This is a genomic window from Methylobacterium litchii (assembly GCF_038442315.1).
Lineage (GTDB): Bacteria > Pseudomonadota > Alphaproteobacteria > Rhizobiales > Beijerinckiaceae > Methylobacterium > Methylobacterium litchii.
Genome location: NZ_JBBXMY010000019.1, coordinates 1 through 57,671 on the forward strand (window position 1 = coordinate 1; position 57,671 = coordinate 57,671).

Below are 57,671 nucleotides of genomic sequence, written 5' to 3' on the forward strand. Positions count from 1 at the left end.
CGATCTTCCGGCAGTAAACCTTTCCCCAAAAGGGCGTATCCGGTATTAGCTCAAGTTTCCCTGAGTTATTCCGAACCAGAAGGCACGTTCCCACGCGTTACTCACCCGTCCGCCGCTGACACCCGAAGATGCCCGCTCGACTTGCATGTGTTAAGCCTGCCGCCAGCGTTCGCTCTGAGCCAGGATCAAACTCTCACGTTAAAGAGATTGATCTCAGCTGATCACAACATTTGACGAAGACTCACAAACGTTTCGGATGTTTCCATCCGAGGTTGTGAGTACGAAACGTTGGACAGCTTAGTCTCTTAGCGACCCGGCTTTCGCCAGGTCCGCAAGGACAAACGCCGTCCGCGTTTCTCTTTCTCAGATTTACTTTTCAAAGAGCGCCGCTCGTTTCAGCGAGCGATTTAGTCTCTAACAACTTCAAACCAGCTTGGCAAGTGCCTTGTTTGCTTGTCGTTGTCTTTAGAAGTCTGCCCTGGCGGCTCGCGATTGCTTGCTGGCCGCGTCGGGAGGCGGTCGTATAGGCTGGCGCGAATGGGCTGTCAATCGCACCTGGGAAGCCGCCGGCAAAAATCTCAGCCGGCTTCCGATGGCGCCATGGGCTTGAGATGGGGAGACCTCTCGCGCCTCGCCAGTCCGTTCCCGGCCCCCTCCCCTCCTCGCGCTGTCGCGCCTCAGTCGTGCCGTGGACGGGGCCACCTGCGCAGTCTTTGCGGTGGGAAACGCCGGGGCGACGATCCCATCACCTCTGAAAGTTGTGCGATGACAACGGCTTCGCGTCCCGGTGAGGGCGCGGACCATTCCGGACATAGGCGAGGCTCACCGCCCGGCAGGTACCCGATGATCGTCGTTCCCTTCATCGCGCTGTGCTTCAGTGTGCCGGTGGCGATGGGCCTGAGCCTGCTGTGGATCGCCACGACCGGCCATGCCGACCTGACACCGATGCCGCAGGATGCCGCGATCCTGGCCGCCGCGTCCGGCCTGATCAGCCTCGCCCTCGCCCTGCTGTCGCGGGTGCGTCGCCGCTGACGCAACCCTGGTCTGCTTCTCTCACCCTTCGGTGGGATTGGGCAGGTCCTGCGCGATCCGCCCGACCCGGTCGGTGAAGGGGAGGCGGATCGTGCAGCGCAGGCCGGTGGGCGCGAAGACCAACGACGTCTCGGCGCCCAACTCATAGGCGAGCAGGGTTTCCAGCACCTCCCGCCCGAAGCCGTGCCGCATCGCGGAGTCCGGGTCGATCGCCCCTCCCCGCTCGGTCCAGACGAGGGTGAGCATCCGCCCATCCGCCTCGTCCTCCACGTGCCAGCGCACCTCGACCGCGCCCGCCGGCACGTCGAGGGGCCCGTGCTCGACGGCGTTGCTGACGAGCTCGTGCATCGCCATCGCCATGGCCTGCGCGGGCTTCGGCCGCAGCCTGAGCGAAGGGCCCTCGATCACGGCACGCTCCCCCTCGCGGACGAGATGGAACATCAATTCCTCGGTGACGAGGAGGTGCAGGTCGGCCTCGCCGAACGCATCGGTGCGGCCGCGCATCCGCATCAACGAGTCGAGCCGGCCTTCCAGATGCGCGACGTAGCTCTCCACGTCGCGCGATGTCTCGGCCGAGCGCCACATCACCCGGCGCACCAGGGCCATCGTGTCCCGCAGCGCATGGCGCAGGTTGTCCGCGACGCCCGCCTCGTCGAGCAGCCGCCGCAGGCGGGCATTGTCGGCCTCCACCGCCGTGAGGCGGTCCCTCACGTCTCCCGGGTCAGTCATGGGCTGCCCTTCGTCATCCCGGTCGAAGTCGGACACCTCGGCTGTGCGACGCGCACTCATGCCTCGACGGGGGGTGGGTCCATGCCCACGGTGAAGTGGAGATAGGCGGGGTCGAAATGCGCCAGCTCCGCCAGCCGCAACGGGTCGTGGATCGTCAGGCGGCGGCTGCGCAGGGTAATCAGGCCCTGGGCGCGCAGCTCCTGCAATGTCCGGTTGATGTGAACGCTGGTCTGGCCGAGGGAATGGGCGAGGTCGTGCTGCGTCAGCGGCAGCGGGCAGGTCGTGCGCGTGGCGAGGCCGACAGCCGCGAGGCGGGCGCGCATCTCGCAGAACAGGTGGGCGAGGCGCTCGATGCCGGAGCGGCATCCGAGGCTGACGGTCCATTCCCGCTGGATCGCCGCCGTGGCCAGGGCTTCGCGCTGGAAGGCCCGGTCGAGGTTGGGGCTGCGCGCGGTCAGGCTCTCGAGGGCCGCCCCGGGGATCGAGGCGTAGACGACGGGGGTCACGGCGCTGATCGCGTGGTCCATCCGGTCGAGAAGGAAGATGTGCGGGTTGCAGGAATCGCCCGGCAAGAGCAGCGAGACGATCTGGCGGCGGCCATCGGCCAATTGCCGCGCGCGGCAGGCCCAGCCTTCCAGGATGACGTTGACCGCATGCGGGTCGTCGCCCTCGTCGATGATGTCGGCGCGGGCTGCGATGCTCCGGGCGGGGCCGAGCGCCTCCGCCAACCACATCCGGTCGGCCACCGAAAGCGGTACGTAGCGTGAAAGTTTTCCCGCTAGAGGATCGTGCATCGAACCCTATTGCGTCCGGATTTCGAATCCGGCCTACAGGATTCGCGGAACGCCGCACTCAAGTAGATCAGTCTTGCGTCGATCGCTTTTGAACGATTCTACTTCACGCGTGGCCAGGAGTGATCGTCCGCCGCGCGGTTTCCAGATGCCCCCGATGGGAAGGGCCGAAGCCTGACAGATCCAGGCCTCACGGTTTCCGGCGGCGGGAGGGTCGTGTAGGGGTCTGCCCTCCTCCCTCCTCCCCGGACAAGGCATGCAGGCGGTCCTGAACGCGGCGCTGCCGATCTTCGCGCTGATCCTGCTCGGCTTCCTGTGCGGGCGGTTCGGCGTCTTCACCCGCGAGGCGACCGACAACATCAACCGCTTCGCCATCTACCTCGCCCTGCCGGCGCTGATCTTCACCACCATGGCGCGGATCACGCCGGCCGAGATCGGGCAGTTCGGCTTCTCGGCGGCCTTCGCCCTCGGCATCGCGGCGACCTTCCTCATCGCCTACGGGCTCGGGCGGCGCCGGGGCGGCTCCGTCGCCGATGCCAGCATCGAGGGGCTGGATGCGGGCTACAGCAATGTCGGCTTCATGGGCATCCCGCTCTGCCTGCTGGTCTTCGGGCCGGAGGGCCTGCCGGCGGCGGTGATCGCCACCCTGTTCACTGCCTGCGTCCTGTTCCTCACCGCCATCGTGATGGTGGAGTTCGATCTGCGGCGGGGCGTCGACCGGGGCAGCACCGTGCGGCGGGTGCTGTTCTCGCTGCTGCGCAACCCGCTCTTCCTCGCGCCCATCGCCGGGCTCGCGGTGGGGCTCCCCGGTCTGCCGCTGCCCCTGCCCCTCGACACCTCCGCCAAGCTCCTCGGCGGCGCGGCCTCGCCCTGCGCGCTGATCTGCATCGGCCTGTTCCTGGCGCAGGAGAGCGGCGTGGCGGGGGACCGGAGGCTGATCTGGCTCCTCGTCGGGCTGAAGCTCGTCGTGCATCCGGCGCTGACGGCCCTCCTCGTCTATTACGTGTTCCCCGTGCCGCCCCTCTGGGCGCGGGCGGCGGTGCTGCTCAGCGCCCTGCCCATCGGTTCCGGGCCCTTCACCCTCGCCAAGCTCTACGGGCTGCAGGCGGGCGTCACCTCGGGGGCGATCCTCGTCTCCCACCTCGTTTCGGTCTTCACCGTGTCGGCCCTGGTGGCGTGGCTCGGCTGAGGCCGGTTCACGGGCCGGGCCGGGGCAGGTATGGGATGTGTTCGTACGGAGACCGGGACAACCCGGCTCCGGCCCCGCAAAGGGCTTTGGGAGGATGACGATGGATATCGCGGCGATGGAAGCTGCGGGCGCGGGCGGTCATGGGATCGGCCTGGACGGCCCGCCCCTGCGGGCGCGGGGGTGGCTCACGCGCCTCGACACCGCCATCGGCTGGCTCGTCGAGATCCCCGCCGCCCTCCTCGTGCTCGCCGAGATCGGCGTGCTGCTCTCCGGCGTCGTCAGCCGCTACGTCTTCCACGAACCGCTGATCTGGTCGGACGAACTCGCCGGCATCCTGTTCCTGTGGCTCGCCATGCTCGGCGCCGTCGTCGCCTTCCGCCGGGCCGAGCACATGCGCATGACCGCGCTCGTCGCCATGGCCGGGCCCCGCACCCGTGCGTTCCTCGAAACGCTCGCCCTCGTCGCCGGGCTCGTCTTCGTCAGCCTCGTCCTCCACCCGGCCTACGAGTTCGCCAGCGAGGAGGTCTTCGTCCAGACGCCGGCGCTGGAACTCAACAACGCGTGGCGCGCCGCCGCCCTGCCCGTCGGCTTCGGGTTGATGCTCCTCATCGCCCTCATCCGCCTCGCCGAGACCGCCGACTGGAAGGTGACGCTGGCGGCGCTGGCCACGGGCGGGGCCCTGGCCGGGGCGCTGGTGGCCGTGCAGCCCTTCCTGATGGACCTCGGCAACCTCAACCTGTTGCTGTTCTTCGTCCTCGGCGTCGGGATGCTGGTCTTCTCCGGCGTGCCCATCGCCTTCGCCTTCGGCCTCTCGACCTTTGCCTACGTGACGCTCACCACCGATGCCCCCTCCATGGTGGTGGTCGGGCGGATGGACGAGGGCATGAGCCATCTGATCCTCCTCGCCGTGCCGCTGTTCGTGTTCCTCGGCCTGCTGATCGAGATGACCGGCATGGCCAAGGCGATGGTCGGGTTCCTGGCGAGCCTGCTCGGGCATGTCCGCGGCGGCCTGCACTTCGTGCTGGTCGGGGCGATGTACCTCGTCTCGGGCATCTCCGGCTCCAAGGCCGCCGACATGGCCGCCGTCGCCCCGGTGCTGTTCCCGGAGATGAAGGCGCGCGGCGCCAAGGAGGGCGACCTCGTGGCGCTGCTCGCCGCGACTGGCGCGCAGACCGAGACGATCCCGCCCTCCATCGTGCTGATCACCATCGGCTCGGTCACGGGCGTCTCGATCACCGCTCTGTTCACCGGCGGGCTGATGCCCGGCGTGGTGCTGGCGGTGACGCTGTGCGCGCTGGTCTGGTGGCGCTACCGGGGCGAGGATCTGAGCCACGTCGCCCGGCCCTCCGGGGCGGTGATCGGCCGCTCGTTCCTCATCGCCCTGCCGGCCTTGGCCCTGCCCTTCGTGATCCGCTTCGCGGTGGTCGAGGGCATCGCCACGGCGACCGAAGTCTCGACCATCGGCATCGTCTACGCGGCGCTGGCGGGTCTGCTGATCTACCGGCAATTCGCCTGGGGGCGGCTCTACCCGATGCTGGTGACGACGGCGGCCCTGTCGGGGGCGATCCTGCTGATCATCGGCGCGGCCACCGGCATGGCCTGGGCGCTGACGCAATCGGGCTTCTCGCAGACGCTGGCGGTGGCGATGAAGAGCCTGCCGGGTGGGCCGCTCGGGTTCCTGCTGGTCTCGGCCGTGGCCTTCATCATCCTGGGTTCGGTGCTGGAGGGCATCCCGGCGGTGGTGCTGTTCGGGCCGCTGCTGTTCCCCATCGCCCGGGCGGTGGGGGTGCACGAGGTGCACTACGCGATGGTGGTGATCCTCGCGATGGGCGTCGGGCTGTTCGCCCCGCCCTTCGGGGTCGGCTACTACGCCGCCTGCGCGATCAGCCGGATCCACCCCGACGCGGGGATGCGGCCCATCGTCGGCTACATCCTGGCGCTGCTCGTCGGCCTGCTCGCGATCATCCTCGTGCCGTGGTTCTCCATCGGGTTCCTGTAGGGGCCGTCAGGGGGCCTCCAACGCGCTGATCTCGATGACGAACTTGCGCCGCATGGCGCGCGAGAAATCGCCGTAGCCCGCCGCCGCCAGGAGGAACGAGGTCGGCCCGCCGACCACATGGGCGCGGTACCATTGTTCGAGGCTCGTCCGGTCCTGCGGCAGCGGGGTCGGGCGCAGGCCGTAGCCGGGAGCCCGGTAGGCGCCCGCGCCGACCACGTCGTTCTCCCCCGGAACGAGGATCGGCAGCCCGTTGATCGTCGCGCCGAGCGCCAGGACATCCCTGCGCTCGGCCTCCATCGCGTCGGGGTCGGTGCAATTGTCGATTCCGTCCCCGGACACGTCCACGACGATCCGGTCGGCCGGCATCGGCATGGCCGGGATCACGCTGGCTGCCACAGTGCGGAACATCTGCCCGACGCAGGTGAACTCCCCCGCCTGACGGGGCGTCGCGCGCACCGCGGCCGCGGCGGCGGCAGCTTCCGCCTTGTTCGTGATGCGCCGCCACGGCACCGGCATCCCCGCCCGGTCGGCCCACGTCACCATGGCGAACAGGATACCGCCGGCATTGCCGGTGATCGCCGCCAGCACGCCCGGATCTTCCAGCGCCTCGGCGATGCCCTCCATCTGAAGCGTGAACCGGGCGTCGTCCACCGATTGAGACACGTCCACCGAGACGATGAGCGCGGTGGCCACAGATTCGGCCGCCCGCGCCGGGGCGGACCCGGCGAGGAGGGCGGCGAGGGCCGCGCTGGCGATCCGCCGGCTCATGCCTTCTCCGTGATGCGCACGGCGCAGCCGAGATGCCCCGCGACGAGGGCGCTCCCGCGCTCCCGGCCGAGCACCATGCAGGCGGTGGACAGCCCGTCCGCCATCAGCCCGGTCGGGGCCGTCACCGTGACCGAGGCGAGGCCGCGCGGCGAGAAGCCGGTGGCGGGATCGAAGATGTGGTGGTCGGCGAAATCGGCCGAGAAGGCCATGTTGTAATCGCCCGAGGTCGCCGCGAACCCGGTGAACGGCGCGATCACCGCCGCGACCTCGCCCTTCCGGCGCGGGTCGGCGAGGCCGAGACGCCAAGGCGAACCGTCCGCATGGGTGCCGGCGGCGCCGAACTCGCCCGTGTCGACGAAGGCATCCGCGACGCCCCGTGCGCGCAGCGCCGCCATCACGACATCGGCCGCGTAGCCCTGCACCACGGCGTTGAGCGTCACTTCGGTCCCCGGTTCCAGCACGATCGCCTCCGGCGACAGATTCACCCGCCGCCAGCCGACCCGCGCGAGGCAGTGCCGCACGGCTTCCGGATCGGGCCGCCCTCCCCCCTCCGCCGCCCGCGACCAGAGCGGCCAGAGGGGCTGCACGGTGGGGTCGAAGGCGCCGCCGGTCGTCTCGGCGAGCGTCAGGGCGAAGGCGAGCATCGTCGCGAGATGCTTCGGCGGCGCGTCGAGCCGGCCCTCGCGGTTGAGGCGGGACAGGGCGCTGTCGGGGCGGAACAGGCTCGCCTCGTGCTCCACCGCGCGCATCGCGGCGACGCCCTCGGTAAGGGCCGCCTCCAGGACGTCGGGATCGGGGCCGGCGGCGGTGAGGGAGATGGTGGTGCCGAAGGCGAGCCCGGCGCGGCTGCGCGCGACGAGCCCCCGCGCGGTGGCACGGGCGCGGAACCCCGCGACCCCAGCGGCGGCGAGGCCGCAGGCGCCGAGCACGGCGCGGCGGCGGGTCAGGCGGGCGCTCATCGAACCGCCGCCACCGGGCGCGGGACGATCCGCTTGGCGTGGCGGCGGGCCACCACCTGCGGCACGCACTGCCCGGGATCGTGGATGATCGTCACGCAATCCATGCACTGGAAGCACTCGGGATAATCGATCCGCCCGTCCTGGGCGATGGCGCCGTAGCGGCAGCGGACCTTGCAGAGCTGGCAGGGCGTTCCGCATTCCGCCCGGCGGGGGATCCAGTCCAGGATCCGCAGGCGTCCGCCGACCGCGAGCGCCGCGCCGAGCGGGCAGAGGTAACGGCAGAAGCCCTTGTAGACGAACAGGTTGAGGGCCAGCAGCCCGACCGCGTAGGCCACGAAGGGCCAGCTTCGCAGGAAGGACAAGGTGATCGCCGTCTTGAATGGCTCGACCTCCGCCATGGCGTCGGCGGCGGGCGAGTTCAGGGCGGTCGCGGCGAGGAGGCCGGCGAGCACGCCGTACTTCACCTTGCGCAACGCCCTGTCGAGGCGCGGCGGCACGGTGACTTGGCGGAGTCTCAGGGGCCGCGACAGCCACGCGACGAGCTCCTGCATCGCCCCGAACGGGCAGAGCCAGCCGCAGAAGGTGCCCCGGCCCCACAGGACGAGGCTCGCCAGCACGAAGGCCCAGAGCACCAGCGAGGGCGGATCGTAGAGCAGGAAGGCGAAATCGTGGGTGCGGAGCGCGGCCCGCACCAGCCCCATCAGGGTGACGATGGAGAGCTGCGCCTGCGCCGCGTAGCCCACGAAGCCCACCGTGACGGCGAGGAACGCGAGGCGGAAGGCGGGGAAGCGCCTCGCATCGGCCACGAGCGCCTTCTGCCGCGCCAGGACCGGCACGAGGAGCGCCAGCATCGCGCCGAGACCAAGGAGCGTGGGCACACGGGCGCGCCAGGATTCCGTCCAGTCCGGCCCGTCCTGCGCGGCGACGCGCAGGAACAGGTCGGCGGGCAGTTTGGTCTCCACGCTGAAGTCGCGGGCGATCTTTTCGGACAGGATCTGTCCGCGCTCGCGGACGATCTTCTCGGTGACGGTGAAGGGCGCGGACGGGTCGAACCCGGCGGCGGAATCGATCCGCAGGATCGTCCAGTCGCCGGCCGGCAGGCCCCGGTCGAGGCCGGCGCCCCGCCGCTCCACCGCCATGTCGCGGGCGTTGACCACGAGGCCGCCCTGCGAGACCGTCAGCCGCTCCGGCACCGCGCCGAGCACGAAGGTCTCGCCCAGCGGGTTCTCGGCGGCGTCGGCGGGGCCGGCATTCAGCACCATCACCGCGTGGTTGCCGGGGCCGAGTTCGCGTATCAGCGCCTCGAACCGGGCGGGCCCGAGGAGGTTGCGGCCGATCGTCGGCACATCGAGCAGCGCCACGGTGAGGTCGCTGACCACGTCCTCCGGCGCGCCCTCCCCCGCCTCCTCGACGCCCGTCCCCCGGAAGGCCTTCGTCACCTGCGCCCGCGTGAGCGTCAGCTGCGTCACGAGGCCCCGCGCCTGGAGCGCGTCGAGGGTCAGGGGCTCGAAGAGATCGGGCTTGGCTTCGACGCTCAGGCCGACATTGGCCGCGCCGAAGCCGAGCTTGCCCCGCGCCACCGCCAGCGCGGAGGCGAGGATCGATTGGTTGATCGTCCGCGTGGAGGCCGTCGCCATGGCGATGCCGTCCACCGTGCTCTGCGGCGAGGCGCCGGAACCCCGGGCGTTGGGCCGCCCGACGCGGATCGGCTGGCGGGCGGACAGGCCGACATATTGCTCCACGAAGGCGAAGAGCGGCTCCGAGCCGAGCCCTTCGAGGAAGACCGGCTCCTTGTGCGAGAGCACCGTCACGTCGCGAAAGGTGCCGTCCGGGGCGAGGGCGATCAGCAGGTCCGGGGGCGTGCCGCCGAAGCCGGGGATCGGCGCGAAATCGACGGATTCGAAGGCGTAGGCGAAGACCTCGTAGGAGCCCGCCTGCTGCTTGAGGATCGGCCAGACCGGGAGCGTGTCGTCCTTCTCGCCGACCACCAGCGGCGGCGGGAAATGGCGGGCGATCCCCGCGCGGTCGAGTTCGCCGGCCGAGGCGCCGCCGCAGAGCCGCGCGACGACGAGGATCGCCACGAGCATGGCCATCCATCCGGTGCGCCGAACGCCGGACACTCGCATCCGCTGCCGTCTCCGGGACGGCGCCGCGCCGCCCCCCGCGTTTCCTCGATCGTTGCCGCCACGATAGGGCGCGCGCGCCTCGCCCCGATATTGGACCAAAGGCCAGGGCCGGCTCCCCGGTTTCAGGCCCGCCACGGGAGCGTGACTTGCGCTTCACGGGCCATCAAACAATCGAAGGTTGTTTTGGCGCGGTCTTTCCAACTATTGATCTGTATTTTCATGTTTTAATTTTGCAACAACTGGACTTTTCACGCAGATCGTCCGGGATTTTAGTTTTAGAATCGGATGTCGGTGCGCTTAGCTCTCTGGTGTCGGATGCATGCCGGACGTTCGGAGTCCCGAACACGGCGGCAGCCCGGCGACGGCATTCGCATGGCGCCGCTCGTGAAGGGGCACAGGCGTCGATGCCTTTGGCAGCCATGGTCGTGACCGAATGAGTTCTTCGCATTCCGGGACCAACAGAGGAATTCGAAGATTTCAGCGGCCGAAAGATTGGAGAAAGTGATGAGTCATCTGAAGACTTGGCTGCTCGGCTCGGCCGCAGCCTTGGCCTCGGTCGGCGCCGCCCAGGCCGCCGACCTGCCGGTGAAGAAGGCCACCCCGGTCGAGTTCGTGCGCGTCTGCTCGGCCTACGGCGCCGGCTTCTTCTACATCCCCGGCACCGACACCTGCCTGCGCCTCTCGGGCCGCGCCCGCTTCGACTACGGCTTCCAGGCCCCCCTCGGCCGTGGCCAGGGCAACGGTGACTACAGCGGTTACCGCGGTCTCGCCCGCATCAACCTCGATGCCCGCACCCAGACCGGTTACGGCACGCTGCGCGCCTTCCTGCGCGTCGAGGCCGCCAGCCGCACCGGCATCCCGACCCTGCATTCCGGCACGCAGATCCGCGGCGCCAACGCGTTCCCCGGCACCGGCATCGACCAGTACGGCCGCGTCGAGCAGTACTTCAACACCGACAAGGCGTTCGTGCAGTTCGCCGGCCTGACCGCCGGTCGCGCGTCCTCGTTCTTCGACTTCTACGCCCACGACTTCGAGTATGTCGGCGCGACGTCGGGCTCGGACGTGTCGTCCACGAACCTCCTCGCCTACACCGCCGCCCTGGGCAACGGCTTCTCCGCCACGCTCTCGGTCGAAGACCCGAGCTTCCGCCGCACCCCGATCTACGCGCCGACTGCGGCTGCCGGCGCGCCCGTGGGCAACACCTCGACGCAGATCTTCGGTCAGGCCAACTCGCTGATCCCGGTCGTCCTCGGCGTCGACGCCACCGGCCGTCCGGTGGGCTACGGCTTCACCGATGGCATCCAGCGCAACCGCATGCCGGACTTCGTCGGCGTGCTGCGCTTCGACCAGTCCTGGGGTTCGGCCCAGGTGTCCGGTGCCGTCCATGAGCTGAACACCGGCAACGTCATCCCGCAGGGCGGCTTCCTCGGCTTCAACAGCGACGGCGCCCCCCTCAACGCGACGACCGCCAGCGCCCAGCGCACCAAGAGCGAGTACGGCTGGGCCGTGCAGGGTGGCCTGAAGGTCAACGCCCCGTTCATCGCGCCGGGCGATGCCTTCTACCTCCAGGGTGCCTATGCGGAAGGTGCTCAGTCCTACACCGGCAACTCGGCCTATCCGGGTGGCTATGCGAGCAACGCGACCTCGGTCCAGGGCGCGTCGTTCAACCAGTACTTCGCCGACGCGACGATCAACCCGTTCACCAACCAGTTGCAGCTGTCGAAGAGCTTCTCGGTGGTGGGCTCGTTCCTGCACTATTGGACGCCGGAATGGCGTTCGGCGTTTTTCGCCTCCTATGGTGAGAACAGCTTCGCCGCCAGCGCCCGCGCCGCCCAGGGTGCGTATTACGGCTTCATCCCCGCGGCCGGCGGCACCAATGCCGGCAGCACGGTCCTCTCCGCCGCCGGCGTCGGCGTTCCGGGCACCCGGTATTACTCCCTCAACGGCGTCCTGCGGGACACCTACTCGGTCTATGCCGGTGCCAACCTGATCTGGTCCCCGGTCAAGGATCTCGATATCGGCGTCGAGGGTCTGTACGCCCAGTACGGCGTGAAGAGCGGCCGGGTGCTCGACACCCAGAAGTTCAGCTACAGCGCGGCCTACGTGAACAACCCTGCGAACGCCGTGAAGACGGTCTCCAGCACGGACGTGTTCCAGGCGCGCTTCCGCGTGCAGCGCGACTTCTGATCGCGAACGGCCGCGCCCTCCGGCCCATCCGCCGGAGGGCGCGGCGCAGTCAGCCTTCCTTGCTAAGAGACCGACTCGGACATTTCCCCCGATCCCAGGATCACGGGAAATGTCCCATTTGCGTTCCGGGGGTCAGGCGGCGGGGAAGCCGTTCTGGCTCTTGTCGAAATCGAGATAGGCGGTCTCGATCACGATCTGCGTCCGGCTGATCACTTCGAGCTTGCGCAGGATCTCGGAGACATGCGCCTTCACGGTGGAGTCGCCGACCTGCAATTCGTGGGCGATCTGCTTGTTGAGCTTGCCCTGGCGGATCATCATCAGCACCCGCATCTGCTGCGGCGTCAGCCGGGCGATGCGCTCGGCGAGGGGCGACTTGCGGTTCGCGGCCGGCTCCGGCGCCCCCGCGAGGTCGGGGGGCGTGAACAGCGCGCCGTTCATCACCTCGGAGATGGCCCGCGTCAGGGTCGCCTTGTCGACTGCCTTGGGCACGAAGCCGGAGGCCCCACGCTGCAGCGCCTCGCGCATGATGCGCGGATCCTCGATGCCGGAGACGATCAGCACCGGCACGCGGGGGAAGCGGGCGCGGATCGTCACGAGGCCGTCGAAGCCGGAGACGCCCTGCATTGAGAGGTCGAGGAGGATCAGGTCGATGCCGGTCTCGCGGCCCAGCACCTCGCAGGCGCCGCGGATCCCGTCCGCCTCGTGCAGGGCGGCATCGGGAAAGGCGAGGGTGATGGCGCTGGCCAGCGCCTCGCGGAAGAGCGGATGGTCATCGACGATCAGCAACTGCATCCCGGCTACCCCACTCTGCGCCCCCTCGCCCTGAGAGGCGAGAACCATAGCGCCGGTCGCGGCGCGGACAGAAGCGGCAGGCGTATCGGCTTCCGGCGAGGGCGTCAGCATGGGTCTCGTCGCGATCATGCCGGGGGTGGGGGTCGTCGGATCTCGTCCCCGGCCGGCGTGGGACGCCGGCCGGGGCACTGAGTCGGGCGGGACCGGGGAGCGGTCCCGCCGCTGGCGTCGTCTTACCGCGACGCGACCTTCTTCGGCAGCTTGAACGCCCAGAAGCTGCCGCCCTGGTTGATGCCGGCCGTGGTCTTGGCGACTTCGCCGCCCCAGAGCGGCACCGCGCCGCCCCAGCCGGCGGTGACGCCGACCCACTGCTCGCCATCCTGCTCCCAGGTGATCGGGGAGGACACGACGCCCGTGCCGACCTGGAACTTCCACAGTTCCTCGCCGGTCTTGGCGTCGAAGGCCTTCAGGAAGCCCTCGGGGGTGCCGGTGAAGACTAGCCCGCCGCCCGTGGTGAGAATGCCGGCCCAGAGCGGGGCCTTGTTCTTGTATTCCCATGCGACCTTGCCGGTGGCCGGGTCGATGGCCTTGAGGGAGCCGATATGGTCCTCGAAGGTCGGCTTGATGGTGAAGCCGGCGCCGAGATAGGCCGCGCCCTTCTTGTAGTTCACCGGCTCGTTCCAGATATCCATGCCCCACTCGTTGGAGGGGATGTAGAACAGCTTGGTGTCGGGGCTGTAGCCGATCGGGTTCCAGTTCTTGCCGCCGAGGAAGCCCGGCACGGCGAAGACGGACTTGCCCTTCTTCTCGTCGCCGGTCGCCTGGCTCGGGTCGCCCGGCCGGTTCTCGGGGTTGTAGATCGGGCGGCCGTCCTTATCGATGCCGCTCGCCCAGTTGATCTTGTTCACGAAGGGCGTGGCCGAGATGAACTTCCCGTTGGTCCGGTCGAGGACGTAGAAGAACCCGTTCCGGTCGGCGGTGGCGCCGGCCTTCACGGTCTTGCCGTCCTTCTGCATCTCGAACGGCACGAACTCGTTCACACCGTCGAAGTCCCAGCCGTCGTGCGGCGTGGTCTGGAAGCCCCACACGATCTCGCCGTTGTCGGGGTTGATGGCGAGGCGCGAGGCCGACCACTTGTTGTCGCCCGGCCGCAGCCAGGAGTTCCACGGGCCCGGGTTGCCGGTGCCGACATAGATCATGTTCAATTCGGGATCGTAGGTGCCGCCGAGCCAGGTGGCGCCGCCGCCGAACTTCCACATGTCGCCGGGCCAGGTCTCGTTGGTCTTGCCCGTCATGGTGGAGGGCTTGCCGTTCAGCTCGCCCATGTGGCCCTCGATGACGGGGCGCTTCCACACGATCTCGCCGGTCTCGGCATCGCGGGCCTCGATGCGGCCGACCACGCCGAACTCGCCGCCGGACACGCCCGTGATGATCTTGCCCTTCACGATCATCGGCGCAGCGGTGTAGCTGTAGCCGGACTTGAAGTCGTCGATGTCCTTGCGCCACGCGACCTTGCCAGTCTTGGCGTTCAGCGCCACCAGCTTGGCGTCGAGGGTGCCGAAATAGATGTTGTCCTTGTAGAGGGCGGCGCCGCGGTTCACCACGTCACAGCAGGGCAGGATGCCTTCCGGCAAGCGGGCATTGTATTCCCACTTCTTCTCGCCGGTGCGCGAGTCGACCGCGTAGAGCCGCGAATAGGAGCCGGTCACGTAGAGCGTGCCGTCCTTCACCAGCGCCTGGCTCTCCTGGCCGCGCTGCTTCTCGCCGCCGAAGGAGAAGGACCACGCCGGGACGAGGGTCTTCACGGTCTCCTTGTCGATGGCCTTGAGCGGGCTGTAGCGCTGGCCCTTCGGCCCGAGCCCGTAGGTGACGACGTCGCCGGGGGTCTTGGCGTCGTTGATGATATCCTGCTCGGTCACCCCGCCGCCCGAGGCCGCGGCCGTCTCCGGCTCCTTGGCCGAAGCCGACAGGCTCGCCGCGCCGGCGGCGAGGGCGGCGAGCCCCACGGCCGCGAGAAACTGCGTGCGCATTCTCATGACATCTCCTCCGGTGAATCCCGATGGCCGGTGGGGTTCGGACCCCTTTTGACGGGCGGCCTTTCGCGACGATCAGAGTAAGATGAGTCTTGGCGTCGGGTTATTGGCCATAAGTCTAATCTTAGAATCAATATTCCGAACGCTGATGTGATCGCGGTTGAATGAATACGTTGCTCCCGCCGCCTTGCGGCGACGGGGCGAAGCATTCAGGCCGGGGCGGCGCCGGTCAGTAGCCGGCGGGCGGTTCGTAGCTCACGCCGTGCTTGGCGAAGATGCCCTTCATCGTGCCGTTGTCGATCATCGCGGTCATCGCATCGCCGATCGCGTAGCCGAGATCGCGCGAATCGCTCTTCACCGCGCCGCAGAGTTCCCACGACGTCTTGATCGGTCCGGCGAGCTTCACCTGCGTGAGGCCGATCCCCTCCTTCGCCGTGCCCGAGGCGGAGAGCGCCCCCTCGATCTCGGAGCGGGTGCCGGCCAGGATCGGCGCGTCCCCGGCGAGAAAGGCCTTGGCCGCCTCCTCGAAGGTCTTGAAGTGCTTCAGGTTCTTGCGAAGCTGACCGCCATTGGCGGTGAGCAGCATCGCGTCGGAGGCGCTGTTGCCCTCGACGTCGATGGGCGTCTCGCCGACATCGCCGAGGGTCTCGAAATCCTCCGTCGCGCCCTTGCGCCAAGCCAGGGCGATGCGCTGCTGCAGGTAGGGGCGCGTGGTGAAGATCTGCTCGTTGCGCTGGGCGAAGATGCGGTCGGCCGGCACGTGCAGCATCACGTCCGACAGGGCCGAGCCCGCGAGGTCGCCGCGCCACAGGGCGAGGCGCAGGTCGCCGTCGGAATTCTCGCCCGCATCCACGAGGCGCAGGTCGAGCTTCAGCTTCAGCGCGTCCGCCAGCGCCTGGGCGAGGTCCACCTCGATGCCGGTGGGCTTGCCGTCCTTGCGGGCGGAGAACGGGGCGTTGTCGTCGTAGAGCGCGACCCGCAGGGTCCCGTCCGCGCGCACTTCATCCATGGGACGGGAGAGGGCCGGGGCCGCCGCCAGCAGCCAGGAGGCCGCCAGGAGCAGGGAGCGCCGTCGCAGCGAGGGGGTCATCCGGCCGCGCTCAATTGTCGACGTGCTGGGCTTCGATGTAGCTGCGGATCGCCCACAGCCCCTCCTGCGAGATCACCCCCGCGAAGACCGGCATCTTGGTCATCCCGTCGATGATCGCGCCGTGGGTGACGCGCTCCTTGAACCACTCGTCGCCCTCCTTGCCCTTCTCCAGGTAGCGAAGATCGGGGGCGAGGCCGCCGGAGATCACCTCCAGGCCGTGGCAGCGGGCGCAATTCTGGTTGTAGGCGGAGGAGCCGATCTTCACCGCGTGCTCGTTGCCGCGATAGGGGTTCTCGTCGCGCCACGTCTCGCCGAGGGGGGGCAGGCCGTCCGTGTTGACCGGCTGGGGCTGCACGTCCCCGTGGCCGAGGACGGCGCCGCTCGACACCAGGAGCGCGGCCAGCATGCCGCCCGCGAGCGCAAGCCTTCTCGACATCGTGTTCCTCCGTAGCGGCCATCGGCCGTCATCCGCCGTCCATTCGGGCGGCTGTTTGAAGGAAGGCTATCAAGCCGGGGGGCACGAACCCATTGTGCTTTGGTCCAAGGGCCGTCTTCCAAGCCTGGAAACCGTATCGAGCCCGCACCTTGGTCCTATTTCCCCAGGCGAATGCCGGCTCTATGCCAGGGTTCAACAACGATCCGACGGGTGGAAACGAGAACAGCCGGATGCGGACGGCGACCGAGGCATGGAGCCGGGGACGGAGACTTGCGCGCTGGAGCGCCGGGTTCCTGGCGGCCGGTCTCCTCGCCATGCCGGCGGCGCTTGCGGGACAGCCGGTGGGCGTCGCCTATCTCGAACGGCGGATCGAGCGGCCGAACCCCCTGAACAACGAGGATCCGGTTCCCGCTGACGAGGGGCTGAAGGGCGCCGAACTCGGCCTGCGCGACTCGAACGCCACCGGGCGGTTCGTCGGCCTCTCCCTCTCCCTGGCGAGCAAGGTGGTGGAGCCCGGCGGCGACATCCGCGCCGCCCTGGCCGAACTGCTCGCCGGCAAGGACCGGCCGCAATTCGTGGTGGTCAACGCCCCCGCCGCCGACCTTCTGGCCCTGGCCGATGCCCCCGAGGCGAAGGACCTCGTGCTCCTCAATGTCGGCGCCACCGACACCGCCCTGCGCGATGCCGAGTGCCGCAGGCGGGTGCTGCACGTCATCCCCTCGCGGGCGATGCTGACGGATGCCCTCGTTCAGCTGCTGGTGTTCAAGCGCTGGACGCGCATCCTGCTCGTTTCCGGGCCGGACACGGCGGACGGGCTCTACGCGGACTCCCTGAAGCGCAGCGCCCGGAAGTTCGGGGCGCGGGTCGTCGCGGAGACCAAGTTCGACGCACGGGGCGCGGATCTGCGCGACAGCGCGCTGCGGGAATTCGCCCTCGCCACGCGCGGGCCCGAGCACGACGTGGTCGCGGTGGCCGACGAGGCGGGCGAGTTCGGCACGAACCTCGTCTACAACACGGAATCCCCTCGCCCGGTGGTGGGCACGCAGGGCCTCTCCCCCGCCGCCTGGGGCCGGGCGGTGGAGGCCTGGGCCGCCGCGCAATTGCAGCAGCGGTTCCGCAAGCTCGCCGGGCGGACCATGAACTCCGTCGATTGGGCGGGCTGGATGGCCGTCCACGCGGTGGGCGAGGCGGCGGTGAAGCTCAAATCCGCCGATCCGGCCGCCATCGCCAAGCTGATGCTCGATCCCGCCTTCGAGGTCGGCGGCTTCAAGGGGCGGGCGCTCAGCTTCCGCGCCTGGAACGGGCAGTTGCGCCAGCCCCTCTACCTGCTCTGGCCCGGGGCGGTCGTCGGCACGGCGCCGGTCGAGGGCTTCCTCCACCGCGCCACCGAACTCGACACGCTGGGTCTCGACCGGCCCGAGAGCGCCTGCAGGGCCTTCGGAGGATGACATGACGCGCGGTCTTTCCGCCCACGCCACCCTGATGGCCTTCCTTCTCCACTTCGCGCCCGCGCAGGCCGCCGAGATCTACGTCACCAACGAGCGCGACAACACGGTCTCGGTGATCGACACCGGGACCTACGCGGTGACGCGCACCTTCCCCGTGGGCCGGCGCCCGCGCGGGGTGGTGTTCTCGAAGGACGGCACGCGCCTCTTCGTCTGCGCCAGCGATTCCGATTCCGTGCAGGTCATCGATCCCGACAGCGGCAAGCTCCTCACCGATCTGCCCTCCGGCGAGGACCCGGAGCAATTCGCCCTCGCCCCCGACGGGCGCACCCTGTTCATCGCCAACGAGAACAACGCCACCACGACGGTGGTCGATGTCGAAACCAAGCATGTGAAGGCGCAGATCGACGTCGGCATCGAGCCCGAGGGCATGGCCGTCAGCCCGGACGGCAGGATCGCGGTAACGACCTCCGAGACCACGAACATGGTCCACTGGATCGACGTGGCGACGCTCACCGCCATCGACGCGACGCAGGTGGACCAGCGCCCGCGCCACGCGGAATTCTCGAAGGACGGCAAGACCCTGTGGGTGTCCTCCGAGATCGGCGGGACCGTCGCGGTGATCGACGTGGCGACCCGCAAGGTGGAGAAGACGATTGCCTTCGAGATCAAGGGCGTCGCCTCCGACCGGATCCAGCCGGTGGGGATCAGCCTCACCGACGACGGGCGCCTCGCCTTCGTGGCGCTCGGCCCCTCCGACCGGGTCGCGGTGGTGGATGCCAGGACCTTCGAGGTGAAGAGCTACATCCTCGTCGGGCGGCGGGTCTGGCACATCGCGATCACCCCGGAGCAGGACAGGCTCATCACCACGAACGGCGTGTCGGGGGATGTGACGGTGATCGACGTGCCGTCGCTCAAGGCGATCAAGACGGTGAAGGTCGGGCGCTTCCCGTGGGGGGCCGCCATCCGCCCCTCCCCCGCGCGGGGCGAGGCCGCCGCCGGCAAGTAATCGGCCAGCGAAGGGGCGGGATGGACGATCGGTGCGGTTTGCAACAATCCCCGTTGCGGACATATAGTTCATCCCACGAGGGCCGCCGGGCGAGAGCGGCCCCGAGCGGGAGTGACGCCGTGATCGATGGAACGCGGATGCGTTCGCATCTCTGCGGGATCCAGTCTGCCTGGACCGAGGCGTCCGACGTGCGCGAGGCCGTGGCCTCCGTCGCCGCGCTCCTCGACCGTGAGCCGATCGGCCATCTGCTCGTCTTCTTCTCGCCCGCCTACGATGCGGGGGATCTCGTCGCGGCGGTGAAGGCGCATTTCCCCGGCGTGACGCTGCAAGGCTGCAGTTCCTCCGGCGGGATCAGCCCGGCCGGCGCCATCGACCGGGGGCTCGTCGCCATCGCCTTCCCCCGCCGGGGCTTCCGCATCGTCAGCGACGTGCTTACCCGGATCGATTGCCTGGACGTCGCCCGCACCGCGACCGCCGTGCGCAGCCTGCGCCGGCAGCTCGACCAGATCCGGGTCGATCCGGTACCCGGCAGCCAATTCGCTCTCTCGCTCATCGACGCGCTCTCCAATGCGGAGGAGACGGTGGTCTCGGCCGTGGCCTGGGCGCTCGACGGCATCCCCCTGGTCGGCGGATCGGCGGGGGACGACCTCGCCTTCGCCGGGACGGTGCTCATCCACGATGGGGCGATCCACACCAACGCGGCGGTGCTGATCCTCGTGGAGACGGATTTCCCGATCCGCATCTTCAAGAGCGACAACTTCGCTCCGACCCAGCGCAAGTTCGTCGTGACCGCCGCCTCCGAGGAGCATCGGCGGGTCTACGAACTCAACGCCGAGCCGGCGGCGCGGGAATACGCCAAGGCGGTGGGGCTCGATCCCGAGCACCTGACGCCGATGAGCTTTGCCGCCTATCCCCTCGCGGTGAAGGTCGGGGGTGAATATTATTGCCGGTCGATCAGCCGGGTGGAGCCGGACGGCTCGCTCACCCTGTTCTGCGCGATCAGCGAGGGCGCGGTGCTGACGCTGGCCCAGCCGCACGACATCGTGGAGGCGACGCGGGCGGAACTCTCCGACCTCGACGAGACCCTGGGCGGCCTCGACCTCGTGATCGGGTTCGATTGCGTGCTGCGCCGCCTCGACGCCGAGAGCCGGCAATGCCGCCACCGCATCTCGGACCTCTACAGCCGCTACGGCGTGGTCGGGTTCGAGACCTACGGCGAGCAATACCGCTCGATGCACCTGAACCAGACCTTCACCGGCATCGCCATCGGCCGGAACCATCCGGCGTGAGCGGGACGGCCATGGTCGCGGAGGCGGAGGGCGAGAGCCGCGAAGCCCTGACGCGCCGCATCGAGAAGCTGGAGCGCATCAACGCTGCCCTCATGGCCCATGTCGAGCGGACCATGGACCAGCAGGGCGGCGCCTACGCCCTGTTCCAGACCGCGATCATGCTCGAAGGCCGCGTCCGCTCGCGCACGGAGGAACTGACCTCCCTGATGAAGAGCTTGGAGACCTCGAACTCGGCTTTGCAATCGGCCAAGGACGAGGCGGAGACGGCCAACCGCTCGAAGACGCGCTTCCTCGCCGCCGCGAGCCACGACCTGCTCCAGCCCCTCAACGCGGCCCGGCTCTCCCTCTCGGCGCTGGCCGACCTCGCCCCCGGCCCGGAGGCGCAGACCGTCGCGGGTCAGGTGGAGCGTGGTCTTCAGACCATCGAGGACCTGATCAAGGCCCTCATCGACATCTCGAAGCTCGATGCGGGCGCCGTGCGGCCGGTGATCAAGCCGGTGCGGCTCGCGGACCTCGTGGCGCATATCGAGGCGAGCTTCCGGCCCTTCGCCGAGCGCAAGGGCCTGCGCCTCCTCACCCGCGCCTGCGACGTGGTGGTGGCCACCGACGTGGCGCTGATGCAGCGGATCCTGCAGAACCTCGTCTCCAACGCCGTGCGCTACACGGAATCGGGCGGGGTGCTGATCGGCGTGCGCCGCCGGGGTGGCCTGTGCCGGATCGACGTGGTCGATTCCGGCCGGGGCATCCCGGAGGAGGAGCGCGACCTCGTCTTCGAGGAATTCTACCGGGGCACGGGCGACGGCGAGGATGCCGGTGGGCCGGGGCTGGGGCTCGGCCTCTCCATCGTCCAGCGCATGGCCTCGGCCCTGGGCCACCCGATTCAGTTGCATTCCCGGGTCGGGCGGGGGACGCGGATGAGCGTCGAGATTCCCCTCGCGCCGTCGGCCCCGGACGCGCCCGCGCACCCGGTGCCCGTCGCCACGACGCTGACCGGCGCGCGGGTGCTCGTCATCGAGAACGACGCTTCCACCGCCGAGGCGCTGGAACGGTTGCTGCGCGGCTGGGACGCCGAGGTAGAGAGCCACCGCGCCCTCTCCGGCGTGATCGACTCCCTGCGCAACGGGATGAAACGCCCGGACGTGATGATCATCGATTATCACCTGTCCGACGGCGCCACCGGCCTCGACGTGGTCGAGCACCTGCGGGAGGCGCGGGGCTGGGTGACGCCGGTCATCGTCGCGACCGCCGATTACAGCGTCGAGGTCGGCCGCCGCGTCGTGGAGGCCCAGGCCGAGCTGATGCTGAAGCCGGTGAAGCCGGCGCAGTTGCGCGCGCTCCTGGCCTACCTGCTGGCCTGACACTGTATCGGCTGAGGGGCTTCGACCGCTGCCACCGTCATTGCGAGCGGAGCGAAGCAATCCAGCCGGCGCCGCCCTGCCCGGAAAGGTCGCGCTCTGGATTGCTTCGGCTCCGCCTCGCAATGACGGCGTTGTGTTCGATCAGGGGGCCTATCCGGTCTGATACAAACAATTTGAGCGAACGGTCTTACGTGGTCTGTACGCGTCCGTGGGAGAGTGTGCTCCTCTGTCGAGGCTCGCAATGATCGAACGCCGCGCTCTTCCCCGTACCCGGCTCGATGTCCCGGGGCGCATCTGCCTGGACGAACACCGCTCCGTCTCCTGCCTCGTCTACGACCGGTCGGATCGCGGCGTCCGCGTCACCCTGCCGGAGGCGGACCTGATCCCCGACACGTTCCTGTTGGAGATCGAACAGGCGCCGACCTTTTTCGTCTGCCACCTCGTGTGGCGGAAGGGCGAGGAGATCGGCGCACAGTTGGAGGCGGCCTGAGGCGCCGCTCAGCGGCCCCTCTCCCGCGCCTCGCGGATCCGGTCCAGCAACTCGGCGGCCGACTCGCCCCGCCGGGCCGCGTCCCCGCAGGCCCGCCGCAGGACGATCCGGTTCTCCTTGACCACGAGGTCGTCGGCCGCCGCCATCGGCCCCGGCCGGCAACCGGGCCGGAACTCGGCCGCGATGCCCTGCGGCCCGCCGTTCAGCCGGGCGATCCCGAGCTGGCGGCAGGTGGCCCGCAGACGGCCGAGCGCGAACAGGGCGGCCACCGGCTCCGGCGGTGCACCGAACCGGTCCTCCACCTCCGCCGCCAGGGCCTCGATCGCCTCCGCATCCCGCAGCCGCAGGACGCGGGTGTAGAGGTCGAGGCGGATCTCCGGCTCCGGCACGTAGCTGTCCGGGATCGTCGCAGCGAGGCCGAGGACGAGGTCCGGCGTCCAATCCTCCGCCGGCTGACCCTTGGCCTGCATCAACGCCAGTTCGAGGAGGTGCCGGTACAGGCCGAGCCCGACGAGCTTGGCGTGCCCGGCCTGATCCTCCCCGACGAGATCGCCCGCTCCGCGCAGGTCGAGGTCGCGGGCGCTGATGGCGAAGCCGGCGCCGAGGCGGTCCATGGCCTCCAGGGCGCGCAGGCGCTGCTCGGCGGCCGGGTTCGGCGGGGCGGCGGGATCGCTCAACAGATAGACCACGCCACGGCGCTGGCCGCGCCCGACCCGCCCGCGCAGCTGGTGCAATTGCGCGAGGCCGAACCGGGCGGCGTCCCACACGAGCATCGTGTTGGCGCGGGGCACGTCGAGGCCGCTCTCGATGATCGCGGTGGCGAGGAGCACGTCGCCCGAGCCCTCCGCGAACCGGACCATGGTCTCGTCCATCTCCGCGGCCTTCAGGTCGCCGTGCGCGATGGCGATGTCGAGATCGGGCACGAGCTTGGCGAGGCGGTCGCGCAGGGGCGCGATGTCCTCGATGCGCGGGCAGACGACGAAGCTCTGGCCACCCCTCCGATGCTCGCGCACCAGCGCCTCGCGCAGGGTCTCGTCCTCGAAGGCGGTGACGACGGTACGCACCGGCTGGCGCAGGGCGGGCGGCGTCGCCAGCACGCTGAGGCTCTGCAGGCCGACCAAGGCCGATTGCAGGGTGCGCGGGATCGGCGTCGCCGTCAGCGTCAGGACATGGCCGCCGGCCGCGAGGCGGCGCAGGTCGGCCTTCATCTTGGCGCCGAAGCGCTGCTCCTCGTCGATCACCGTGAGGCCGAGATCGGCATAGGCCACGCTCTTGGCGGCCAGGGCATGGGTGCCGACCGCGAGGCGGATCGAGCCGTCCGCCAAGCCCTGCTTCACCCGCTTCGCCTCGGCGGGCGAGACGAGACGCGAGAGATGCCCAACCTCGATGCCGAACCGGCTGAAGCGCCGTTCCAGGGTGGCGGCGTGCTGGCGGGCGAGCACGGTGGTCGGGGCGATCAGCACCGCCTGCTTGCCGGCGAAAATCGCGGCCGCGAGCGCGCGGAGGGCGACCTCGGTCTTGCCGAAGCCGACATCGCCGCAGACCAGCCGGTCCATCGGTTCGCCGGAGGCGAGGTCCGCGAGGATCGCCTCCACGGATTGCGCCTGATCCGGGGTCGGCGAGAAACCGAAGCCGGCCGCGAAGCGCTCAAGGTCGCGCGCCGGGGGCACGAGCTTGGCCGCGCCGGCCTCCTTCCGCACTTTGGCGGCTTCGAGCAGGGTGCGCGCGGTGCGGGCGAGGGTCGCCTCGGCCTCCAGGCGGCGGCGCCCCCAGGTGTTGCCGTCGAGCTTGTCGAGGGTGACGGCCTCCGGCTCCGAGCCGTAGCGCCAGATCCGCTCGGCCTGATCCACCGGCACCATCAGCACGGCGTCGTCGGCAAAGCGCAGGCGCAGGGCCTCCGTCGCGTCCGTGGTCGAGACGGGTTCCAGCCCCTCGAACACGCAGAGCCCCCGGTCGCGATCGACGGCCACGTCACCCGGCCGCAACTCGACATCGCCCAGCGGGAGGACCGGACCCGCCGTGCCGACCGGCGCGGCCGACGGCCCGAGGAAATCCGCCGCCGCGACGACCGTGGTGCCGTCGAGGCGGAAACCTGCCGAGAGGGGCGCCTCGAAGGCCAGCACCGCGCCGGGTTCGGCCTGCCCGGCCTCGGCCCAGGCGTCGATGAGGCGGATCGGCCGCTCGGCGGCCTCGGAGGCGCGGCGCACAAGGCGGCGCAGGGGGGATTTTGGACCGGCCAGGACGATGCAGTCGCCGGCCTTCAGCCGCTCGCGCAGGAACTTCGCTAGGGCCGTGCCGGGGCGCTTGTCGCGGGCGAAGACCGGGACCATCACGTCCTGGGCGGCCTCTTTCGTCGCGCCGGCCAGCGCATGGCTCTTGGCGAGGGCCTTCCACTCCTTGGGCGTGAGATAGAGGCCGTCCACGGCCTTGGCCGAGCGGCGGCCACGGCTCGCGGCCTCCCGCCCCTCCTCGACCTGCTCGAAGAAGGCGCCGAGGCGGCTCTCCGTCCCCTCCTCCACCACGAGGCGGGCCTCGGGGAGGTAGTCGATCAGCGTCACGAGCGACTTGTAGAAACGCGGCAGGCCATGCTCCTGGCCCGTGAACGGCACCAGCCGGTCCTGAGCGCCGGCCGTCAGCAGGATCTCGGTGGCGGGGTCCACGAGGAGGTCGGGGGTCTCGGCCACGGAGCGCTGCGAGACCGGATCGTAGGAGCGGATCGCGGTGACGCGGCCTTTGTCGTGCTCCACCCGGCAAGGGCGCGGGGCGGCGGCGGGGAAGACCTCCAGGGTCCGGCCGCGCATGGCGACTTCGCCCGGTTCGTCCACCCGCTCGTCGAGGACGTAGCCGAGGCGCTGCAACTCGGCCGTGACGGCGGCGACGTCGATCGTGTCGCCGACGGCGAAGGTGACGCGCGCGCCGTCCCAGGTATCCGGCGGCGGAACCCGCTGGACCATGGCGGGGCCGGTGGTGAGGATGATCGCGGGCCGCGCCTCCGCGTCGGTCAGCCAGCGCAGCAGCGCGGTGCGGGCGCCCATCGTGGCCCGCGACGGCGAGGCGTGGTCGAAGGGCAGGCAATCCCATTCGGGAAAGAGGCCGACCGCGAGGCCGGGCTGAAGCACGCGGAGCGTCGCGGCGAGTTCTTCAAGGCGCCGCCCATCGCGGGCGACATGGACGATGGGACCGCCCTCCTCCGCGAGGCCGAGGAGCGACACGGCGAGCGCCCCCGTGGGGACGAGCGGCACATCCTCCGGGCTCCGTTCCGCCGCCTTCGCCTGACGCCGCACCCCTGAACCTGCCATTCCGGACCCGCACTCATCACCCTTGTGCCCGGCAACGCGGCTGGGGCCCGCCGGGTCCCCTCCATCCACAGCGGGCGTGCCGTCGCAGGCGCGTTGCGCTCGGGCCACCGAGGCGCCAGAACGGAGGCCTGTCGATGTCGGGAGTGCTTCGTATGCGAACAGAGACGCCGCCGCTGATCCGCCTGGAGGATTACCGCCCGAGCGCCTTCCTGATCGACCGCGTCGACCTCGACATCCGGCTCGATCCGCACGCCACGCGGATCACGGCGGAACTCGCCCTGCGGCCAAACCCCGCCGGAGACCCGGAGGCGCCGCTCCACCTCGACGGCGACGACCTGACGCTCGTGGCCCTCGACCTCGACGGGGCGGGCGTGGCGCCGGAGGCCATGACGGTCTCTCCCGCGGGCCTGACCCTGCACCGGCCGCCCCGGCGGCCCTTCGTCCTGCGGATCGTCACGCAGGTCGATCCCACCGCCAACACCAAGCTGATGGGCCTCTACCGGACGGACGGCGTCTACTGCACCCAGTGCGAGGCGGACGGGTTCCGGCGCATCACCTACTTCCTCGACCGGCCGGACGTGATGGCGGTCTACACCACGCGGATCGAGGCGGACCGCGAGGAGGCCCCGGTGCTGCTGGGCAACGGCAACCCGGTCGAATCCGGCCCGGTGGGCGTGGACCGGCACTACGCCGTCTGGCACGACCCGCACCCGAAGCCGGCCTATCTCTTCGCCGTCGTCGGCGGGCGCCTCGGCAAGGTCGAGACCGCGTTCCGCACGATGGAGGGGCGCGACGTCACCTGCGCCGTCTACGTCGAGCCCGGCAAGGAGGACCGCGCGGGCTACGCCCTCGACGCGGTGGTCCGCTCGATGGAGTGGGACGAGCGCGCCTTCGGCCGGGCCTACGACCTCGACGTGTTCAACGTCGTCGCCGTCTCCGCCTTCAACATGGGGGCGATGGAGAACAAGGGTCTCAACGTCTTCAACGACAAGTACGTGCTCGCCGTGCCGGAGACGGCGACCGACGCGGACTACGCCGCCATCGAGGCGATCATCGCCCACGAGTATTTCCACAATTGGTCCGGCAACAGAGTGACTTGCCGGGATTGGTTCCAGCTCTGCCTGAAGGAGGGCCTGACGGTCTTCCGCGATCAGGAGTTCTCCTCCGACATGCGCTCCCGGCCGGTCCACCGGATCGGCGAGGTGCGCTCCCTACGCGCCCGGCAATTCCCCGAGGATGCCGGCCCGCTGCGCCACCCCGTGCGGCCTAACGCCTATGCCGAGATCAACAACTTCTACACGGCGACGGTCTACGACAAGGGCGCCGAGATCGTGCGGATGCTGCGCACCCTGATCGGCGGCGATGCCTTCCGCGCCGGCATGGACCGCTACTTCGCGGACAATGACGGGCGCGCGGCCACCGTCGAGGATTTCCTCGCCGCCTTCGCCACCGTGACCGGGCGCAACCTCTCGGCCTTCGCCCGCTGGTACGAGCGCCCTGGCACCCCCCGCCTCGCAGCGAGCGGCACCTACGATGCCGCCGCCCGCACCTATACGCTCCGCCTCGCCCAGCACCTGCCGGAGGAGGGCCCGCCCCTCGTCATCCCCGTGGCGCTCGGCCTCGTCGGCGCCTCCGGCCCCCTGACCGGGGCGACCTGCAAGGCGGTGAAGGACGGCGTCTTCGTCCTCGATACCCGCGAGGCGGACCTCGTGTTCGAGTCCGTCGCCGAGGCGCCCGTGCCCTCGCTGCTGCGGGACTTCTCGGCGCCCGTGCGCCTCGATCTCGCCCTCACCGACGAGGAGCGCCTGCGGTTGCTCGCCTGCGACAGCGACCCGTTCAACCGCTGGCAGGCGGCGCAGGACGTCGCCATGCGGCTGATCCTCGACCCCGATCCCGCCCGCGCGGAGGCCTTCGCGGAGGCGCTCGGTACCTTCCTCGACGGGGAGGCGCTGTCCGACCCGGCTTTCGCCGCCCTCGTCCTCGCCCTGCCGACCGAGGGCGAGGCGGCCGATCAACTCGCCGCCGACGTCGATCCCGATGCGATCCACGCCGCCCGGCACGCCCTGCGCGCCCATCTCGGCCGGGCGCTGCGCCCGCGCCTGGACCGCATCGACGCGGCCCTCGCCCCTGCGGACGGGGCCGCCTACAGCCCCGACGCCGCCTCGGCGGGCCGCCGGTCGCTCCGCAACGCGGCCCTCGACCTGATCGCGGCGGGCGACCCCGAGGCGGGCGCTGCCCTCGCCACGCGCCGCTTCAAGGAAGCCGGCAACATGACCGACCGGCTCGCCGCCCTCGTCACCCTCGCGCAGATCCCCGGCCCGGCGCGGGAGGCCGCCCTCGACGGGTTCGGGGCGCGCTACGCGCACGAACCCCTCGTCCTCGACAAGTGGTTCGCCATCCAGGCGACCATCCCCGAACCCGAGACCCTGGCGCGAATCGAGCGGCTGAAGGGCCACCCGGCCTTCTCCATGACCAACCCGAATCGGGTCCGCGCGCTCATCGGCAGCTTCAGCATGGCGAACCCGACGCAGTTCGCGCGAATCGACGGAGCTGGCTTCGCCCTCGTTGCGGACACCGTGAAGGCGCTCGATTCCGCGAATCCTCAGGTTGCAGCCAGGCTTCTGACGGCCTTCGGATCGTGGCGTCGGCTCGAAAAAAACCGCCGTGTTGCAGCCGCCGAAATGCTGAACCGGATCAAGGCCGTTCCGGGTTTGTCCAGGGATGTCGCGGACATCCTGAGCCGGACTCTGAAAGACGGCTAACCACCTGTTAAGATTGCACAAAACCGATTCTCTCGGCTGTCTCTCCGAGGGATTCGCGTCAAGGTAGAATGGTAAAAAAGCGGTGGACAAACCACCTGCGCAGATGATTGTATTCAGTCAGATTCGCAGGGCGCCAGCGCCCCGGCCGGATCGATTCTCCGAGGGGTGAGGTTCGGCCATGCCGGAGGCGGTTTCCGCTTCCCTCTCCGCGCGTGCGGACTCGACTCTGTCGGCGGTTTGGCCCGTCCGCAGCCGGGATCCGCGTTTGCAGAGAGCGGAGCGCTGGTTGCGCTATGCTGTACCCGGCGCGCTCTCGATCTTCCTCGCCTGCCTCGTCGCCCTGGCCGCGATCCACATCCGTGGACAGCGCGCAGAGATCCTGTCCGGTGCCGAGGCCGAGGTGGAGAGCTTCGCCCGCCTCGCCGCCCATGCCCTGCGCTCGGTCGAGAGCGGCCGCGCCGACCTTCACGCCCTGCTCCCCGAGGACGGGCGCCATCCCGGCCGCCGCCTCGTCCTGCTCGCCCCCAATTCCCGGATCGCCGTCGCCCATCCGCCGCTGCCGGCGGAGATGGAGACGCTGCCCGACATCCTCGGACCCAGCGAACCGCTCTCGGCCCTCGGTGAGCGCGCCGGGGCGGTGCTCCTCGAACTCCCCGGCGGCGAGCGGGTGCTCGCAGCCGTTCACAACCTGCCCGTCGGGAAGGGTCAGGTCGCGGTGCTTCAGCCCGTCGATCCGCTGATGGTCGGCTGGGGGGCGCGGACCCGCGACCAGATCGTCCTCGTCGGCGCGGCGATCCTCGTGATCGTCGGCGTCGGCGTCGGCTACGGGCTCCAGACGCGGCAGGCGACCCTCGCCGACCGGGCCTGCGAGCAGATCCGCCTCCGGCTGGAGACGGCGCTCCGCCGCAGCGATTGCGGCCTGTGGGACTGGGACATCGCCAGGGGGCGGATCTACTGGTCCGACTCGATGTACACGCTGCTCGGCTATCGCCGGGAGCAGCCCTACCTCGCCTTCGGCACGGTCAACGGCCTCGTCCACCCGGATGACGGCGACCTCTACAGCCTCGCCCGCGCGGTCGCCGCCAACCAGACCCATGTGGACCACGCCTTCCGCGTGCGCGGTGCGGACGGGGCCTATGTCTGGCTGCGCGCCCGCGCCGAGGTGGTGACGGACGGGTTCGATGGCGGGCGCCATCTCGTCGGCATCGCCGTCGACATCAGCCACCAGCGCGCCATGGAAGAAACCAGCGCCGCCAACGACATGCGCCTGCGCGATGCGGTGGAGGCGATCTCCGAGGCGTTCGTGGTGTGGGACCAGGGCAACCGCCTCGTCCTGTGCAATTCGAAGTTCCGCCATCTCCACGCACTCAGCGCGGAGGATGCGCAGCCGGGCCGCCGTTACGTCGACGTGATGAGCCGGGGCGCCCTGCCCCAGATCCGCCGGGAGACGCCGGAGATCGGCATGGCGACCGCCCGCACCTTCGAGGCGGAACTCGCCGACGGGCGATGGCTGCAGATCAGCGAACGCCGCACGCGGGACGGGGGCTACGTCTCGGTCGGCACCGACATCACCAGCCTGAAGCGCCAGCAGGAACAGCTCGTCGCCTCGGAACGGGAGTTGATCGAGACGGTCACCGACCTCAAACGGTCGCGACGGACCCTTGAGGTGCAGACGCAGCAGCTCGCCGACCTCGCCGAGCGCTATCTCGACCAGAAGGCGGTGGCCGAATCGGCCAACCAGTCGAAATCCGAGTTCCTGGCCAACATGAGCCACGAACTGCGCACCCCGCTCAACGCCATCATCGGCTTCGCAGACGTGATGGAGAACGAGGTTCTTGGGCCCGTCGGCGTGCCGCGCTACAGCGAATATGCCCGCGACATCCGCCTGAGCGGCGGCCATCTGCTCGCGATGATCGACGACATCCTCGACATGGCCCGCCTGGAGGCCCGCCGCGTGCGGCTCCAGCCCCGCGCCCTGCCGGCCGAACAGGCCTTGGCCGACGCGGTCGAGGCGGTCGCCCCCGAGGCCGAGCGCAAGGACCTGCAGATCCACGTCGATGTCCGGGCCGGGACGGACCTGCTCGCCGACGTGCGCGGCATCCACCGCATCCTCGTCGGCATCCTCGAGAACGCCGTGAAGTTCACCGGCTCCGGCGGGCGGATCGAGGTCCGCGTCCGCCCGGCGGGCGAGCACGTCCACGTCTTCGTGGCCGACAGCGGCATGGGCATCCCCCGCGCCGCGCTGCCCCGGCTCGGCCAGCCCTTCACCAAGGTCGAGACGCAGATCACCAGCCGCCACAAGGGCTCGGGCCTCGGTCTCGCCATCGCCCGCTCCACCGCCGAACTGCACGGCGGCGGCCTGCGGATCCGGTCGGAGGAGAATGTCGGCACGGTGGTGCTGCTGCGCCTCCCGGCCCCGACCCCGCAGCGGCTGGAAAAGGCCGCCGCCGAGACCCTTCGGCGGAACGCGGCCTGAGCCGCCCCGCTAGCCCGGCGCGCGCGGCGGCTCGGTAAGGGCGGGCGTTTCCTTCGGCGGGACTGAAGCCGGCGGCGGGGTCGGCGTCCGGGCGAGGGAGGCCGAGATCGTCAGGGCGACATGCTCGGCCATGCAGCGCAGGCCGAGGTCGTTCAGGCGGAACTGTCGCCCGAGGATATGGCCCTCGCCCTTCTCGGTGCGGCCCGCCAGATAGCGCAGGGCCTCGAAGCGGCGCACCAGCGGGACGCCCTCGCGGGTGGCGACATCGCGCACCCCATCCACGATCCGGTTGTAATCCGTGTCCGTCGCGACGCTCGCCGTGTAGAGCGGATCGACCAGCACCACGTCGATCCCGTGGGATTTGAGCCACGCCACGGACTCGTCTAGGGCCTCGGCGAAGGCGGTGGGATCGACCCGCGCGATGGCATCGTGGGTGCCGACCTGCCACACGACGAGGTCCGGCTCGGCGTCGGCCACCAGGGTGCGCAGCCGCTCGGCGGCACCGGAGGCGATCTCGCCGGGCAGGCCGCGATGGTCGATCACCACGTCGACATGCGGCATGGCCTGTTCCAGCGCCGCTTCGAGCTTCACGGGATAGGACGCGGAGGCGCCGGGGGCCGACGAGCCGCCGATGGCCAGGATGCGCAGCACGTGCCGCTCCTCCAGCGCCGCCTTCGCGGCCGCGAGGCCCGCAACGCTGTAGAGTTGCGAGCCCGGCACCCGGCACTCGAGCGAGGGGGCCGGCATGCCCGCTTCCTGCGCGGCGGCGGGGACGATGCCCAGGCAGAGGGCGACGACGATGCCCCTCATGCGCGCGGCTTCGGTGCTCTGCGGGAACGCCATTCGACGAACCATGCGGTGATTCCCAACGCGACGAGACCGCAGCCGGCAACCGCCATGTCGACCAGCAACCCGCCTCCGGTCTGGAAACGGACGAGCTGGCCGATCAGGCTCAGCAGCGACCCCATCGAGAAGACGGCCAGGGAGTTCCTGCCCAGGCCCGACAGGAATCCGACGATCCAGCCGATTCGCGGCGCGATCAATGCGTAGAGTGGCGAAAACGCCAACAATACCCCAAGGAAATGCACCAGGCGGGCCGGCGTCAGGTAGCTTTTCTCGAACGTGAACAACAAACGCGGTTCAGGGACCATGAGCGGGTCCGGCCGGATGTCGAGCACCGACAGGGTGATGCCGACGATCACGATGACGACGCCCAGCGGCATCAGGCGCCGCGTCCAGCGCCCGAAGGCCGGGGAGGTCCGGTTCCAATCCTGCAGCACGAAGCCCAGCGTCAGCAGCAACTGCCAGCAATACGGATCGAAGAACCACGTCCCCTCTCCCGGCCAGGAGGGCAGGTTCCAGTCGAGGATCAGGCTCGCGAGATAGAGCGCCAAGGACAGGCCGAGCGCCAGGACCCGGCTGACCCGGGCGATCACCACGATGATCGGGGCGATGCCGATCAGCACCACGTAGAGCGGCAGGATGTTGAAGAAGCCGAGCTGATAGGTGAGCAGCGCCATGCCGCAGACCGACTGGATCGGGTCGGCGAAGAAGTTGCCCGCGTTGTGCCATTCGAGGATCAGCGGGTTGTCGAGGAGCAGCGCGGCCCCGGCGATGATCGCCAGCGCCAGCAGCATCACCGTGATCTGCGCCCGGTAGACCTCGACGGTGCGCGCCAGCATCCGCACGACGCTGCGCCAGCGCGGCTCCGGTGCCCCGTCGCGGGTGCGCGTGGCGATCCCGATCGACCACCCCGCCAGGAACACGAACAGCTCGGCCGCGTCCGAGATGCCGTATTGCGAGAAGGTGTAGCGCTCGAACGTGTTGCCGGGGATGTGGTTGATGAAGATCGTGATCAGGGCGAAGCCGCGCCAAAAATCGATCGCATTGGGCTCCCGCATGGGGGCGGCGGCTCCGGGGCTGGTCGGCGGACCGGGTCTCTGTAAGGCGCGCGAGCGCCGCTGGAAACCCGGACCTGAGGGGGGACGGGGGCGAATTCCGACGGCGAATTTCGATCGCGCGCCATCGAACCGGGGGGCAAACGTCGCGTTACAGACGCGAAGGAGCCTCCCCATGCGTCACGCTGTTTTGATCTCTCTCGCGCTCTGGGCGGGTGGCTCGGCCGCCGCCCTCGCTCAGGCGACGACCGGCACGGGCGGCGGGCCGACGAGCACCGTGACCGCGCCGCACACGAGCGCGGTCGGACGGACCATGCCCCCGGCCGGCGGCGATGCCGGCGCGGCGACCGCCGGAGACAACCGCGAGCGGCGGACCAAGGTGCAGAAGACCGACGACAAGATCACCGACGGCATCTGCATCGGCTGCGGACCCAAGTGAGGCGGAAGCTTACAGGTTGACGGTCGTGTCGTCCCGCGCCTGCGGCTCGTCGGCGAGGCGGAGCAGGTTTTTGCCGTAGGCGGTCTTGGAGAAGAGTTGGCCGCGGGCGACCAGTTGCTCGCGGTCGATGAAGCCCTGCACGTAGGCGATCTCCTCCAGGCAGGCGACCTGAAGTCCCTGCCGGTGCTGGATCGTGCGCACGAACTCCGATGCTTCGAGCAGGCTGTCGTGGGTCCCCGTGTCGAGCCACGCATAGCCCCGGCTCATCTTCTCCACGTAGAGCTCGCCGCGCTCGAGATAGGCCTCGTTCACGCTGGTGATCTCGAGCTCGCCGCGCGCCGAGGGCGTCACGGCGGCGGCGATGTCCAGCACCTGATTGTCGTAGAAGTACAGGCCCGTCACCGCCCAGGTCGATTCCGGGTGCTCCGGCTTCTCGACGATCTTGGTGGCCTTGCCCTGCGCGTCGAGACTCACGACGCCGTAGGCCTGCGGATTCTCGACATGGTAGGCGAAGACCGTCGCCCCCTGCTTGCGCGCCACGGCGCTCCTCAGCAGGTCGGCCATGCCGGCGCCGAAGAACAGGTTGTCGCCGAGGATCAGCGCCACGTCGTCGTCGCCGACGAAGTCGCGGCCGATGATGAAGGCCTGGGCGAGGCCCTCCGGCCGGGGCTGCACCGCGTAGGAGAACGACAGGCCGAACTGCTCGCCGGTGCCGAACAGGCGCTTGTAATTGTCCAGGTGCTCCGGCGACGAGATGATCAGGATCTCGCGGATGCCGGCCAGCATCAGCACCGAGACCGGGTAGTAGATCATCGGCTTGTCGTAGACGGGCAGGAGCTGCTTGTTGATCGACAGGGTCGCCGGGTGGAGCCGCGTGCCGGAGCCTCCGGCCAGGATGATGCCCTTCATCGGGTGGGTCCTTGCTCTCTGGCGGCTCAGGCCCGGACGGGTCCGGCCAGCTTGTCCAGAATGTCGTCGAGGGCATCCTGCCACGGACGCGGGAGGATGCCGTAGGCCTCGCGCAGGCTGTCGGTGGACAGGCGCGAGTTGGACGGCCGCCGGGCCGGCGTCGGGTAGGCGGCGGTCGGGATGCCCTCCACCGGCACGTCGCGTCCGCCGCGCCGGGCGCCGCCGGCCACGATGGCCCGCGCAAAGCCGCACCAAGTGGTCGAGCCGTCGTTGACGCAGTGGAACGTGCCCGTCGGCGCGGTGGGGTCCTCCGCCATGCGCAGGGCCACGGTCGCCAGGGCGGCGGCGAGGTCGGTGGCGCTGGTCGGGCAGCCGTGCTGGTCGTCCACCACGGTGAGCCGGTCGCGCTCGGCCGCGAGGCGCAGCATCGTCTTCACGAAGTTGCCCCGGTGCGGGCTCACCACCCAGGCGGTGCGCAGGATCGCGTGGCGCGGATTGCCGGTGCGCACCGCGATCTCGCCCGCCGCCTTGCTGGCCCCGTAGACGCTGCGCGGATCGACCGGCTCGTCGGGACCGTAGGCGCCCTCCGGCTTGGTGCCCGCGAAGACGTAATCGGTCGAGACGTGGACGAGGGGGATGCCCCGCGCCTTCGTCGCCGCCGCGAGGATCGCCGGGGCGAGCGCGTTCAGGCGCCACGCGGCGGCCACGTCGGACTCGGCCTTGTCCACCGCCGTGTAGGCGGCGGTGTTGATGACCGCCGCGTAGGCCCGCCCGTCGAGGGCGGCCTCGATCGCGGCCGGCTCGGTGATGTCGAGGGCATCGCGGGTGGGAGCGTGGACCCGCACGCCCTCCGGCCAGGCATGGGCCTGAAGCTCGGTGCCGACCTGGCCGGCGCCGCCGAGGACGAGGATGTCCATCAGCCGGCGAGCCCGAGGCGCTCGCCCTGGTAGCGGCCCTCGCGGATCGGGCGCCACCACGCTTCGTTGGCAAGGTACCACGCCACCGTCTCTTCCAGGGCCGCCTCGAAGGTTTTCTGCGGCGCCCAGCCGAGTTCGGCCTCGGCCTTGGTGCAGTCGATGGCGTAGCGCCGGTCGTGGCCCGGCCGGTCGGCGACGAAGGTGATCAGCCGCTCGTGCGGCCCGGCCTCCGGGCGCAGACGGTCGAAGGCGGCGCACAGGCCCTTCACCACGGCGAGGTTGTTGCGCACGGCGCGGCCGCCGAGGAGATAGGTCTCGCCGATCCGCCCCCGCTCCAGCACGGCGACGAGGCCCTTGGCGTGGTCCTCGACATGGATCCAGTCGCGCTCGTTCAGGCCGTCGCCGTAGACCGGCAGGCTCCTGCCTTCCAGCGCGTTGAGGATCATCAGCGGGATCAGCTTCTCGGGGAAGTGACGCGGCCCGTAATTGTTCGAGCAGTTCGTCACCAGCACCGGCAGGCCGTAGGTCTCGTGCCACGCGCGGGCAAGGTGGTCGGAGGCGGCCTTCGAGGCCGAGTAGGGCGAGCGCGGATCGTAGCGGCTCTCCTCCGTGAAGAAGCCCCCCGGCGGCAGCGAGCCGTAGACCTCGTCGGTGGAGACGTGGAGGAAGCGGAACGTCTCGCGGTCGGCGCCGGTCAGGCCGTCGTAGCGCTCGCGCGCCGCGTCAAGCATCGTCTGCGTGCCGATGACGTTGGTGCGCACGAAGGCGCCGGGATCGGTGATCGAGCGGTCGACATGGCTCTCGGCGGCCAGATGCATCACCGCCTGCGGCTCGAAGTCCGCGAAGGCGGCCCGCACCGCGTCGCGGTCGCAGATGTCGGCCTCCACGAGCCGGTGGCGCCCGCTGCTCTCCAGGGGCTGCAGGGAGATCGGGTTGGCCGCGTAGGTCAGGGCGTCGAGGGTGACGACCTCGTGGCCGAGATCCTGCACGAGGTGCAGGACGAGGGCGGACCCGATGAAGCCGCAGCCGCCGGTGACGAGGATCCGCATCGAACATTCCCCCTCGGATCGAATCCGTGCCGGACCCGATCCACGCTGTATGGCAAAACGGCGGCGACGGTCAGAAGAGCCTGCCGGCCTCGCCGAGGGTGGGGGCCTTCCGGTCCTTGTCCGAGAGCACCGCCTCGGCCTCGCCGACCGGCCAGTCGATCCCGATCTCGGGGTCGTTCCACCGGATGGCCCGGTCATGGGCCGGGCTATAGTAGGAATCCACCTTGTAGGCGACCATCACGTCCGGCGTGAGGGTGCAGAAGCCGTGCGCGAAGCCGTGCGGGATGAACAATTGCTCCCCGCCCTCGGCGTCCAGGCGCACCGCGACGTACTGCCGGTAGGTCGGCGAATCCGGCCGGATGTCGACGGCGACGTCGAGGATCGCCCCCGACAGCACGCGGACCAATTTGACCTGGGGCTGGGGCGGGATCTGGAAATGCAGCCCGCGCACCGTCCCCTTGGGCGCGGAGAAGGACTGGTTGTCCTGCACGAACGAGACCGCGATCCCTGCGCGCTCCAGGGCATCCGCCCGGAACGTCTCCGAGAACCAGCCGCGCGCGTCGCCGAACCGCTTCGGGACGATGCGCTTCACGGCCGGAATATGCGTGTCGATCACGTCCACGGAGAGCCTCGGCATGGAAGATGTCGTCTAGGCCGGGCGATGCCGTTTGTTGTCCGCCCGTGTCAAGTCTCAGGCGGTCCAAAGACGAAAACGGGGCATCAGGGGATCCCAATCATCTTGTGAGTCTGCAGGGAGAGGCGCCAGCGCGCGTCGGCCCGGCAATAGGCGATGGCCGCTTGTGTGTTCGTGGCGGCGTCCGGCCCGTCCATCGGCTGCAGGAACCGGTGCCGGAACGGCAGGTCCGCGAAGGTCTCCGGCCGGGCATCGGCCTGCGGAAAGACCAGCTTCAATTCGTCGCCCCCGGCCTGGGCGAGGGGGTTCCCACCCTTGGGGCTGACGCAGATCCAGTCGATCCCCGGCGGGGCCGGTAGGGTGCCGTTGGTCTCGATGGCGATCTCGAACCCATGGCCGTGGACCGCCGCGATCAGGGCGGCGTCGAGCTGGAGCAGGGGCTCCCCGCCCGTGAACACCACGTAGCGGTTGTGCGGCCCGCCCTCCCACGTCGCGGCGATGGTGGCGGCGAGCGCCGTCGCATCGGGGAAGCGGCCACCGCCCTCCCCGTCCATGCCGACGAAATCCGTATCGCAGAAGCGGCAGGCAGCGGCGGCGCGGTCCTCTTCGCGACCCGACCAGAGGTTGCACCCGCTGAAACGACAGAAGACCGAGGCGCGCCCGGCTTGGGCGCCCTCCCCCTGCAGCGTGTGGAAGATTTCCTTGACCGCGTAAGACACCCTTTGTCCCCGAACCCTGCCGATTGCCGAATGTTTGACAGGCGCCCATCCGGCGCCAGATCCGTGTTGCGCCACGGCGACGGGCGCGCGCAACCCCGCACCCCGCGCGGCAGCGTTTCCTTCAGCCTCCCGCCCGCTTCGACCTTCCCCGGTTCACACAGGGGAGTCCGCCGCCATCGTATCGCCATGGAGCGTGCGTTGAAGGCATGTTCGACGCGCGTTTTCCTCCGGTGTGAGCGGCCACGGCCGCTTCACGACGAGACAGGTCCGATGCTCAATCACACAATTGGCCGTCTCCTGGCCCGCGCCTCCGGCGCCGTCGCCCTCCTCGCCGGTCTCGGCGGGGCGGCGGGGGCCGTGACGGTGCCGATCCTGGTGGCGGATGTCGATTCCGGCCGGGTGATCTACTCGCAGGCGCCGACCGATCCCTGGTATCCCGCCTCGATCACCAAGCTGATGACGACCTATGTGGCCCTCGATCTCGTCCGCCAGGGGCGGGCCTCGATGGACACGCTGATCACCATCTCGCCGAACGCGGCGGCCGAGCCGCCCTCGAAGATGGGCTTCAAGCCGGGCACGCAGCTGACCCTGAGCAACGCCCTCAAGATCATCATGGTGAAGTCGGCCAACGACGTGGCCTATGCCATCGGTGAGAGCCTCGGCGGGTCGGTCGACGGTTTCTCGTCGATGATGAACGACACCGCCCGCCGGATCGGGATGCAGGACAGCCGCTGGACGAACCCGAACGGCCTGCCCGACCCGCGCCAATGGACCTCGGCCCGCGACATGGCGGTGCTGGCCCGGGCCCTGATCCGCGACTTCCCCGACGACCACGACCTGTTCTCGATCTCGGCGATCCAGTTCGGCGGGGCGGTGATCCCGAACCATAACGGCCTGCTCGGCCGCTATCCCGGTACGGACGGGATGAAGACCGGCTTCATCTGCTCCGGCGGCTTCAACGTGGTGGCCACCGCCACCCGGGGCGGACGGCGCATCGTCGCCATCGTCATGGGCCAGCCGAGCGCCCGCGAGCGCGACGTGAAGACCGCCGACCTGTTCGATTACGGCTTCGCCCAGGATGGCGGCGGCGGGCCGGGGCTCGACGCCTTGCCGGCCTCGGGGGTCGGCGCCCCACCGGACATGCGCCCCTATGTCTGCGGCGGCAAGAAGGTGCCGGCGATCGACGAGGGCCCCGGCGCCGTGACGGCCTCCCCCGGCGCCACCACTGCCGCCCAGCTCGTCGGCGGTTCGGCGGCGTCCTCACCGTCCCTGGCGTTGGCGGCCTTCTCCAGCCCCGCGATGCGCGCCCGCACCCTGCCGCCCCGCGCGCCGCTGCAGCCCGTCGCCGTCTGGATCGGTCGCGACCCGGCCGAGGGCCAGCAGATCCTTGCCCAGCAGGCCGCCGAGGCCCAGGCCGCCGCGGCGAATGTCCGCGCCGCGCGGCTCGAAGCCGTCAAGGCCAAGCGCGAGGCGGCGCTCGCCAAGCGTCAGGCCGCCAAGGAAGCCGCCGCCCAGGCCCGCGCCGCCAAGGCCACGACCAAGGCCGCGTCGGGCGCGTCGCTCCCGCATGCGGCGAGCGCCTACACCGCCTCCGAGACGGCGGGGATGCCCGAAGCCAAGCCCGGCAAGGGTCTCGTGAAGGCGAAGGGCGCCGCCAAGCCGGCCGCTCATAAGCCAGTCGCGGCCAAGCCCGCCGCCAAGCCGGCCGGTAAGCCCGCCAAGAAGGCTTCCGCCAAAGCCGACGAGTAGGCTAACAGCCTCCTCGTCATGTCGCTTCCCGCCCCGCCGCCGCCCGATCCCCGTCGCCCCGAGCCGATCCCGCTCACGGTGCTCACGGGCTTCCTCGGGGCGGGGAAGACGACCCTGCTGAACCGCTGGCTCGGCGATCCCTCGCTCGCCGACACGGTGGTGATCGTCAACGAGTTCGGGGAGATCGGCCTCGACCACCTGCTCATCGAGACGGTGGACGAGGACATGGTGCTCCTCGGCGCGGGCTGCCTGTGCTGCACCGTGCGCGGCGACCTGATCGCCACCCTGGAAGACCTGCTGCGCCAGCGCGACAACGGCCGCATCACGCCGTTCCGCCGGGTGGTGATCGAGACGACCGGCCTCGCCGACCCGGCGCCGATCCTCCACGCGCTGATCTTCCATCCGTATTTGGTGATGCGGTACCGGCTCCAGGCGGTGGTGACGGTGGTGGATGCCGTCCACGGCGCGGCGACCCTCGACGCCCATCCCGAGGCCATGCGGCAGGCGGCGGTGGCCGACCGGCTGGTCCTCACCAAGGAAGATCTCGCCCCGGATACGGCGGAGCTGCGCGCCCGGCTCGCCGCCCTCAACCGGGCCGCGCCGGTCCTGCCGGCCGACACGCCTCCCGACGACCTGCTCGGCGGCCTGTTCGGGCTCGACGGCAAGGGCGAGGACGTGAAGGCATGGCTCGGCGCCGCCGCCCTCGACGAGGAGCCGGAAGCCGGCCTCGACGTGAACCGGCACGACGCCGCGATCCGCGCGATCTGCCTGACGAGCGAGAAGCCGATACCGCGCCCGGCCTTCGAGATGTTCCTCGACCTGCTGCGCTCGGGCCACGGGCCGAAGATCCTGCGGATGAAGGGCCTCGTCGCCCTGGCCGACGATCCCGAGCGCCCCCTCGTCGTGCACGGGGTGCAGCACGTGGTCCACGCCCCCGTGACCCTGCCCGCCTGGCCCGATCCCGACCGGACCTCGCGCCTCGTCCTGATCCTCGCCGATCTCGACCCGGCCTTCGTCCAGCGCCTGTGGGACGCCTTCCTCGGGCGGCCCCGCCTCGATGCCCCCGACGCCGCCGCCCTGACCGACAACCCCCTCGCCATCCCCGGCGGCTGAGCGCGGCACCGTCCTTGAACCACGCGGGGCAAGAGGCGCCGCACAGGCGCCGGCTCGTCCCGAACCGGGACGGAACGCTTCAGGGCGGGACAGACGATGGCGCGACGTTTCACCGTGATCCAGGGCGGCCTCGGCGAGCTGGCCCCCCGCGCCAAGCCCGGCCGGGCGCGGCTGGAAGCGGTCGGCGCGCTCCTGCGGCGCCGTCTCGCCGCCCTGCGGGACGCGACCGCACCGGAGCGTCCCACGGCGAGCGCGCCTGCCCGCCGGCCAATTCCGGATGGCGCCTTCCTCGGCGTGCGCCCCGAGGGCTGGAGCCCCGACGTCGCAGCCTGAGCGGCCCGCGCCGGGGCGCCCTACCTCCGCCCCATGGCGAGCGACATCATCCATGGCCTGAAGCGGAGCCGCGCCCCGCGATCCCGTGACACTCTTCCGGCCGGCGAGGCCGGGCGGGTCGAGGCGGTGATGGCCCGGTTGGCGCAGGCCGATCCCGACCCGAAGGCTGGTCTCGCGGTCGAAGATCCGTTCCGCCTGCTGGTGAGCGTGCTGCTCTCAGCGCAATCCACCGGTCCGACCGTCGCCCGCGTGTCGGACGCGTTGTTCGCGAAGGCCGGCACGCCGGACGCGCTGCTGACACTGGGCGAGGACGCGATCCTGACGATCGTCCGCCCGGTCGGCCTCGGCCCGTCGAAGACGCGGGCGATCCTGAAGCTCTGCGTGGCGCTGGCCAGCGAGTTCCGCGGGCAGGTACCCCGCACAGCCGCCGATCTGCAGCGCCTGCCGGGGATCGGCCGGAAATCCGCCGAGGTCACGGCCAACTTCGCCTTCGGCGAGAAGGTGATCGCCGTCGACACCCATGTCTTCCGGGTCTCGAACCGCATCCCCCTGGCGCCCGGCCGCACCGTCGATGCGGTGGCGGACGGCCTCGCCGCCCTGGTGCCCGACGCCTACAAGGACGGCGCCCACATCTGGCTGTTTCGGCACGGACGCGACACCTGCACGGCGCGCAAGCCCGCCTGCCCGCGCTGTCCGGTCGCCGATCTCTGCACGTGGCCGGAGAAGACGGACTGAGCGGCGCTACTCGTCCTCGCCGAACCGGTTGGCGAGGAGCGCCTCGATGGCGTCCAGGCACGCCTGCGCGTCCTCGCCCACGGCGGTGACGGCGATGCGGGTGCCCATGGCCGCGCCCAGCGTCAGCAGCCCCATGATCGAGCGCCCGCCCACGGTCTCGCCCGCGCGGGTGACGGTGACGGTGGCATCGTACCGCTCGACCGTCTGCACGAATTTCGCGGAGGCCCGCGCATGAAGGCCGCGCCGGTTGATGATCGGCAGCTTCCGCAGGAAGCCGCCCTCCGGCACCGGAGGGTTGTCGTCGTTCTCGTAGAGGTCGTCCATCGGTCTCGCTGCGGTCGTCCGGCCGGGGGGAAGACTAGACCATGAGCCGGCCAAGTCGATCCCGGAACAGGCAAATCGCCGGGGGAAGGGCTACCATTCGTATTCCGCGCCGACCCCGAGGCTGGTCCGGCCGTCGCTGCCCGCCTCGCCCTTGAGCTTGATCCGCCGGGTCACATCGACATCGACGCCCACGGCTGTGTCGGCGGGCTTGGCGCCAGCCTTCACGCCGATGCTCACCCGGTCGGAGATATAGCGCGAGGCGCCGAGCGCCGGGCCGCCGCTCGCCCCGGTCGAGACGTCGAGGCTGTCGAGGCCGAGCCCCTTGCGGGCCTGCTCGAACACATCCGGCCCCGCCGAGCCGCCGGAGAGCTGGGCCACGGCCTGGGCGAGTTGCAGCGCCTGGAACGGCGAGAGCCCGCCCGCCGCCTTCTTGAACAGCAGGCGCGACAGGATCTCGTCCTGCGGGAGGGACGGGTCCGAGGTCAGGGCGAATTGCGGCGCGTCCGCCGGGCCGGAGACGGCCACGCGGGCAGTGACGTCGCCGGCCTTGGTCTGGGCCGAGAAGTCGAGATCGGGGGTCGTCAGGCTCCCGGCGAAGGTGATGCGCCCCCGGTCGAAATCGAGGCGCTGGCCCACGAGATCGAACCGGCCCCGGCGCATGGAGAATTCGCCGTTGGCGCGGGGATCGCGCGAGGAGCCCGTCACCCGCAGCGATCCGCCCAGTTCGGCATCGATGCCCCGGCCGCGCACGAAGATATGGCTCGGCGCGTCGACCGAGACGTCGAGGGTGGCGTCGAAGGGCGCCGCCGCCTTGCCGCGTCCCCGCCCCCGGACGGCCTTCGCCTCGGCGCGCTTGGCGAGGCGGGCGCGCAGCTCCGGCGGGGTGTTGACGTGGCGCACGCCCGGAAGCGGCCGGGCCGTGGCGGGGAGCCGGTCGGGCACCGCGACGTCGATGGAGGCGACATCGACCCGGCCGGTGATCTTCGGCGTGCGGGCGAGCGGGCCGGAGAGCGACAGGTCGAGCCCGGCCACCGCCGTCATCAGCGAACTCGACACGAGTTCCGCCCGCTCGGCGGTGAGGCGGAAGGCGCCGGGGAAGCCGCCGGCCGGGTCGAGGCTGACCTTGCCCGAGGCGGCGACCCGCCCGCCGTTGCGGGTCGAGGCGGTGAGGCGTTCCACGACGAGGCTGTCGCCCCGCCCGGTGACGCGGCCCTCGATGGCGGTGAAGCGGATGCCGTTCAGCGGATCGGTGAAGCTGCCGCCCGACAGGGTGGCGCTGCCCTCGGCGCGCGGCGCGGCGAGGGTGCCGGTGACGCCGCCGTCGATGGCGACCCTGCCGCCGACGCTCTGGCCGGTGGCGCTGAGCACAAAATTCGCCAGCGCTGCGTCGAGATTGCCCTTGCCGCGCAAGTTGAGGGGGCCGCCGGGCTCGATGGGCAGCGAGCCGGAGAGGGTCAGCGCCATGCCGCGCCCGGCGCTCACGCGCCCGTCGAGGCTCGCCTGTCCGCCCGAGAGCGTGCCGCGCGCCTCGGCCTCGATGGGCGGCAGGCCGGCACTGCGGGTCTGCGGCGCGACGAGGCGCGCGACCTTGAGAGCGTAGCGCCCCTCCGGCCGGCTCGCCGGGCCGTGGACGTCCGCCTCACCGTCGAGGGTGCCCGACAGGGCGAGGTCGGGCGAGGCGATCCGGGCGAGCGACAGGGGCAGCGCGCGGATCGCGACCTTCATGTCGAGGGTCTGTCCGGCCCGGCCGGAGACCTGCACCCGGCCCGAGCCGGCGGCGATGGACAGCCCGTCGATCACCGCCCCGCCGTCAGTGAGGGTGATCGTGGCCGGACCCGTCAGGGCGAAGCGGTCGGCGCCGCGCGCGGCCGAGAGCCGGGCGATCTCGATCCGCGTCGCTTCGGCGGGGATCAGCCGGGCGGCGCCGTCGAGGGCGAAGCCCCGCGCGCGGGCGGTGAGCACCACGTCGCTGGCACTCGCGGTGCCGGTGGCGGCGAGGCGCAGGGTGTCGACGATCTGGCCGGCGGCCACGACCCGGTCGGCGTCGAGATGCCCGTCGAGGAATGGCCGTGCGCGGATGTCGGCGCCGCGCAGGTCGGCATCGAGCCGGGCCAGCGCGGTCTCGCCGTAGCGGAGGTTCGCGCCGGTCGCGCGGATCGCCGCGCCCTGGCGTCCGCCGTCGCGGGTGAGGGTGACGGTGGCGTCGAGGCGCCCGGCGAGGGGTTCGGGGCTGAGCGGCGAGAGGTCGTCGAGGTTCCCCGCCCGCACGGCGAGGGTGCCGGCGGCGAGCTGCGTCGCCTCGGCCAGCGCCGCGTTGCCCTCGATCGCCACCGAGCCGAGGGTGAGGGCGAGCCGGTCGAGCACCCAGTCGGTCCCGGCCGGCAGCGCGGTGCGGGCGACATGCGCCCCGCCGGAGAGGGGCTTGCCGCCCACGTCGCCGGAGAGTTTCACGGTGCCGTCCGCCGCGCCGGTCGCGTCGCGCAAAGCCGCCTCGATGGCGAGGTTGCGGATCGGCCGCCCGTCGGCGGTCGCCGAGGGGGCGGTGAGCGTGGCGGCGAGGTCGGGCTTTTCGAGGGAGCCGGTCAGCCGCGCGTCGAGGGCGGCGCGGCCGGTGAAGCGCGCATCGAGGTCGGTGAGGCTCTTCAGGTCGACGCGGGCGGCGACATCCGCGGCAGCGGCCGTTGCCTGCCCCTGGAGCGTGGCCAGCAGGCCCGCGCCGTCGAGGCGGAGATGGTCGAACCCGTAGCCGTCATAGGTCCGCGAGACCCGGCCGGTGAGGGTCGGCCCTCGGCCGAGGAGCCGGTCGGCCGGGCCGGAGCCGGTGGCGAGGCCGGAGCCGGTGACGGTGAGGTCGGCGGCGAGCGCCTTGCGGGCGGGATCGCCCGAGAGCCGCGCCTTGGCCTCGACGCTCCCCGCGAGGCCCCGCCCGGCGAGGCCGGAGAAGGCGGCGAGGTCGGGGAGCGAGGCCTGGAGCGTCCCGGCCAGCACGTTCTGGCCGAGCCGCCCGACATAGGAGGCCTGCGCGGTGTCGGAGATGGCAGAGAGGCGCGACACGTCGATCACCCCGTCCGGGCCGGCGGTGGCGCGCAGGGTGAGCTTCGCCGCCGAGCCGATGGCGCGGCGCAGCGCCGGGTCGGCGAGGCGTAAGCCCTCGGCATCGCCATCGGCCATGATGGCGAAGCGCCCGGCCTTCGGGTCGCCCTCCGGCTCGACGGAGAGGGTCGCGGCCACCTTGTCGAGGTCGGAATCGCGGCTGCGGATGCCGGCGGCGTCGAGCTTGCCGCGCACGGTTGGGGTGGTCAGCGGACCCTTGAGGCTGCCGTCGAAGACGAGCTTGGCGATCTCGGACTCGCCCGCCTTCGTCACCTCGCCCTCGGTCGGCAGGGCGCGGGCCTGAAGGGTCAGGTCGCCGATCCGGTCGGCGGTGATGCCCCCGGCGGCCGACAGCCGCGCGGTGCGGGAGGCCAGTTCCAGCCGGTCGATGCGGAAGGCGCCGCTGTCGGCGAAGGAGAGTCCGCCGTCGAGCTTGGTCGTGCCGGCGAAGACCGAGGCGGCCGGGCCGGGCACCAGACCCTCGATGCGCGCGGCGAGATCGAGGGAGAGCCGCCGCTCGGCGCCGATGCGGGAGATCTTCGCGCCGCCCTTGGCGCCGATCTCCGGGCCGGCGGTGAAGTCGAGGGTGGCGTTCCAGGCGTCCAGGGTGCCCTTGCCGTCGAGGTCGAAGGCGATGGGCGGCGCGCCGGGGATCGAGGCGGCTTTCGAGAGCAGGCCGCCCGCCTCCTCCAGCAGGTTGGCCTTCAGTTCGAGCTTGTCGCCGTTCGGCACGTAGGCGAGGGTCAGGCGGAAGAACCCTGCCGCGTCGAGGCGCTTGGCCTCGGCCCGCAGGTCCAGCCCCTCGCTCGCCGCGCCGAGCTTCGCGCTGCCCTGGGCCGAGAGCCGGGCCGGCTGGCCGGCGATCTCCTCGCCGAGCACCAGTTCCGCGAGCTTGAAGCCTTTGATCTCGACCTTCACCGGCAGGTCCGGCAGCAACTTGCCATCGGGCTTGGCCTCCTCCGGCGTCGGGCCGGGCAGCGGGCGCCGCAGCACCTCCAGCCGGCCGACCTCCAGGGTGTCGACTTCCAGACGTCCCGAGAGCAGGGCGAGGCGCCGCCAGGAGATCCGCGCCTTGTCGAGCTTCAACCAGATTCCGGCGCGGTCGCTCACAGCCACGTCGCGGATGGTCGCGTCCGAGGAGAGCGCACCGTCCACGGCGCCGATGGTGACGCGGGAGGCGGGCGTAGAGAGCGCCTTCGACAGGAGCCCGCCGAGGACGGATTTGTCGCCGTCCTCCGCGCGGGGCGTGAGCGGCGCGAGGGTGACGAGGCAGAGGAGAAGAATCAGTATCGCCATCCCCCTCCCCCCTCTGCGGGGGAGGGTGGCCCCGGCGTCAGCCGGGGTCGGGAGAGGGGAGCGACGGTTCAGGATGTTGCGCGCCGCGTGATCTCTCATGAGCCGTCGCTCCCCTCTCCCCCCCTGCTTCGCAGGGTACCCTCCCCCGCATGGGGGGGAGGGAGAGGCAGCGTGCGTGAAGAAGGCCATCAGAACGCCTGCCCGAGGCTGAGATACAGGACGGCGGGGCGGACATGGCCGCCCTTGTAGGCGTCGAGGGGGAAGGCGAGGTCGGCGCGGATTGGACCGATGCCGGTATAGTAGCGCAGGCCGATGCCCACCGATTTGCGGATGGTCTCATCGAAGTTCGGCAGGGACGAGGCAAAGGCCGTGCCCGCGTCGAAGAACGGCACCACGCCGATCGTGTCCGTCACCTTGATCCGCGCCTCGATGGAGGCTTCGAGCAGGCTGCGCCCGCCGATGGGCAGGTTGAACGGGCCGATGGGGCCGAGCGTTCGGTAGGGGTAGCCGCGCACCGAGCCGCCGCCGCCCGCGAAGAAGCGGAAATTGTCCGGGATCTCGCCGAGCTTCGCCCCCGAGACCGAGCCGAAGCCGACGCGGCCGGCGAGGATGAAGCGGGATTCGTCGTCGAGCGAATAATAGGTCGAGCCCTGCGCCTTCGCGACGACGATGCCGGGATCCGAGAGGCCGCCGGGATAGGCGGCGAGCGACGCGATGGCCCGGAACCCCTTGGTCGGGTCGAGGAGGCTGTCGGTGGAATCGTAGGTGACGGAGGCCGGCACGCCGATCAGCCGGTAGTTCACCGTGCCCAGCGCGTCCTGCGAGCGCCCCGCCTGCGCGTCGAGGCCGATCTGCGCCGAGAACGTGTCCGAGAAGCGGTGGCGGATCGCGCCGGAGATGCCGCCGCCGTCCACGAGGTAGCTCTGCTGCACCTCGCGGGTAATGAAGGCGTTCGCCAGGAAGTCGTTGCGGGTGCCCCAGAGGGCGGGCTGCACGTAGGTCGCCGAGAGGCGCCCGCCGAGGCCGTTGGTGCCGATGCCCGCCTGCTTGCGCTGCTGCGCGAACGGGTCGTAGCCGAGGCCGAGATAGTAGAGGTCGGCGTCGAGGCGGAAGGTCTCGCCGCCGCCGAACAGATTGCGGTTGGCGTAGTAGGCCCGCACCCCCGGCCCATCGACCGTCGAGTAGCGCGCCGAGACGCCGATCAGGTTCTTTTCGCGCTCGCTGACTTCCACGAAGAGCGGCAGGTTGCCGTCCGCGTCGAGTTCGGTCCCCTCGCGCACCCGCACGGCGCCGATGCCTTCGAGGCGCGCCACCGAGCGGCGGATCGCCGACACCGCCTGCGGCGAGTACGGATCGCCCGGCTCCGCGTAGATGAAGGAGCGGATCGTGGCCGGGTCCATGCCCTCCGCGCCCCGGACGCTCACCGCCCCGATCCCGGCCTTCGGCCCCGGATCGAGGGTGAAGGTCACGTCCATGACGTGGGCGGAATCGTCCACGACGGGGTCGCGGTCCACCACCTTGGCGAACGGGTGCCCCTGCGCGCGGAAGTTGTCGACGATGGCCGCCTCGCGGGCGAGCACGGTCGCGGAGCGGGCCGGCACGTCGTCATCGACGCGGGTGAGGCGCGGCGGCAGCACCTCCTCAGGGAAGGGCCGCCCGGCCCGGTCGCGCACCGCGATCCGGCGCAGGGTGTAGAGCGGCCCGAGGTCGACGGCGACCTTCACCGGCACGAGGCCGCGATTGCGCCACGCCTCAGCGGCGCGCACCGCCGCCTCGGTCCGGCCGGGGGCGACGGGCACGCCGTCGATGCGCACTTCCACCCGGCCCTGATAATAGCCGTAGCCCGAGAGCACGTCGGCGAGCTTGAGGATGTCCGCCTCGGCCCGGCGCACCAGCCCCTCCCCGCCCTCTACCGCCTCCTGGCGCAGGCGGTAGAGGGCGGAGGCGTCCTGCACGGCGGTCAGGACGTCGGAATCGTCGGTGCCGGTGATCTTGGCCGCATAGGGCAGAGCGGTCGGGCTCGGGGCCGGCGGCTCCGGCTCGGAGCCGAACAGGCCGAACAGATCGAAGGCGCGGGCGGGCTCCGGCAGCAGAAGGCCGGCAGCACTCGCTGCCCAGGCGATCAGCACCGCGCGGGCAGCCCCCTGCGGCAGAGAGAACGGACGTCGAAGGAACACCAAGCGAAATGCAGCCGTCAGGCCAGGCTGCGATCGGTTTGGCCGTACGCGTTCCGATTCATGCTCGACGCCCCCACGTCTCGCTCAGCGCCTCGCCGGGGGCGCACACTCACCTCTGCCCGATGGCCGCACGATGGCGCGGCCCCGGCCTGTCACGTCACGCCGCAAATGAGACGACTCTGTGGCGAAGCGGTGATTCAGGCGGCTCTGACCTGTGAAAGGAAGCCCGCGACCGCTCCGCGCAGAGCCCCCGCCTGACGGGACAGATCGCTTGCGGCGGTGAGCACCTGATCCGATCCGTGGCTCGCCGTGGCGGCGGCTGCATCGACCCCCGCCACATGGCCGGAGACGGCGCGGGTGTCCTGCGAGGTCTGCGCGGTGGTGCGGGCGATCTCGGCGGTGGCGGCGCCCTGCTCCTCGACCATGGCGGCGATGTCCGAGCCGACCCGGGCGAGGTCGCGGACCATGGTGGCGATGCCGCCGATGGAGCGCACCGAGGCGTCCGTGGCCCCGGCGATCTCGCCGACCTTGGCGGCGATGTCCTCGGTGGCGCGGGTGGTCTGGGCGGCGAGTTCCTTCACCTCCGCCGCGACGACGGCGAAGCCCCGCCCCGCTTCGCCCGCGCGCGCGGCCTCGATGGTGGCGTTGAGGGCGAGAAGGTTGGTCTGCGCGGCGACGCTGGAGATCATGCCGACGATCTCGCCGATGCTGGCGGCGGCCTCCGCGAGGCGGCGTACCTCGTCCGCCGCGCCGTCCGCGTCGCGCTGGGCGGTGGCGGCGAGGTTGGCCGAGGCCCCGACCTGCGAGGCGATCTCGCGCACCGAGACCGAGAGTTCCTCCGTCGCGGCGGCGACCGCGTCGGCCGAGCCCGCCGCCGAGTGCGAGGCGCTGGCGACCGCCCGGCTCAGGCCGGTCGTGTCGCGGGCGGCCTTGGACATGCCGAGCGCCGAGGATTCGAGCTGACTCGCGGCGGCCGAGACCGCCTCCACGATGCTGCCGACCTGTCCCTCGAAATCGTCGGCGAGAAGTTTGGCCGCCTGGCGCTGGGCGGCGGCGTGTTCCAGGGCCATGTGCTCCTGCGCCGCCTGCGCAACCCGGCGCTCGGTGACGCTCTCGCGGAAGGCGATCGCCGCGCCGCTGATCGCCCGCAGCTCGCGCGGGCCGCCGGCCGGCAGCACCACCTTTTCGGCCTCCGCGTCGCCCCGGCCGATCAGGGTGAGCGCCCTCGCCACCCGCGTGAGCGGGCGGCTGATGGCGGTGCCGAGCGCCGCCGCGATGCCGACCGAGGCCGTCAGCAGGGCGAGCGCCCCGCCGATCCAGAGCCAGAGCAGCCGTTCGGCCTCCGCGCGCAGGGAGCGCGCCTGCCCGACCAACTCGCCGGTCAATTGATCCTCGACGCCCTTCAGGCTGTCGATGCGCTGCGTGGCGAGCTTGAACCAGCCCGGCGCGTCGCGGAAGGCGGGTGCCTCGCCGGGGGCGAGGGCGAGCAGCGAGTCGCGCAGCCGCGCGACCTCGCGGGCGGGCTCGCTCCCCTCCGCCGTATCGAGGGCAGCGGCCTGCGCGGGCGCCGCGCTGGCGCGGAACAGCTTGGCGTAGGTCCCCTGATCCGCCGTCAGGGTCGCGAGGCGGCGGGCGGCGGGAAGGTCGTACTGGCCGGAGGCGAAGACGGCCGAGGCGGCGGCCCGCTCCTGGCCGGCGGCCTCCTTCATCATCAGGAAGGCGGCATAGGATTGGGCGCGGGCGGCGATGGAGGCCTCGTCCATGGCCCCGCCCATGGCGCGCACGAGGCCGAGGCCGGCGCCGATCATGCCCGTATAGAAGGCGGCGGCCTGCGGCGCGGGGACGGACAGGCCGTCGATCACCTTGCGCTGCGCGGCGTGGCCGTTGAGCTTGTCCGCGAGATCCTTGGCCGAGGCGGCGGCCGCGCCGCCCATGGCGCCGAAGCCCCCCGCCGCCACGGCCTCCTTCAGGCCCGCGAGCGCCGCATCGGTGCGCCCCCGCTGGGCCGTCAACTCGGGGCCGAACTGCGCGCCCTTCGCCGCCAGGAACAGGCTGGAGGCGCCCCGCTCCCGCTGCGCCTCGTGGACGAAGGCGCTGATCCGCGAGGACAGCCCCACGAGATCCTCCACCTGAACCATGTCGGCGCGGCGCGTCCACTGATCCAAGATCGAGACGCCCGCCGCGCCCGCGAAGGCGAGGCAGGGCGCGAGCGCAACCGCCAGGATGCGGGAATGGAGCGTTGCGAGGAAGGTCATGACTGAGCCAGAAGAAGTGTTTGCGCGGCCAATACTCACGTAAGTTGATAAAATTATCGTTGCCTGGGCCTGACAGTGATCGAGGCCACTTGCTCGTTTAAGCTGCAGATTGGGTCGAATCTGCTTGCCCGGTGTGCAGGTCTCCCCAAGCTTTCAGCGCGGAAATGACAGGTTGCAGCGAGCGGCCGCGCTCGGTCAGGCTGTACTCCACCTTGGGAGGGACTTCGGCGTAGACCCGTCGCGCGATCAGCCCGTCGGCTTCCATTTCCCGAAGCTGATTCGTGAGCATCCGCTGGGTGACGCTCGTCAGCCGGCGCCGGAGTTCGCTGAACCGCAGCGTCCCCTCCAACAAGTGGTAGAGGATCACGCCCTTCCACTTGCCGTCGATGAGCCGGAGGGTGGCTTCGACGGCGCAGCCCGGGCTGCAATCGCCGCTGTGGTGACGGGTGCGGGCCATAGCGGTATCCTTTTCGACACTAGTGGCCTTTTATGTGCGTACTTGCGCGCTTGGAAGAGCGGCGGCATCACGCGGGCCTCGATGCGAGGAGGTCGCGATGCGCGCCGTCGGATACCGGAAGTCCCTGCCGATCACCCAGGACGAGGCGCTGGTCGACCTCGACCTGCCGCAGCCCGAGCCGGGGCCGCGCGACCTGCTCGTGAAGGTCGAGGCGATTTCGGTGAACCCGGTGGACACCAAGGTCCGGCGCCGGGCCGAGCCCGAGGCCGGCGGCACCAAGGTGCTCGGATGGGACGCCGCCGGCACCGTCGTCGCGACCGGCGCGGAGATGACGGAGTTCGCCGTCGGGGACGCGGTGTTCTATGCCGGCGATCTCGGCCGTCCCGGCACGAACGCGCAGTTCCATTGCGTCGATGCGCGGATCGTCGGGCGCAAACCGACGAGCCTCGATTGGGCGCAGGCCGCCGCCCTGCCGCTCACGGCGATCACCGCCTGGGAAACCCTGTTCGACCGGCTCGACACGGGCCGACCCGTGCCCGGCGCGGCCCCTGCCCTGCTCATCGTCGGCGGGGCGGGCGGGGTCGGGTCCATCGCGATCCAGCTCGCCCGGCAGCTCACCGACCTGACGGTGATCGCCACCGCCTCGCGGCCGGAGACGGCGCAATGGTGCCGCGACCTCGGCGCCCACCATGTCGTGGACCACGGCAAGCCGCTGGCCGCCGAGGTGGCGGCCCTTGGGATTGGTGCCCCGGGCCTCGTCTTCTCGACCACCAACACCGATCTGCATCTCACCGAGATCGCTGGACTGATCGCGCCGCAGGGGCGCTTCGCCCTGATCGACGACCCCGAGAGCCTGGATATCTCGGTCCTCAAGCGGAAGAGCCTGTCCCTGCACTGGGAGTTCATGTTCACCCGCTCGATGTTCGCCACCGCCGACATCGCCGAGCAGGGGCGGCTCTTGAACGAGGTCGCGCGGCTCGTGGACGAGGGACGCCTGCGCACCACCCTGGGTGAGCATTACGGGCGCATCGATGCGGACAACCTCCGGCGGGCCCATGCCCTGATCGAGTCCGGCCGGGCCAAGGGCAAGATCGTCCTCGAAGGCTTCGCGGACTAGGTCGGGGGCCTACAGGCGCAGCACCCGCCCCGCCCCTGCGACGCCGACCAGCAGCACCGCGACCGTCAGGAAGGCAGTCGGCAGGCTCGTCCCCTGCGCGACGAAGCCGATCAGCGCCGGGCCGGCGAGCACCCCGGTATAGCCGAAGGTGGTCACGGCCGGCACGGCGACGCTCGGGGGCATCGCCGTCTGCCGTCCGGCGGCGGTGAACAGCACGGGCACGATGTTGGCGCAGCCCGCTCCGACCAGGGCGTAGCCGGCCAGGGCTGCCTCCCAGGCCGGGACGAGGACCGTGAGGGCGAGGCCGGCGGCGGCGCAAAGCCCGCCGAGGACGAGGACGCGTCGGCGCCCGAGCCACGCGACGATCCCGTCCCCCGCGAGCCGGCCCGCCGTCATCGTCACCGAGAAGGCCGCATAGCCGAGGGTCGCCCGCGCGGCATCGACGCCCCGGTCCTGCGACAGGAACACGGCGCTCCAATCGAGCACCGAGCCCTCCGTCAGGAAGGTGATGCAGCACAGGATGCCGATGACGAGGACGATCCCGCGCGGAAGGGCGAAGGCGGGGCCGCCCGCCGTGGCGGCCCGCGCCAGGATGCCGGGCCAGGAGGCCGCGAACATCACGGCGATGGCGGCGACCGCGAGCAGGGTCGTTGTGCCGATCCCGAGGCCGGTGAAGAGCAAGGCCCCCGCCGCCAGCGCCCCGACGAGGCTGCCGAGGCTGTAGAGCCCATGGAAGCCCGACATCATCGGGCGGCCCCGCGCCTTCTCCACGGCGACGGCCTGAAGGTTCATGGCGCAATCGACCGCGCCCATCCCCGCGCCGAACAGGAGCAGGCAGGGCGCGAGCAGCCACGCCGAATCGACGTTCGCGAGGATCGGCAGGGGCAAGGCGATCGCGCTCGTGCCGAACAGCACCACCGGGCGCAGGCCGAACCGGGCCGCCGCCGCGCCCGCGAGGGGCATCGCCGCGATGGAGCCGATGCCGAGGCAGAGCAGCAGGAGGCCGAGTTGCGCCTCGCTCAAGCCGGCCTGCGCCTTCACATGCGGGACCAGTGGTGCCCAGGCGGCGGTGCCGATGCCGACGATGAGGAACAGGAGGCGGGTGGACCACACGCCGTCGCGGGTCTGGCTAGCGCGCGGCTCGGTCGCGGCGAGAATCTGCATCGGCAGGCGTCGTCAATCGGGTGGCGGAGCCCTACCTCTGGGACGCCCCGCGCGTGGCCGCAAGGCAGGCCGGCGCCAACCTGCCCTGCGTCGGGCCGGTTGCCCGCGTACTCATTTCGTTCTAGCAAGCTCACGCGGGGGCGGGTCCGCGAATGGACCGCCGCACCTTGCCATCGGCCAGCGGGGATCGACATGAGCCGGTGCTGCGGCCGGTTCACCGGACGCCTCCCCATCCGCGTCGACGCCTCGAAAGACCGCCGCCCTCATGGCCAGAGCCCGTGCCGGAGCCCAGAAGCAGGCCGCCGAACCCGCGAGCCCCCGTCCCGCCGCCGGCAAGGCCGGCGCCAAGGCGACGGATAAGACGACGGTGAAGGCCACCGTGAAGGCGCCTCCGCGCGCCGCGGCCAAGGCCGAAGCGTCCATCGATGCCAAGCTGGAGAAGCTGTTCGATGCGGCGGGCCCGGCGACCCGGGACCAGCGCGTCATCTCCGTGCGCGGCGCCCGCGAGCACAATCTGAAGAACGTCGACCTGACGATCCCCCGCGACCGGCTGGTGGTGTTCACCGGCCTCTCGGGCTCGGGCAAGTCGTCGCTCGCGTTCGACACGATCTACGCCGAGGGGCAGCGCCGCTACGTCGAATCGCTCTCGGCCTATGCCCGCCAGTTCCTGGAGATGATGTCGAAGCCCGATGTCGATCAGATCGACGGGCTCTCCCCGGCCATCTCCATCGAGCAGAAGACCACCTCGAAGAATCCGCGCTCGACGGTGGGCACCGTCACCGAGATCTACGATTACATGCGCCTGCTCTGGGCGCGGGTCGGCATCCCCTATTCCCCGGCCACCGGCCTGCCCATCGAGAGCCAGACCGTCCAGCAGATGGTCGACCGGGTGCTGACCCTGCCGGAAAAGACCCGCCTGTACCTGCTCGCCCCCGTGGTGCGCGGCCGGAAGGGCGAGTACCGCAAGGAGATCGCCGAGTTCCAGAAGAAGGGCTTCCAGCGCCTGCGGATCGACGGCGAATTCTACGCCATCGACGACGCGCCCAAGCTCGACAAGAAGCTGAAGCACGACATCGACGTGGTGGTCGACCGGATCGTGGTGCGCGACGACATCGCCTCGCGTCTGGCCGATTCCTTCGAGACCGCCCTCGACCTCGCGGACGGGATTGCGGAGATCGTCTACGCCGACGTGGCCGAGGGGGAGGAGGCACAGTCCATCACCTTCTCGTCGCGCTTCGCCTGCCCGGTCTCCGGCTTCACCATCGCCGAGATCGAGCCGCGCCTGTTCTCGTTCAACAACCCGTTCGGCGCCTGCCCGACCTGCGGCGGCATCGGCCACGAGATGCGGATCGACCCCGAACTCGTCATCGCCGATCCGGCCCTCAGCCTGAAGCGCGGGACGGTGGCGCCCTGGGCGAAATCCACCTCCCCCTATTACGGCCAGACCCTGGACGCGCTCTCCGCCCATTTCGGGTTCGAGACCAGTACCCCCTGGGCCAAGCTGAGGGACGCCGACCGCGCCGTGGTGCTCTACGGGTCCGGCCGCGAGTCGATCCGCTTCTATTATGACGACGGCCTGCGCCGGTATTCGGTCAACAAGCCCTTCGAGGGCGTGATCCCGAACCTAGAGCGCCGCTACAAGGAGAGCGATTCCGACGCCGTGCGCGAGGAGATCGGGCGCTTCATGAGCGAGACGCCCTGCGCCGCCTGCCTCGGCAAGCGCCTCAAGCCCGAGGCGCTGGCGGTGAAGGTGGCGATGCATGACATCGGCGAGGTCACGGACCTGTCGGTGAGCAAGGCGCACCAATGGTTCGCTGACCTGCCCGAGAAGCTGACGGCCAAGCAGAACGAGATCGCCATCCGCATCCTCAAGGAGATCAGCGACCGCTTAAGCTTCCTGATGGATGTGGGCCTCGAATACCTGACCCTGGCGCGGGGCTCCGGCTCCCTCTCCGGCGGCGAGAGCCAGCGCATCCGCCTCGCCAGCCAGATCGGCTCCGGCCTGACCGGCGTGCTCTACGTCCTCGACGAGCCGTCCATCGGCCTGCACCAGCGGGACAACGAGCGGTTGCTCGGCACATTGAAGCGCCTACGCGACCTCGGCAATTCGGTGATCGTCGTGGAGCACGACGAGGACGCCATCCTGCAGGCCGATTACGTGGTCGATGTCGGCCCCGGCGCCGGCATCCACGGGGGCGAGATCATCGCCCAGGGGACGCCCGCCGAGGTGCTGGCCAACCCCGCCTCGCTCACCGCCAAGTACCTGACCGGTGAGCTATCGGTGCGGATGCCCGCCGCCCGGCGGAAGGGCCGCAAGGGCACGCTCGAGGTGTTCGGCGCACGCGGCAACAACCTCAAGGACGTGGACATCGCGGTCCCGCTGGGCACCTTCACCTGCGTGACGGGCGTCTCGGGCGGCGGCAAGTCCACCCTCGTGATCGACACGCTCTACAAGGCGGTGGCCAAGAAGCTGAACGGGGCAGTGGAGCACCCGGCGCCCTACGGCCGAATCGAGGGGCTGGAGCATCTCGACAAGGTCATCGACATCGACCAGTCGCCCATCGGGCGGACCCCGCGCTCGAACCCCGCCACCTATATCGGCGCCTTCACGCCGATCCGCGACTGGTTCGCCGGCCTGCCGGAGGCCAAGGCGCGCGGCTACCAACCGGGGCGCTTCTCCTTCAACGTGAAGGGCGGGCGCTGCGAGGCCTGCTCCGGCGATGGCGTCATCAAGATCGAGATGCACTTCCTGCCGGACGTCTACGTCACCTGCGATGTCTGCAAGGGCAAGCGCTACGACCGCGAGACGCTGGAGGTGAAGTACCGCGAGAAGTCCATCGCCGACGTGCTCGACATGACGGTCGAGGAGGCGGCGGAGCTGTTCAAGGCGGTGCCCTCGATCCGCGACAAGATGGAGACGCTGAAGCGCGTCGGCCTGCATTATGTCCGCGTCGGCCAACAGGCGACCACCCTGTCGGGCGGCGAAGCCCAGCGGGTCAAGCTGTCGAAGGAATTGTCCAAGCGCGCCACCGGGCGGACGCTGTATATCCTCGACGAGCCGACGACCGGACTTCACTTCCATGATGTCGCGAAGCTGATGGAAGTGCTTCACGAGCTTGTCGACCAGGGCAATACTGTCGTCGTCATCGAGCACAACTTGGAGGTCATCAAGACCGCCGATTGGGTGATCGACATGGGTCCCGAGGGCGGCGACGGTGGCGGCAAGGTCGTGGCCGTGGGCGTGCCGGAGGAGATCGCCGCGTCGAAGGCGAGCCATACCGGGCGTTTCCTGCGCGAGGTGCTGGAACGGCGCGCGGCGAAGCCCGCCCCCCGCCGGAAGGCCGCCGGCTAGGCGAGTCGGCAGTTTCTGCCGGTTCGGTGGGCGAAACGCCTGCCGAAGGGGCATGATTCGACCCCGGAATCGGTCGTCCGGGGCTTATGCAAGCCAAAGATTCGCCTGTCCGGCGCTCCGGAGGGGGCTCGCACCGCTTCGGGGCGGGGGCGGCTGCCTTGCCGGTTCGTCCCGTCTCGGACCGGGACAACAGCTTGACCGTTCAACGATATTTTGCCGAACGGGCTGTCTTAGGCATGTGTTGCAACGCGGCAAAAATGCGGCTTTTGCGCAACGGTTTGCTCCAACCTGCCAAACCGGCAAGCATTGCTCTGTCTTTCCGAGGTCCTTTGTAGAATAGTCCGAGACGTTGAGACGGGGCGGCTCCGTGGGGGCGCTCGGCATTGAATCGGACGGCCACCGCAGAAGCGGATGTGACCGGCACGGTAATGCCGAATGCGGGACGGAAGCCAGAGACCTTGGGAAGGACCGAAATAATGATGAAGAACTGGCTCGCGGCCGGCGCGGTCGCGCTCTCGGTCGGAATGACGTCGACGATCGCTCAAGCGCAAACCACGACTGTCCCGGGTGAGCAGGTCGGCCTTGCCGTCGGCGCGCCGCTCCCCGAGGGCATCTACGCCATCAACACCTTCACCTACCGCCGCACCGACGGCCGGAACGATGCCGATACGGCCGTCAACATCCCGGTCCTCGTGTGGTCGACCCCGCTGGTGCCGTTCGGCGGCCGCATCGAGCTCCTCGTGGCTCCCCCGACCGTGTTCGCCTTCACCCGCAACCCGGCCGGCGTCGCGAACAAGGACATCTCGATCAACGTCGGTACCTTCATCGGCGGCATCTGGGCCTTCGACCTGGGCGGCAACTTCGGCGTCAGCTTGCTCGGCGGCGTGTACCTGAACGACCTGAACGGCGACCGCGGCTCGATCATCACGCCCACCGGCGCGACCGCCACCCCGGTTCTGCCGCAGCTCTCCTCCAACACCTACCGCTTCGGCGTCGCCGGCAGCTACACGGGTGACGGCTGGAACCTGACCGCCAACCTGACCGCCAACATCTACGACTCCCCCGGCCGGTTCGACGGTCGCGTGGGTGCCTTCATCGGCCCGCTGCGCCTCTCGGACGCCCTGAACTTCGACCTCACGGCCACGAAGACCTTCGGCAACTTCGAAATCGGCGCCGTCGGCTACGGCACCTACAACTTCGACATCAGCCCGCTCAGCGCGGCGGCCGGCAACCGCGGCCGCTTCGCCCTCGGCGGCCTCGTCGGCTACGACTTCAAGGTGTTCAAGGTTCAGGCCTACGTCGCCCGCGACGTCGTAACCGGCTCCACCATCCCGGCGACCGCCTTCCGCGCCGCCCGCGAGAACTACTCCACCGACGGCTGGATCCGCTTCATCATCCCGCTGTACAGCCCCGCCGCTGCCGTTTCCCCGGTCCCGGCTCCGCTGGTTCGCAAGTACTGAGAACGGCCTCGGATGCGGCGCCCCAGGCGCCGCATCCCCCGCGCTCGTCGACGCCCGGTCTCCCCTGGAGGCCGGGCGTTCGTCGTTCGGGCAACCCGGCCCCGCCGCCGCACCGGGTGTCGGGCGGGCTCGGGTCGCCTACTTACGTCGAACTGACGATTCACGCGGACGGCCGACGAGGCGTCCGCAGGTTGTGCGAGGCCAAGGGGCGCCGACCATGCA

Annotated in this window: 44 protein-coding genes and 1 rRNA gene (1 of these 45 running past the window's edge); 21 read left to right on the forward strand and 24 right to left on the reverse strand. The window is 70.5% G+C overall.

All coding sequences use genetic code 11. The annotated features are described in order from the left end of the window. A 16S ribosomal RNA gene (locus tag AAHF99_RS23265) occupies positions 1-201 on the reverse strand; the annotation flags it as partial. 642 nt (positions 202-843) lie between these two features. On the opposite strand from AAHF99_RS23265, the gene AAHF99_RS23270 reads away from it, so the two are divergent. Further along, positions 844-1,032: a hypothetical protein gene (locus tag AAHF99_RS23270; RefSeq protein WP_243951769.1), complete on the forward strand. Its 189-nt coding sequence runs from the start codon at positions 844-846 to the stop codon at positions 1,030-1,032. A gap of 21 nt (positions 1,033-1,053) precedes the next feature. Here the strand turns inward: AAHF99_RS23270 and AAHF99_RS23275 are convergent, their stop codons facing one another. Together AAHF99_RS23275 and AAHF99_RS23280 are read right to left on the reverse strand one after the other, a co-directional pair. Continuing rightward, a complete protein-coding gene (locus AAHF99_RS23275) occupies positions 1,054-1,761 on the reverse strand; it encodes a sensor histidine kinase (RefSeq protein ID WP_342166783.1) in 708 nt (235 codons plus the stop codon). Between the two features lie 56 nt (positions 1,762-1,817). Beyond that, complete coding sequence (locus tag AAHF99_RS23280; protein ID WP_342166784.1) at positions 1,818-2,555, reverse strand: Crp/Fnr family transcriptional regulator; 738 nt, start codon at positions 2,553-2,555, stop codon at positions 1,818-1,820. A gap of 253 nt (positions 2,556-2,808) precedes the next feature. Between AAHF99_RS23280 and AAHF99_RS23285 the strand changes: the two genes are divergently transcribed. Next, the gene (locus AAHF99_RS23285; RefSeq protein WP_342166785.1) at positions 2,809-3,741 is read left to right on the forward strand and encodes an AEC family transporter; all 933 of its coding nucleotides are present in this window, start codon (positions 2,809-2,811) and stop codon (positions 3,739-3,741) included. Positions 3,742-3,835: 94 nt separating this feature from the next. After that, positions 3,836-5,740, forward strand: coding sequence for a TRAP transporter large permease (locus AAHF99_RS23290; protein ID WP_342166786.1), 1,905 nt, complete (start codon positions 3,836-3,838; stop codon positions 5,738-5,740). Positions 5,741-5,746: 6 nt separating this feature from the next. Here the strand turns inward: AAHF99_RS23290 and AAHF99_RS23295 are convergent, their stop codons facing one another. The 3 genes from AAHF99_RS23295 to AAHF99_RS23305 are packed head-to-tail and all read right to left on the reverse strand — an operon-like array spanning position 5,747 to position 9,554. Next, positions 5,747-6,508: a DUF1194 domain-containing protein gene (locus tag AAHF99_RS23295; protein WP_342166787.1), complete on the reverse strand. Its 762-nt coding sequence runs from the start codon at positions 6,506-6,508 to the stop codon at positions 5,747-5,749. Beyond that, positions 6,505-7,467 carry an FAD:protein FMN transferase gene (locus AAHF99_RS23300; RefSeq protein WP_342166788.1) on the reverse strand — a complete coding sequence of 321 codons (963 nt, stop codon included), beginning with the start codon at positions 7,465-7,467 and terminating at the stop codon, positions 6,505-6,507. The genes AAHF99_RS23295 and AAHF99_RS23300 overlap by 4 nt, the downstream gene beginning before the upstream one ends. Beyond that, positions 7,464-9,554 carry a 4Fe-4S binding protein gene (locus AAHF99_RS23305; RefSeq protein ID WP_412759935.1) on the reverse strand — a complete coding sequence of 697 codons (2,091 nt, stop codon included), beginning with the start codon at positions 9,552-9,554 and terminating at the stop codon, positions 7,464-7,466. Before AAHF99_RS23305 ends, AAHF99_RS23300 begins: the two co-directional genes overlap by 4 nt. Positions 9,555-9,739: 185 nt before the next feature. Here AAHF99_RS23305 and AAHF99_RS23310 point away from each other — a divergent pair, with 185 nt between their 5' ends. Both AAHF99_RS23310 and AAHF99_RS23315 read left to right on the forward strand, forming a co-directional pair. Continuing rightward, positions 9,740-10,030, forward strand: coding sequence for a hypothetical protein (locus tag AAHF99_RS23310; protein WP_342166789.1), 291 nt, complete (start codon positions 9,740-9,742; stop codon positions 10,028-10,030). Between the two features lie 67 nt (positions 10,031-10,097). Beyond that, positions 10,098-11,780 carry a porin gene (locus tag AAHF99_RS23315; protein ID WP_342166790.1) on the forward strand — a complete coding sequence of 561 codons (1,683 nt, stop codon included), beginning with the start codon at positions 10,098-10,100 and terminating at the stop codon, positions 11,778-11,780. 132 nt (positions 11,781-11,912) lie between these two features. Here the strand turns inward: AAHF99_RS23315 and AAHF99_RS23320 are convergent, their stop codons facing one another. From AAHF99_RS23320 to pedF, 4 genes are all read right to left on the reverse strand, one after another. After that, positions 11,913-12,572: a response regulator gene (locus tag AAHF99_RS23320; RefSeq protein WP_243952672.1), complete on the reverse strand. Its 660-nt coding sequence runs from the start codon at positions 12,570-12,572 to the stop codon at positions 11,913-11,915. Positions 12,573-12,805: 233 nt separating this feature from the next. Further along, entirely contained in the window at positions 12,806-14,608 is a 1,803-nt protein-coding gene (locus AAHF99_RS23325) for a PQQ-dependent methanol/ethanol family dehydrogenase (RefSeq protein ID WP_342166791.1), read from the reverse strand. A gap of 226 nt (positions 14,609-14,834) precedes the next feature. Then, on the reverse strand, positions 14,835-15,695 hold the full coding sequence (locus AAHF99_RS23330) for a substrate-binding periplasmic protein (RefSeq protein ID WP_342166792.1): 861 nt from the start codon (positions 15,693-15,695) through the stop codon (positions 14,835-14,837). A 10-nt stretch (positions 15,696-15,705) separates the two neighbouring features. Next, positions 15,706-16,131, reverse strand: a complete 426-nt coding sequence (gene pedF, locus AAHF99_RS23335) for a cytochrome c-550 PedF (protein WP_342166793.1) — start codon at positions 16,129-16,131, stop codon at positions 15,706-15,708. 230 nt (positions 16,132-16,361) lie between these two features. Here pedF and AAHF99_RS23340 point away from each other — a divergent pair, with 230 nt between their 5' ends. From AAHF99_RS23340 to AAHF99_RS23360, 5 genes are all read left to right on the forward strand, one after another. Next, positions 16,362-17,579 carry an ABC transporter substrate-binding protein gene (locus AAHF99_RS23340; protein ID WP_342166794.1) on the forward strand — a complete coding sequence of 406 codons (1,218 nt, stop codon included), beginning with the start codon at positions 16,362-16,364 and terminating at the stop codon, positions 17,577-17,579. 1 nt (position 17,580) lies between these two features. Continuing rightward, a complete protein-coding gene (locus AAHF99_RS23345; RefSeq protein WP_342166795.1) occupies positions 17,581-18,585 on the forward strand; it encodes a YVTN family beta-propeller repeat protein in 1,005 nt (334 codons plus the stop codon). 119 nt (positions 18,586-18,704) lie between these two features. Continuing rightward, entirely contained in the window at positions 18,705-19,874 is a 1,170-nt protein-coding gene (locus AAHF99_RS23350) for an FIST N-terminal domain-containing protein (RefSeq protein ID WP_342166796.1), read from the forward strand. An 11-nt stretch (positions 19,875-19,885) separates the two neighbouring features. After that, positions 19,886-21,232 carry an ATP-binding response regulator gene (locus AAHF99_RS23355; protein WP_342166828.1) on the forward strand — a complete coding sequence of 449 codons (1,347 nt, stop codon included), beginning with the start codon at positions 19,886-19,888 and terminating at the stop codon, positions 21,230-21,232. A 241-nt stretch (positions 21,233-21,473) separates the two neighbouring features. Then, a complete protein-coding gene (locus AAHF99_RS23360; protein WP_342166797.1) occupies positions 21,474-21,722 on the forward strand; it encodes a PilZ domain-containing protein in 249 nt (82 codons plus the stop codon). Between the two features lie 8 nt (positions 21,723-21,730). Here the strand turns inward: AAHF99_RS23360 and AAHF99_RS23365 are convergent, their stop codons facing one another. Further along, positions 21,731-25,021: a DEAD/DEAH box helicase gene (locus tag AAHF99_RS23365; RefSeq protein WP_342166798.1), complete on the reverse strand. Its 3,291-nt coding sequence runs from the start codon at positions 25,019-25,021 to the stop codon at positions 21,731-21,733. Between the two features lie 152 nt (positions 25,022-25,173). Here AAHF99_RS23365 and pepN point away from each other — a divergent pair, with 152 nt between their 5' ends. Then, complete coding sequence (gene pepN, locus AAHF99_RS23370) at positions 25,174-27,783, forward strand: aminopeptidase N (protein ID WP_342166799.1); 2,610 nt, start codon at positions 25,174-25,176, stop codon at positions 27,781-27,783. A 286-nt stretch (positions 27,784-28,069) separates the two neighbouring features. Next, complete coding sequence (locus tag AAHF99_RS23375; protein ID WP_342166800.1) at positions 28,070-30,259, forward strand: PAS domain-containing sensor histidine kinase; 2,190 nt, start codon at positions 28,070-28,072, stop codon at positions 30,257-30,259. 9 nt (positions 30,260-30,268) lie between these two features. Here AAHF99_RS23375 and AAHF99_RS23380 read toward each other — a convergent pair whose 3' ends face one another. Both AAHF99_RS23380 and AAHF99_RS23385 read right to left on the reverse strand, forming a co-directional pair. Further along, complete coding sequence (locus tag AAHF99_RS23380) at positions 30,269-31,069, reverse strand: SGNH/GDSL hydrolase family protein (RefSeq protein ID WP_412759936.1); 801 nt, start codon at positions 31,067-31,069, stop codon at positions 30,269-30,271. Continuing rightward, positions 31,066-32,160, reverse strand: coding sequence for an OpgC family protein (locus AAHF99_RS23385; RefSeq protein WP_342166801.1), 1,095 nt, complete (start codon positions 32,158-32,160; stop codon positions 31,066-31,068). Before AAHF99_RS23385 ends, AAHF99_RS23380 begins: the two co-directional genes overlap by 4 nt. A gap of 172 nt (positions 32,161-32,332) precedes the next feature. Here AAHF99_RS23385 and AAHF99_RS23390 point away from each other — a divergent pair, with 172 nt between their 5' ends. Continuing rightward, positions 32,333-32,596 (forward strand): hypothetical protein, encoded by a 264-nt coding sequence (locus AAHF99_RS23390; RefSeq protein ID WP_243952648.1) that lies wholly within the window; start codon positions 32,333-32,335, stop codon positions 32,594-32,596. 9 nt (positions 32,597-32,605) lie between these two features. Here the strand turns inward: AAHF99_RS23390 and rfbA are convergent, their stop codons facing one another. The 5 genes from rfbA to queE form a co-directional block, all read right to left on the reverse strand. After that, positions 32,606-33,505 carry a glucose-1-phosphate thymidylyltransferase RfbA gene (gene rfbA, locus AAHF99_RS23395; RefSeq protein WP_342166802.1) on the reverse strand — a complete coding sequence of 300 codons (900 nt, stop codon included), beginning with the start codon at positions 33,503-33,505 and terminating at the stop codon, positions 32,606-32,608. A gap of 26 nt (positions 33,506-33,531) precedes the next feature. Beyond that, on the reverse strand, positions 33,532-34,422 hold the full coding sequence (gene rfbD / locus AAHF99_RS23400) for a dTDP-4-dehydrorhamnose reductase (RefSeq protein ID WP_342166803.1): 891 nt from the start codon (positions 34,420-34,422) through the stop codon (positions 33,532-33,534). Next, on the reverse strand, positions 34,422-35,471 hold the full coding sequence (gene rfbB / locus AAHF99_RS23405) for a dTDP-glucose 4,6-dehydratase (protein WP_342166804.1): 1,050 nt from the start codon (positions 35,469-35,471) through the stop codon (positions 34,422-34,424). Before rfbB ends, rfbD begins: the two co-directional genes overlap by 1 nt. Positions 35,472-35,541: 70 nt before the next feature. Continuing rightward, entirely contained in the window at positions 35,542-36,093 is a 552-nt protein-coding gene (gene rfbC / locus AAHF99_RS23410) for a dTDP-4-dehydrorhamnose 3,5-epimerase (protein WP_342166830.1), read from the reverse strand. Between the two features lie 98 nt (positions 36,094-36,191). Beyond that, positions 36,192-36,824, reverse strand: coding sequence for a 7-carboxy-7-deazaguanine synthase (gene queE / locus AAHF99_RS23415; RefSeq protein ID WP_342166805.1), 633 nt, complete (start codon positions 36,822-36,824; stop codon positions 36,192-36,194). Between the two features lie 270 nt (positions 36,825-37,094). Between queE and AAHF99_RS23420 the strand changes: the two genes are divergently transcribed. The 4 genes from AAHF99_RS23420 (at position 37,095) to AAHF99_RS23435 (ending at position 40,754) form a co-directional block, all read left to right on the forward strand. After that, on the forward strand, positions 37,095-38,573 hold the full coding sequence (locus AAHF99_RS23420; RefSeq protein WP_342166806.1) for a D-alanyl-D-alanine carboxypeptidase family protein: 1,479 nt from the start codon (positions 37,095-37,097) through the stop codon (positions 38,571-38,573). Between the two features lie 18 nt (positions 38,574-38,591). After that, complete coding sequence (locus AAHF99_RS23425; RefSeq protein WP_342166807.1) at positions 38,592-39,686, forward strand: CobW family GTP-binding protein; 1,095 nt, start codon at positions 38,592-38,594, stop codon at positions 39,684-39,686. Positions 39,687-39,782: 96 nt separating this feature from the next. Then, positions 39,783-40,019: a hypothetical protein gene (locus AAHF99_RS23430; RefSeq protein ID WP_342166808.1), complete on the forward strand. Its 237-nt coding sequence runs from the start codon at positions 39,783-39,785 to the stop codon at positions 40,017-40,019. Positions 40,020-40,052: 33 nt separating this feature from the next. Beyond that, positions 40,053-40,754: an endonuclease III domain-containing protein gene (locus tag AAHF99_RS23435; protein WP_342166809.1), complete on the forward strand. Its 702-nt coding sequence runs from the start codon at positions 40,053-40,055 to the stop codon at positions 40,752-40,754. A 6-nt stretch (positions 40,755-40,760) separates the two neighbouring features. Here the strand turns inward: AAHF99_RS23435 and AAHF99_RS23440 are convergent, their stop codons facing one another. The 5 genes from AAHF99_RS23440 to AAHF99_RS23460 all read right to left on the reverse strand — a co-directional run bounded on the left by AAHF99_RS23440 (position 40,761) and on the right by AAHF99_RS23460 (position 50,356). Continuing rightward, entirely contained in the window at positions 40,761-41,078 is a 318-nt protein-coding gene (locus AAHF99_RS23440; RefSeq protein ID WP_243951740.1) for an HPr family phosphocarrier protein, read from the reverse strand. 90 nt (positions 41,079-41,168) lie between these two features. After that, positions 41,169-45,467: a translocation/assembly module TamB domain-containing protein gene (locus AAHF99_RS23445; protein ID WP_342166810.1), complete on the reverse strand. Its 4,299-nt coding sequence runs from the start codon at positions 45,465-45,467 to the stop codon at positions 41,169-41,171. Between the two features lie 188 nt (positions 45,468-45,655). Continuing rightward, a complete protein-coding gene (locus AAHF99_RS23450) occupies positions 45,656-47,596 on the reverse strand; it encodes an autotransporter assembly complex protein TamA (protein WP_342166831.1) in 1,941 nt (646 codons plus the stop codon). A gap of 245 nt (positions 47,597-47,841) precedes the next feature. Then, entirely contained in the window at positions 47,842-49,899 is a 2,058-nt protein-coding gene (locus AAHF99_RS23455; RefSeq protein WP_342166811.1) for a methyl-accepting chemotaxis protein, read from the reverse strand. 97 nt (positions 49,900-49,996) lie between these two features. Next, complete coding sequence (locus tag AAHF99_RS23460) at positions 49,997-50,356, reverse strand: winged helix-turn-helix transcriptional regulator (protein ID WP_342166812.1); 360 nt, start codon at positions 50,354-50,356, stop codon at positions 49,997-49,999. A 97-nt stretch (positions 50,357-50,453) separates the two neighbouring features. Between AAHF99_RS23460 and AAHF99_RS23465 the strand changes: the two genes are divergently transcribed. Beyond that, a complete protein-coding gene (locus AAHF99_RS23465; RefSeq protein ID WP_342166813.1) occupies positions 50,454-51,473 on the forward strand; it encodes a zinc-binding alcohol dehydrogenase family protein in 1,020 nt (339 codons plus the stop codon). A gap of 9 nt (positions 51,474-51,482) precedes the next feature. On the opposite strand, the gene AAHF99_RS23470 is transcribed toward AAHF99_RS23465, so the two are convergent. Further along, positions 51,483-52,637 carry an MFS transporter gene (locus AAHF99_RS23470; protein WP_342166814.1) on the reverse strand — a complete coding sequence of 385 codons (1,155 nt, stop codon included), beginning with the start codon at positions 52,635-52,637 and terminating at the stop codon, positions 51,483-51,485. A gap of 265 nt (positions 52,638-52,902) precedes the next feature. On the opposite strand from AAHF99_RS23470, the gene uvrA reads away from it, so the two are divergent. The 3 genes from uvrA to AAHF99_RS23485 all read left to right on the forward strand — a co-directional run. Further along, the gene (gene uvrA / locus AAHF99_RS23475) at positions 52,903-55,989 is read left to right on the forward strand and encodes an excinuclease ABC subunit UvrA (protein ID WP_342166815.1); all 3,087 of its coding nucleotides are present in this window, start codon (positions 52,903-52,905) and stop codon (positions 55,987-55,989) included. 476 nt (positions 55,990-56,465) lie between these two features. After that, positions 56,466-57,449 (forward strand): transporter, encoded by a 984-nt coding sequence (locus AAHF99_RS23480; protein ID WP_342166816.1) that lies wholly within the window; start codon positions 56,466-56,468, stop codon positions 57,447-57,449. A 217-nt stretch (positions 57,450-57,666) separates the two neighbouring features. Next, positions 57,667-57,671: the start of a S1C family serine protease gene (locus AAHF99_RS23485; protein WP_342166817.1), read on the forward strand. The gene runs 964 nt beyond the window's last position; 5 of the gene's 969 nt are visible here — the first part of the coding sequence; it begins with the start codon at positions 57,667-57,669; its stop codon lies off the right edge, out of view.

Excerpts from the sequence above, each read along its gene's own strand:
- AAHF99_RS23270 (WP_243951769.1), top strand. The coding sequence starts at position 844 with ATGATCGTCGTTCCCTTCATCGCGCTGTGCTTCAGTGTGCCGGTGGCG.
- AAHF99_RS23275 (WP_342166783.1), bottom strand. The coding sequence starts at position 1,761 with ATGACTGACCCGGGAGACGTGAGGGACCGCCTCACGGCGGTGGAGGCC.
- AAHF99_RS23280 (WP_342166784.1), bottom strand. The coding sequence starts at position 2,555 with ATGCACGATCCTCTAGCGGGAAAACTTTCACGCTACGTACCGCTTTCG.
- AAHF99_RS23285 (WP_342166785.1), top strand. The coding sequence starts at position 2,809 with ATGCAGGCGGTCCTGAACGCGGCGCTGCCGATCTTCGCGCTGATCCTG.
- AAHF99_RS23290 (WP_342166786.1), top strand. The coding sequence starts at position 3,836 with ATGACGATGGATATCGCGGCGATGGAAGCTGCGGGCGCGGGCGGTCAT.
- AAHF99_RS23295 (WP_342166787.1), bottom strand. The coding sequence starts at position 6,508 with ATGAGCCGGCGGATCGCCAGCGCGGCCCTCGCCGCCCTCCTCGCCGGG.
- AAHF99_RS23300 (WP_342166788.1), bottom strand. The coding sequence starts at position 7,467 with ATGAGCGCCCGCCTGACCCGCCGCCGCGCCGTGCTCGGCGCCTGCGGC.
- AAHF99_RS23305 (WP_412759935.1), bottom strand. The coding sequence starts at position 9,554 with ATGCTCGTGGCGATCCTCGTCGTCGCGCGGCTCTGCGGCGGCGCCTCG.
- AAHF99_RS23315 (WP_342166790.1), top strand. The coding sequence starts at position 10,098 with ATGAGTCATCTGAAGACTTGGCTGCTCGGCTCGGCCGCAGCCTTGGCC.
- AAHF99_RS23320 (WP_243952672.1), bottom strand. The coding sequence starts at position 12,572 with ATGCAGTTGCTGATCGTCGATGACCATCCGCTCTTCCGCGAGGCGCTG.
- AAHF99_RS23325 (WP_342166791.1), bottom strand. The coding sequence starts at position 14,608 with ATGAGAATGCGCACGCAGTTTCTCGCGGCCGTGGGGCTCGCCGCCCTC.
- AAHF99_RS23330 (WP_342166792.1), bottom strand. The coding sequence starts at position 15,695 with ATGACCCCCTCGCTGCGACGGCGCTCCCTGCTCCTGGCGGCCTCCTGG.
- pedF (WP_342166793.1), bottom strand. The coding sequence starts at position 16,131 with ATGTCGAGAAGGCTTGCGCTCGCGGGCGGCATGCTGGCCGCGCTCCTG.
- AAHF99_RS23340 (WP_342166794.1), top strand. The coding sequence starts at position 16,362 with ATGCGGACGGCGACCGAGGCATGGAGCCGGGGACGGAGACTTGCGCGC.
- AAHF99_RS23345 (WP_342166795.1), top strand. The coding sequence starts at position 17,581 with ATGACGCGCGGTCTTTCCGCCCACGCCACCCTGATGGCCTTCCTTCTC.
- AAHF99_RS23355 (WP_342166828.1), top strand. The coding sequence starts at position 19,886 with ATGGTCGCGGAGGCGGAGGGCGAGAGCCGCGAAGCCCTGACGCGCCGC.
- AAHF99_RS23360 (WP_342166797.1), top strand. The coding sequence starts at position 21,474 with ATGATCGAACGCCGCGCTCTTCCCCGTACCCGGCTCGATGTCCCGGGG.
- AAHF99_RS23365 (WP_342166798.1), bottom strand. The coding sequence starts at position 25,021 with ATGGCAGGTTCAGGGGTGCGGCGTCAGGCGAAGGCGGCGGAACGGAGC.
- pepN (WP_342166799.1), top strand. The coding sequence starts at position 25,174 with ATGCGAACAGAGACGCCGCCGCTGATCCGCCTGGAGGATTACCGCCCG.
- AAHF99_RS23380 (WP_412759936.1), bottom strand. The coding sequence starts at position 31,069 with ATGAGGGGCATCGTCGTCGCCCTCTGCCTGGGCATCGTCCCCGCCGCC.
- AAHF99_RS23385 (WP_342166801.1), bottom strand. The coding sequence starts at position 32,160 with ATGCGGGAGCCCAATGCGATCGATTTTTGGCGCGGCTTCGCCCTGATC.
- AAHF99_RS23390 (WP_243952648.1), top strand. The coding sequence starts at position 32,333 with ATGCGTCACGCTGTTTTGATCTCTCTCGCGCTCTGGGCGGGTGGCTCG.
- rfbA (WP_342166802.1), bottom strand. The coding sequence starts at position 33,505 with ATGAAGGGCATCATCCTGGCCGGAGGCTCCGGCACGCGGCTCCACCCG.
- rfbD (WP_342166803.1), bottom strand. The coding sequence starts at position 34,422 with ATGGACATCCTCGTCCTCGGCGGCGCCGGCCAGGTCGGCACCGAGCTT.
- rfbB (WP_342166804.1), bottom strand. The coding sequence starts at position 35,471 with ATGCGGATCCTCGTCACCGGCGGCTGCGGCTTCATCGGGTCCGCCCTC.
- AAHF99_RS23420 (WP_342166806.1), top strand. The coding sequence starts at position 37,095 with ATGCTCAATCACACAATTGGCCGTCTCCTGGCCCGCGCCTCCGGCGCC.
- AAHF99_RS23425 (WP_342166807.1), top strand. The coding sequence starts at position 38,592 with ATGTCGCTTCCCGCCCCGCCGCCGCCCGATCCCCGTCGCCCCGAGCCG.
- AAHF99_RS23430 (WP_342166808.1), top strand. The coding sequence starts at position 39,783 with ATGGCGCGACGTTTCACCGTGATCCAGGGCGGCCTCGGCGAGCTGGCC.
- AAHF99_RS23435 (WP_342166809.1), top strand. The coding sequence starts at position 40,053 with ATGGCGAGCGACATCATCCATGGCCTGAAGCGGAGCCGCGCCCCGCGA.
- AAHF99_RS23440 (WP_243951740.1), bottom strand. The coding sequence starts at position 41,078 with ATGGACGACCTCTACGAGAACGACGACAACCCTCCGGTGCCGGAGGGC.
- AAHF99_RS23445 (WP_342166810.1), bottom strand. The coding sequence starts at position 45,467 with ATGGCGATACTGATTCTTCTCCTCTGCCTCGTCACCCTCGCGCCGCTC.
- AAHF99_RS23455 (WP_342166811.1), bottom strand. The coding sequence starts at position 49,899 with ATGACCTTCCTCGCAACGCTCCATTCCCGCATCCTGGCGGTTGCGCTC.
- AAHF99_RS23460 (WP_342166812.1), bottom strand. The coding sequence starts at position 50,356 with ATGGCCCGCACCCGTCACCACAGCGGCGATTGCAGCCCGGGCTGCGCC.
- AAHF99_RS23465 (WP_342166813.1), top strand. The coding sequence starts at position 50,454 with ATGCGCGCCGTCGGATACCGGAAGTCCCTGCCGATCACCCAGGACGAG.
- AAHF99_RS23470 (WP_342166814.1), bottom strand. The coding sequence starts at position 52,637 with ATGCAGATTCTCGCCGCGACCGAGCCGCGCGCTAGCCAGACCCGCGAC.
- uvrA (WP_342166815.1), top strand. The coding sequence starts at position 52,903 with ATGGCCAGAGCCCGTGCCGGAGCCCAGAAGCAGGCCGCCGAACCCGCG.
- AAHF99_RS23480 (WP_342166816.1), top strand. The coding sequence starts at position 56,466 with ATGATGAAGAACTGGCTCGCGGCCGGCGCGGTCGCGCTCTCGGTCGGA.